Raw genomic sequence first — 57671 nt, forward strand, 5'->3', positions numbered from 1 at the left:
AATCCATCTCTGTGACTCATCGCGGTTTTGCTGTGAAGGCACGACATTGCTCACATTGCTTCCAGTATTACTTAGCCAGCTCGGGTGCTGGCTTTTTTTTATCCTGAATTTTTTGGAATCTAATTTCCAAATATTGTTCCTGTTAACGCTGTTGCTGCTATCCCTGGCCGCCATCCTATGGGCTATCGCATTGCGATATCAAAAATTTCTCCCGGAAATTTTTTGAATAGAGCGGTGAGTTTTTTAGGCTTTCTTATTCCCGGCTGGTCGCTAGACTGAAAAAAACATTCGAGGAGCGCAACATGATTTATTTACGCAAAGCACAAGATCGCGGCCATGCTAACCACGGCTGGCTGGATAGCTGGCACACGTTTTCGTTTGCCGATTACTACGATCCGGATTTTATGGGGTTTTCCGCACTGCGGGTGATCAATGAAGACTATATCGAAGGTGGGCAGGGTTTTGGAACCCACCCGCACCGGGATATGGAAATTCTCACCTATGTGCTGGAAGGCACCGTGGAACATCAGGACAGTATGGGCAATAAGGAACAGATCCCGGCAGGAGAGTTCCAAATAATGAGCGCTGGCACCGGGATCCGCCACTCCGAGTACAACGCCAGCCAGGACAAACTGCTGCATTTGTACCAGATTTGGGTGATCCCGGAAAAAACCGGCCTGACGCCGCGTTATGAGCAGCGCCGTTTCGATGCGCCGCAAGGCCGCCAACTGGTGTTGTCACCGGATGCCCGCGACGGATCGCTAAAAGTATTTCAGGACATGACGTTGTGGCGCTGGGCGCTGAAGGCGCAGGAAGCGTCGTCCTATCAGACTCAACAGGGCCGTGTGTTATGGATTCAGGTGGTGCGAGGCACGATTGAGATCAACGGTCAGCAGGCGGTCACCAGCGATGCGCTGGCTATCTGGGATGAAGACGCCATCACGGTGCGTGCCAGCGAAGACAGCGAAATCCTGTTGTTTGATTTGCCGCCGGTAAAGTGACCGGCGCATGTCGGTAAAGGCGAGCCCAGTGAGCTCGCCTTTATTTTTGATGACAAGACTTACGATGGCTGCGTTGTCGGAGTATCCGCTTCGCTGCTGGTTGTCACCGGCGTCGACTGGATGGTAATACCATCGCTGGAGGTGCCCGGCGTATAAACGACGCGACCCGCCGTGGTAGTGACGGGGTTATCGGTACTGGTTGCTTTTTTTAACAGGTCGCCGTAGGTCACCAACGTGATGGGCCCGTCTTCTGAAATGGTCACGTGGGAAGACTGAGGCGGCTCAATACCTGCTTTTTTTGCGTCGAAATAAGCCATAGCTTTACGCAGGGCTTCCTCGCTGGCTGGTTGGTTATTCGTGATGTCTGGTTTTGAATCTATATTGACATGGTACCCACCCGTTTCTTCAGATTTGGTGATCGTGATTTTCGGGCTTGATCTTACGATTGAGGGGGTGGCGGCGTACGCTCCAGTTTGAGAAATGCTAGTCATATTATTGTCTCCAGAGTGTTATTAATGCTGCCAGTGGCAGCCAGATTTATCAGCATCGATACCCGTCATACTTCACGTTATAGGTGTGTTGACGTTATAGCAGTGTTGGCCGTATTACTTGCCCTGCAAGGACGCAACACATTGCGCGGTGCAACACGTGAGTGTGTTGTCCTACTGAGGGTATCTATTCAGGTTTATTCGCTTTCACTGAGAGAAAGCCAGGTTTCTGTATCCCGACATTTTTTATGGCATGTGATGATGGGCGCCATTCCGGCAAGAATACAATAGTAGTACGTGAAACGACTTATAATAAAAAATCATTTATGACCGTGTTACTTCATTAAAAACTAATTAATTTATTTTCGCTTTTAGTTTGTTCATTAATAAAATTAATAGTCATAAAATAATGTGAGTGGGTAAATGTCAGTATTCTGTTTTGTTGTTTCTATAGTACTGTTTCAGAGAGGGATACACCATGCTGCTTATGGTGCTTCCCGATTTGATGTCAAAGAGGTGCCGGTCTGACTAGCCTGAAACCGATATCCGAGGTCGGGAAATTTGGTGTATGAACATCGCACTCCGACAGGTTGCTGATGCGCATCAGGTAACTACCGCCACAGAAGTAGTGCATGTTATTAATGCCTGTCATATGAAAATCGTCATCGATCCACTCCCACACATTACCGGTCATATCGTATAAACCAAGTGCATTGGGTCGCTGGTGTGCGACAGGTTGGGTACTAAAGGTTGTACTGTTGTCTTTAGGCATATTGGCGATGTTAGCCGGGTTATTGCTACCGGAATAAATTTGGCCATATGTACCTAGGCGTAAAGCGGCTTCGCCGCCGCGTGCGGCGACTTGCCACTCATTTAATGAAGGTAGACGATATCCTGTTGCGGCGGGGTTCCTGACTACCTTGAAGGCCGGGTCTTGAGGTACTGATGTGATAGGTCGTCCATCGGTGGTCAGATAATACGGCGTCAGCTGTTGTGAAGCACTTAACGCATTGGCGAAGATCACTGTGTCCCACCAGGAAATGGTCGTGACGGGGTGCTGGCCATTATCCCGCTCTGTGGGCAGGCAATCATCGAAGTGACCGCCGTTACAGCCATTTTCAAAAAGATAGCCGTGATTGTCTGCCCATTGAAACATATGCTGATATTGAGAATAGGTGATTTCCGTTCGCATGATATAAAAGGATTTGAGGATGACATTAGTGTGGCTGGTGTAGTCTTTGTCGCCAAAAATATTACCGACATAAAATGCGCCGCCTTTGATGGCGATTTCCTCAGGCATTAATTTTGGCTGTGCCGCGTGCGCGAGCTGACCAAGCAGTAATACTCCATAAAGAATAGCATTGTGTTTCATAACGTTTTTCAATAATCCAGATTTAAGGGTTCAGGGGGTGACTGTATTTTTGGCGCACCGCCGATGGCTGTGCGAATCGTAACTTGATATTGGGTATGCTGAATACCTCTCAGCCAGTTGTCCAGTTCGGAGAAGGCGTAACGAATATCTTTATTTTTTGCCCAGTCAGGCAGCCCTTCAATACGGTAGGTGTAATTTATCAGTACCAGTTCGGGTGATATGGATTCATAGTGTGTGACTTGGTGCAGTTTGATTCTGCCATAACAGAAATCGCCATAAGGCATAAAGTGACGTTTCCCTGACTGGGTTAATGACCAGGTAGTGTCATTATCCTGACTGTTTTTTTTTACTAATCCAGCTGATACCAGAGCATTTAACCGCCCGGATAACCATGATACCTCCGTACGGGATGTTCGTACCGGCCATTTTTTTTCTCCCAGACAAGGTGTATACCAGCTATCGATAAACGCCTGTGTCAGGCGTGTGTAATAACGCAGGCGTTCGGGTTGCTGTGCACCGGCATACTTGGGGAGTAGTAAACTACATAACAGAGCAGAGATAACGATAGTCGTCCAGGACTTCATAAGCAGAACCATATTTTCCTGTTGTGGTTAACGTCTTTTCAATAACCCAGCTATAAGGGGGAACACCTGGGTCATTGTGGCTTTCTACCAGTGTGTAAACTGTTAGTTTAATGGGTTGCGGGGCTGTCAGGTCATCGCCTTTTTTTTCAACACTGATCAGCTTTTTCTCATTGTTATGACGATAAAGCCGATAATCGAAAATATTGATACGAGAAGCCGACAGACTATAGTCAAACCAAACGAACACATCGCTATTAGGAACCGGGACTATGCTATAGTCGCTACCATTTTTGATATAAAAGCTCAGCCCCCGATTAGGGTGGGAGGTATTATTATCAAAAAAAGATAGAATGGCTAAATCTTTCTTATCGTGACTAATGAGGGAAAGGTAATTTACTCCCTGCTTTATTTTCTCCTCTTGCATACAGTTCGCGTAACTGTTTTTAATAACACAAATGGCTAATATGGTTACAGCTACTCTAATAGTGCAGGAAAACATTAGCGTCCTTTTATTAAGTCTGGTAAGTAAATCTACTGGACTTCTATCTCAATATTGCTTAAAGGTTGTGTACAGCAAGGCAGAATATAGCCACTTTTTATGTCATCCCGGGATATCCCTCCGGTGTGCTGCATATCCGCTTCTCCCTGAATCAGTTTGACTTTACAAATACCACAATGCCCAGCATTGCAATGATACTTGAGTGGTATTTCTGCCTGATATGAGGACACAAGTATAGTCTCTTCTTCTATGAGAGGGAATATTTGACCGGTGTTTTTTATTTTGCAGGTGAAGTCTTTTTTCATAACACAATCCTCTTTATTCGGCGATGAAGTTCTTTTCTGATAAGCTTTCTTTCTGTGGAAAATGTGGTTGAGGAGATAGCATTTTCCTCAATTCGTCTTAGCAGATAGGGTAATGACTTTTTTAATGGCCCGAATGGCACATACTTACATACGGAAAAACCCTCATGATTAAGCGCCCAGGTAATATGGTCCCCCATACCATATAGCTGACCAAACCAGATGTTTTCCTTTAATGTCGGACTTTGTCGGATCAACGCTAGGCTATGCTCATTGTGCGTGGCGAAAAAAGGAGAGATACGGTCAATGTGATCGGCAACAAACTGAATAGCACTGTTATAATTATTATCCGTTTCGGATTTTTCAGTAAAACAGTGATCGTGACTGATGCGATTCTCCTCTTCAAGGTAAGCGCCTCGCACCAGTTTTATACCTAGATAGAAATGATGTTCACATGCCTGTTGGTAATACTCTTTCAGTCGTCCGAGTTTATCTCTACAGTAAAATTGTAGTGTCAATGTCAACAGAGGATAGTTTTGATTATATTTCCTCATCATATTTACAATGAAGTTGTCTACAGCCGGTTGTATCCATGATTGCTCAGCATCGACCATGATCCTGACTTTTTTATCGCTAGCGGCGTCAAAGATTTGGATATACCGTTCGGTCACAATTTCCCATTCTTGCCGCTGTTCTGGCGTCAGGTTTTGGTTAAGGGTGATGGCGCGGTATAACTCGATGCTGCCAAGGGATGAGGGTTTAATGACCACGAAGGGGATGTTTTTATTTTCAGCCGCGATGTCGATGAGAGAAAAAGTCTTACTCATAACATCATTATAGATCGACTCTGTATTCTCACCTTCAATAGCATAATCAATAATGCTATTGATGTTTTCTCTCCCTAACTCTGATGTGGTATGGGTCACCTGGCTTAATGTCTCGCCGCCAAAATAAATACCATTAACCAGTTTTAATACTGTGCCTCGGCTAATATGTAACGCTTTCTTTAAGGCGTAAATTGATACGGTTCGTGTCTTATTATTACCCAGTAATGCTGAGGATAACAGTTTGAATGTCAGCGTTCGGGTACGATATCGCGCGAATACCGACTCGATATTAATATTTTCCATTAAAGCCTCTACTTTTAAAACTGGCCGTAGTTTTAAAAAATAAAACCCATCATGCCAGCATGATGATGCCAGGCCAGTTAATAATAATAATCTTAATTATCTGTGGGGTTATACTTCGACGGTTTGACCACGATACAAGCGACGAATGATATTGTCATCATTAAACTCTTCGCGTTCATGGATTACTCGCCTGTTATCCATAATTAAAAGGTCTGCATCTTCCCAGTAATGTTTGTAGAAGTAGCGGGGCTGTTTCATGAACGTCCCTAATTCGCCGAAGAACGCTTTTGTTTCATATTCGCTAAATCCGACGATGCGAGGTTCCCAGCTTGCTGGTTGGCCTTCATCAAATGGGAAGTAAATCAACATTTTCCTTACCCATCCCAAGTCTGTGAACACCGGGACTTTAAACCAACCGGCTGGAGAAACGTCGACGTAATACCCATGTTCTAAAACTCGGACTTCAAATGTTTCTTCTTCTAAAACCCTACGGAGATGAGTTGGCATTTCCTGACAGGCTAACACATGGTCACAGATTGTTGTCGCACCTCTGAATTTCAGATTTTTAATTTCAGCTGAATAAAGGAATACTTGGTCGACCTGTGAAAGCAATAATCCACCATCTGCATGGAATGGTAATTGTCCACGTCCGGTGACAATTTTCCCTTTTTCACCGTCCAGTTTTAAGGTGTCTTTATAGCCGAAACCAACACCAATTTTCTCATCGGCATACTCGACGATTTTGCCATATGCTGAGTATGTATCTCTGAATTGATTGGCGTCCATGGCAATGTTTTTTACCAGTAGGAAACCTTGACGCATGAGTAGGTTTTTTATCTCGTCTGGTTTGGCTTCCATGAAATCACTGCTACTCATTTTTGCGCCAAAACCTGAATCCATGAGTGAGGTATAGTTTAATAACATGTTACTTAGCTTTCCTTTTTTAGTACTTTTTTCCGAGGATATGATGAAAATGCTTTTGTGCATCTCGTGCACCAAAAGCGGCTTTATGAACCTCTTTAGATTCAACTCTTGTTTTCTCAAGGAGTTCGAGAAAATTCCGGTTAGTGGATTGTTTGGTTTTTGACAATGCTGCATACGGGTACGCTGCCAGTTCTTTTGCCAGCGAGAACGCACGTTCCAGTAGCAGATGCGATTCTACCTTTTCGTTCACAATGTGATGTGAAAGACAAAAGTCTTCATCCAACTCCTGACATTTAAAGATGATATCCTTCATCAGGTTATATCCATGGGTAAACGTCAGGATGGCTGCGCCAACAGAACATCCGATACCATGCTTGAGCTCAGGCATTACAAAACGCGCTCCGTTCGCCATAATTCGGTAGTCGAACATCAAGGCAAACTGAAATCCCATACCGATGGCATAGCCATCTACAGCAGCAATCGTTGGTTTATTAATGTGAAGTACGGCTTCGTAAAGGTCGATGACACGATCGATCCAGCGCTCAACATCAGCGCCGCCGGAAAGATTTTTTACTTCATTAAAGTCACCGCCTGCGGAAAATGAGCATCCTTTGCCCCCATAAACAACAATAGCGTTAACCGTCGGGTCGTCATTTGCATCTTTTAACGCAGCTTTAACCGCATTTTCCAGGTCCTGATTAAAAGGATTATGCTTATTAGGGTGGTTAAGTGTAATTACTCTCACATTATCACGAGTTTCTTTAAGTATCATTTTTTAATCCGTTATCAGTTTGCGTAGATGATCACTGGTAGCATTTTCTAGCGAGAGAGTATTTTCCAGGAAAGATTTATAAACTCGATAAGTAAAGCGGGTTTTATGACTATAGTTATCAACATGAAGGCCAAGTATATTAGCAAATGATTTGTTAACCGATGAACCCTCATGAATTCCGATTTTCTTTCGCCAGACAATTTCTTTGGGGAGTAAGTTTAATTTCTCGGTATACTCTCTGAGTATGTTTTTTACTTCATTATCTTTGATTTTATAATCAGGGTTAAGATTCCTACAAAGAGAAATTAAGTCATTGTTCCAGAATGGATGATTAAGCTGTAGTCCATAATGAGCGGCACCATGTGAAACAAACTCTCCCGTCCAGCGAGTCCGATAAACCTGCTCACAAAGTATTTTATTAGGCGATGAATATTTTTCACCAGGTTTTAATATGCCACCAAATAATAGGTCTGAACCATAGCCTGTCATCATGACGCTTACATGATTCTGTGCCATTCGGTAGACATTAAACAATCCTGACTGTATCTCTGCGGAGAGACCATCAAAAATTTCATTATGATAGATAGCCTCGATAACACCATTGATAACATCAGATTCTGTCAGTATCTTGACATGATGCTCAGTACCAATTGCATCTGCGACCATTTGGGAGTATTCAAACTCGTTGCTGAGCTCTGTACCTATGGACCAGGTTTTGATGTGCTGAAAAAACTGGCTGGCCAGTGCGGTTATCAGGCTTGAATCCAGACCACCAGATAATGGAATACCGACGGTCTGATGCGTATGTACCAGAGATCGAAAGGGGGCTTTTAGATAACTGTCAATCAGTTCAAACAGGGTGTCTTTAGCTATATTCAACTGTCTTTCGGTATTGGAAGGATAAATACTATCATTACTCAGATATTCATAACCCTGCATATCTTTCTTTATCTGATTGATAGAGCCAGGTTTGAGTCTGGTGGCATTTTTTATCGGTGTAAACGTATCTGAATGTAGCGCATTTTGTATGACTTCATCTTCATGCATGAAATCAAAAATGCTTTTTTGAACGATGCGGCCAACAAATTTTAGCCGATCTGTTATCCAGAGCGATGTTTGATCATGAATAACATGTACAGGCATAAATCCATTAGGGTCAGTAAGTAAGGTTAATTCGCCTTTCTTATTTTCTTTAAAAAAGAAAAAACTTCCTTCTGCCAGTGATAGAGCTTGTGTTCCAAGGTATAAAAAAAGCGTATGTAGTAATTCAATATCACTTAAGCTCCAGGCTGAAGCATCATAGCGTCCGGCAAGGCCTTCAAGTAATCGTCTATTACTTATTGTTCCAATCAGGTAGAGCGTTTCGTTATCCATCTCCATTTTGTTAAATGGAGATTTATCTCCAATAAATAGGTATCCATTTTGCAGGTTTTCTATTTTTAATGGTAGGCCTGTAATGTCTTTTTTAATATTAAAACATACATCGCCCTTGGCAATGCAAAAGCCACTTTTCATTTCATTTCCTTGTTTTTTACAACTGATCTAATTCGGAAACAAAAATACAACAAATTGTGTTTTTTTGAAATAAGAATTAAATATAAAAAGATAATAAAAAATTATCTATTATCTTTTTATTTCATTAATAAAAAAATTAAATTCATTGCTGATATATACTTATATTATTCTTATATTATTTATTAAATAATATTATTGATAATGGGGTGGTAATGAAATAAATAATAATATTATTAATTCTATATCCAATCATGTCCATTGTAATAACCTGTATTCAGGTTCATATCCTGCTAACCATTTCTTTAGTACAATCGGCGTTTTGAGTCGCGGGGATGTCAACGGATGATAAAGAAAAAAAGACCGGTATTGCAGGATGTCGCCGACCGGGTTGGGGTGACCAAAATGACGGTCAGCCGCTATTTGCGTAACCCGGAACAAGTCTCTGAAGCGTTGCGAGGCAAAATCGCCGCTGTGCTGGATGAATTGGGTTACATTCCCAACCGAACGCCGCATATTCTCGCTAATTCTACCAGCCGGGCCATCGGCGTGTTGCTACCATCGCTCACCAACCAGGTATTTGCCGAGGTGTTGCGTGGCATTGAAAAAGTGGCGGAATCGCAAGGCTATCAAACCATGCTGGCGCACTACGGCTACCAGCCGGAAGTGGAAGAACGGCGTCTGATGTCGCTGCTGGCTTATAACATCGACGGGTTGATTCTTGCTGAGCGCAACCATACGGCGCGTACCCGTCAGATGATTGCAGTGGCCGGGATCCCGGTTGTGGAGCTGATGGACTCGGTATCTCCCTGCCTCGATATGGCTGTGGGGTTTGATAATGTGGATGCCGCACGCCAGATGACGCGTTATATGATTGCGCGCGGTCGCCGCCGCGTGGTGTACCTCGGCGCACGTCAGGATGAACGCACGTTATTAAAGCAACGGGGTTATGAACAAGCGATGGCGGAGGCCGGGCTTGCCAGCTACAGCGTGATGAGTGAAAGCCCCTCGTCTTATACGTTGGGCGGCGAGCTGTTGCGTCGTGCACAGGCGGAATACCCACAGCTCGATAGCCTGTTTTGTACCAATGATGACCTGGCGATTGGTGCCATGTTCGAATGCCAGCGGCAGGGGTTACGCGTTCCCGAACAGATGGGGATTGCCGGTTTCCACGGCCATGATATCGGACAAACCACGGTGCCACGGCTCACCAGCATACTGACACCGCGTAAGCGCATTGGCGAGATCGGTGCGGCACAGTTGCTGGCGCGCCTGCACGGCGAAACCTTGCCGACGACCCGTGTGGACGTCGGCTTTACCGTACAAGTGGGAGAAAGCGTCTAGGGCCGGGGTCAGCGTGGCAGGCGAGCGCGCAATGCCTCGACACACCGCGCTACCACCTGGTCCATCGGGCCGTTGATATCCACGGTGATGACATCGGCTTCGGTTTCGTCCGGCTCTTCCAGTGCATCAAATTGGCTTTGCAGCAGACCCGTCGGCATAAAATGGCCGGCGCGTGCCTGATGGCGCTGCAAAATGACGTCAAAACTGCCTTTCAGGTAGAGAAAAACTATGCCGTCGTTGCCGTCCCGTAGCCGATCGCGGTAGCGCTTTTTCAAGGCGGAGCAGACGATAATGCCGGTTTCATTTTTATGCAGCAGACTGTAGGCGGCATCGTTCAGGCGCTCCAGCCAGGGGGCGCGGTCATCGTCATTGAGCGGCTGGCCGCTGGCCATTTTCTGGATATTGGCCTTGGGATGCAGATCGTCGCCATCAATAAACTTGGCGTGAATGGCTTGTGCCAACTGGGCTCCCACGCTGGATTTCCCGCTGCCGGAAACCCCCATCAGAATAATACTTTGTCCTGACATAATTTGATCTCTATCCCAAACTGTAAATTAAATGCGTCGCGCAGGTTTCGTATTTTAACATGTTACCGGTATCATGATACCGGTAACATCGTGCAGTGTGATAGTTGTCACGCGATAGTCACCGCATGACAGCCATCACATTGGGTGGATGCGCTCCCGACGGGATGCAACGACGCATGCCTGTCACGACGCAGGTACGCCACTACTGTAGCGAAGGTGCTGATGCCACACCGGGAGCCTTCGCAAAACATAAGAAAATCCCCTGTCGTTGCCCGGCTCGCGCAGGCAGGGGTTGCCGGAGAGAGTTATGCCACTCGTGATTGTCGCTGTGGGTGTCGCACTGCTGTTGGTGCTGATGATCCGCTTTAAACTGAATGGTTTTATCGCACTGATTCTGGTTGCACTGGCTGTGGGCGTCATGCAGGGAATGCCGGTGCAAAAAGTGATGACCTCCATCAAAAACGGGGTGGGCGGTACGCTGGGTAGCCTGGCGCTGATCATGGGATTTGGCGCTATGCTGGGGAAATTGCTGGCGGACTGCGGCGGTGCACAGAGGATTGCCACCACGCTGATTCAGCGCTTTGGTCGTAAACATATCCAGTGGGCGATTGTGCTAACCGGGTTTACCGTTGGTTTCGCGCTGTTCTATGAAGTGGGGTTTGTGCTGCTGTTGCCGCTGGTGTTCAGCATTGTGGCCTCCGCCCGTATCCCATTACTGTACGCCGGTGTGCCAATGGCGGCGGCATTGTCCGTCACCCACGGTTTTCTGCCGCCGCATCCAGGGCCAACAGCGATTGCCTCGCTATTCCATGCCGATATGGGCAAAACCCTGCTCTACGGTACGTTGCTGGGGATCCCGACAGTGATTCTGGCGGGGCCGGTTTACGCCCGCTTCCTCAAGAAAATTGATAAGCCGATTCCGGAAGGGCTGTATAACCCGAAGCAGTTCACCGAAGAGGAAATGCCGGGCTTTACCGTTAGTGTAATGACCGCTCTGGTGCCGGTTATCCTGATGGCGCTGCGCGCCGTGGCGGAAATGATATTACCGAAGGGACACGCATTGTTGCCGTATGCCGAGTTCTTCGGCGACCCGGTGATGGCGACCCTGATTGCGGTGCTGATCGCGATTTTTACCTTCGGCCTGAACCGTGGTCGCAGCATGGATGAGGTGATGGGCACCATTACCGACTCGATTAAAATCATCGCCATGATGTTGCTGATCCTCGGCGGTGGCGGCGCGTTTAAACAGGTGCTGGTAGACAGCGGTGTAGACAAGTACATCGCCGGGATGATGCACGGTAGTAGCGTGTCGCCGTTGCTGCTGGGTTGGCTTATCGCCGCCGTGCTACGTCTGGCATTAGGGTCTGCCACCGTGGCCGCGCTGACCGCGGGGGGGATTGTGGCGCCGATTATCGCCACCAGCGGCGTCAGCCCGGAATTGATGGTGATTGCCGTGGGCTCTGGCAGCGTGATTTTTTCTCACGTCAACGACCCCGGTTTCTGGCTGTTCAAGGAGTATTTCAACCTGAGCATTCCGGAAACGCTGAAGTCATGGTCAGCGCTGGAAACCATTATCGCGGTGTGTGGTCTAGTCGGCACCCTGCTGCTGAGCTACGTGGTGTGATTGAATGTGATTAAGATGAGTCGGGGATAACCCCTCTTTCTCAGTCTCCGCCTGGTGTGGGAGACTGAGAGAACGGCCTGAGGCAACCGCGCCCAGATGCTAGAGTTTCAGGTAGGCCCGAATACCGTCCAGGAACATCTGGGTGGAGAGCATGACCAGTACCAGCCCCATCAGCCGTTCCAGCGCATTGACGCCTTTGTCGCCCAACAATCGCAGGAACAGGTTCGATAACAGCAGCACGACCACCGTAATGGCCCAGGCAATAAGCAGCGCCAGTGTCAGATGCGGCAATTGATTCGGGTACTGGTGGGAGAGCAGCATCAGTGCAGCCAGAATCGATGGCCCGGCCACCATCGGAATAGCCAACGGCACCAGAAACGGCTCATCACCGGCGGGCAAGCCGCTGGTAAAGCCTTCCTGCGTTGGGAAAATCATGCGGATGGCAATCAAAAACAACACGATACCGCCGGAAATCGACACGGTTTCTGTACGCAGATTCAGTATGGCCAGAATCTTCTCGCCCGCGAACAGGAACACCAGCATCACCCCCAGAGCGATGATCATCTCCCGAATCAGCACCACACGTCGCCGTTTGGGATCCAGGTGTTTCAGAACAGACATAAACACCGGCAGGTTGCCGAGTGGATCCATAATTAACAGCAACAGGACGGTTGCCGAGATCATTTCAGTCATGGTGGCGGTAAGCTCCTTTCATCACCCGTCTTCTGGCAGGCACATTAGGCCTGCTGCTGAAAACGCCTGAGTCATCGAATAAATTCACTTGCGACTTCTGATACATTTTGTAAGGTTGACAGACATCATTTTAAACTATGCTCCCTGCCTGAAATGGCAGTCGGATTGCTTTTTGTCACCCCCAGGCAGGACGGTTACCATGAAAAATGTTGGTTTTGTTGGCTGGCGCGGAATGGTCGGTTCGGTACTCATGCAGCGCATGGTGGAAGAACGCGATTTTGATTTAATCCGCCCGGTATTCTTTTCTACGTCGCAGCACGGTCAGCCAGCACCGGCGTTGGGCGGCCAGCAGGGTGTCCTGCAGGATGCCTACAATCTCGACGCGCTGCGCGCGCTGGATATTATCATCACCTGTCAGGGCGGCGATTATACCAATGAAATCTACCCAAAGCTGCGTGAAAGTGGCTGGCAAGGGTACTGGATCGACGCCGCATCCTCTCTGCGAATGAAAGATGACGCGATTATTATTCTGGACCCGGTTAACCACGGCGTTATCCAGTCCGGTCTGGATAAAGGCATCAAAACGTTTGTCGGTGGTAACTGTACCGTCAGCCTGATGCTGATGTCGCTGGGCGGCCTGTTCGCCAACGATCTGGTGGAGTGGGCATCTGTTGCCACCTATCAGGCGGCGTCCGGCGCGGGCGCGCGCAATATGCGTGAACTGTTGATTCAGATGGGCCAGTTGAACGCCGAAGTCGCCGCTGAACTGAGCGACCCGGCTTCCGCCATTCTGGATATCGAGCGCAAAGTGACAGCATTGTCACGCGGCGGTCTGGATGTGGAAAACTTCGGTGTGCCGTTGGCGGGTAGCCTGATCCCGTGGATCGACAAACAGCTGGAAAACGGCCAGAGCCGTGAAGAGTGGAAAGGCCAGGCGGAAACCAACAAGATTCTGAATACCGCCAGCACCATTCCGGTGGATGGTTTGTGTGTGCGTATCGGCGCGCTGCGCTGCCACAGCCAGGCGTTCACGCTGAAGCTGAAAAAAGATGTGTCGATTGCGGAAATCGAGCACATGCTGGCGACCCACAATGATTGGGTGAAAGTGGTGCCGAACGACCGCGAAATCACCATGCGTGAACTGACCCCGGCTGCGGTGACCGGTACGTTGTCTACCCCGGTGGGCCGTCTGCGTAAACTGAACATGGGGCCACAGTACTTGTCCGCTTTCACCGTTGGCGACCAGCTGCTGTGGGGCGCGGCTGAACCGCTGCGCCGCATGCTGCGCATCCTGTTGTAATCCTGTTCCCGCTAAAACGCGCCTGTTGGGCGCGTTTTACTGTTCTCCCTATCCCCATACACTCTCCTCGGGAGGCGGTGATCTTTTTCTGGCAATGGTTCGCGGTATTGTCCATTCTTATTTGTCCGTCAGGGATTTGAGCGCCGTTTTGCGCTGAATCACGATCATCATGATGAACCCCGGCATAATGGGATGACTGACCTGCGTGGCACCACGCCGGAGGATTTTTTGCGCTTTTTTGTGAGGCTGAGATGCAACGATTGACGATTTCTCTGGATGACCCGCTGGCTGAGGCGTTGGATGCGCTGATGCTGCGAAAAGGCTATGCCAACCGGTCGGAAGCGTTTCGCGACATGTTGCGGCGTGAATTGGGCGAAATGACGGTAGCACAGGATAAAAATGCCGAGTGTGTGGCGGTGCTGAGCTATGTGTATGACCATCACGAGCGTCAGCTGTCGAGCCGACTGGCCGGTATGCAACATGAACACCATCACCTGACCGTGTCCACCATGCACACCCACCTCAGCCATGACGAATGTGTGGAAACCGTGATTTTGCGTGGCCCTACCGAGCGAGTAGAGCAGTTTGCCGCGTCGGTCATCGCTCAGACCGGCGTGCGTCATGGGCAGCTGAATCTGATCCCGATGGAGCAGGCCGCTAAGGCATAGAGGCAGCAATACCGGTATTACTGTCAGCCGGTTTGCGGGTCAGGCTGGCGCCAGCGACGGTTGTGGTCGTGGCGAGAACGTACCGGGGCCAACCCATTAACTGTATGAATTATAAAAAATATAAAATATTTTCCTGCCGCAACAATACATAATGCTTGCTTTCATGCCTGATGAATGCGTTAATAGCGGCACGGTTTGTTAGTCAGACCTATTTATGTCAGGCATTTTACTAAAGTAGTCCTCAGTCCAAGCGTTATCCCTAGATATCACTTCCCCTGAATCTCTTTTTTTCTTGCTCATAAGTATTTCCTGCATTGCAGACCCCTGTTGCCCTTAAACGGGCTGGAAAAAAATTACGAGGTAATATGATGTCTAATAAAATGACTGGTTCAGTAAAATGGTTTAACGAATCTAAAGGTTTTGGCTTTATCAGCCCGGCTGATGGCAGCAAAGACGTATTCGTGCATTTCTCTGCAATTCAGAGCGACAGCTTCAAAACGCTGTACGAAGGCCAGAAAGTAGAATTCGTTATCGGCAACGGTCCGAAAGGTCCTTCTGCTGAGAACGTAGTAGGGCTGTAATTTCCCGGGTCATCCTCACCGACAATAGCGAAGATGGCGTTAGCCGGAGCAGTGACGTGATGTGATGCCGAGATCAGCCTAAGAACGGCTTCCCCCAGGGGAAGCCGTTTTTTATTTCAGGTATGCGTTTTATTTCAGGTATGCGTTTTATTTCGGGTATGAGTATGACTGCACCCGCCTGACACGCTCTTATCCCACCCTCAGCGGCACCCGTACCTGAACGCGGGTAAAGTGTTCCGGTTCACTGGTAACCGTGATGCCGTAATGATGGCCGTAGCGCGCCTTGATGCGCCGGTCTACCAGATTCATCCCCAGCCCGTCGCTACCGTTGCGGGGGTAATAAGTTCCGGCGTTATCCTCTATCGTGAGCTCCAGCATATTGGCGTGAGTACGGGCATCAATGCGCAGATAGCCGTTATCCAGCATGTGGGCGATGCCGTGCTTGATGGCGTTTTCCACCAGCGGTTGCAGGGAAAATGCGGGTAATCTGGCGGCCCTGAGCGATGTTGGCACGGCGATTTCCACTGTCAGCAGATTGGCGAAACGGGCCTTTTCAATATCAAGATAGGCGTTGATGTGCTCCAGCTCATCACTGAGCGCGACTTCATCACCGCTGCGTTTGAGGTTTTTACGAAAAAAGGTTGAGAGCGATAACACCAACTGACGGGCCTGATCCGGATTGCGGCGGATAATCGACGATAATGTATTGAGGGTGTTAAACAGGAAATGGGGGTTCACCTGCGCATGCAGGAGCTTGATTTCGGATTGTGCCAGTAACTGCTTTTGCTGCTCGAAACGACCCGCGAAGATTTGAGCCGACAGCAAATGGCCGATACCTTCCCCCAGCGTGCGGTTTATGCTGGAGAATAACTTGTTTTTCGGTTCATACAGCTTGATGGTGCCGATAACCCGCTGCTCTTCGCCACGCAGTGGGATAACCAGCGTAGACCCCAACTTACAGTGTGAAGACAGCGGGCAGCAAAACGGTACTTCGTTACCGTCAGCATACACCACCTGATTGCTGTCGATAGCCTGATGGGTATAGGACGACGTAATCAGCGAACCGGCGGTGTGGTGGTCGTCGCCTGCGCCGACAAAAGCCAGCAGCTTTTCCCGATCGGTGATGGCGACAGCGCCAACACCCAGTTCTTCATACAAGATACGCGCTACCCGCAGGCTGGTATCCGGATTAAATCCTTCCCGTAATACCCCTTCCGCCCTTGCCGCAATCTGCAAAGCACGCGCAGAAAACGCCGACGTGTATTTCTCAAACATAGCCCGGCGGTCCAGCAGGATCCGCATGAACATGGCTGCCCCGATACTGTTGGTGATGATCATCGGTAAGGCGATGTTTTTAACCAGTGTCAGTGCCTCGCCAAACGGGCGCGACAACAGCAAGATGATGCTCATCTGCAGTATTTCCACCAGCAGAGTGACAGCCGCGATAACCAACGGCTGAAACAACAGGTCGATACGGTGGCGGCGTAGCATATAACGATGTAGCAGGCCACCGGCCAATCCTTCCATGATGGTGGACACCATGCACGCCAGTGCGGTCATGCCGCCCAATGAATAGCGGTGCAGGCCGCCGGTCAGCCCCACCAGTACGCCGACCGTCGGCCCTCCCAACACACCGCCCAACAGCGCGCCGATGGCGCGGGTATTCGCGATGGAATCGTCAATATGCAGGCCGAAATAGGTGCCGAGGATGCAAAACATGGAAAACGTCAGGTAGCAGATCAGTTTATGCGGCAGATGAAGGGTGACCTGCGTCAGCGGAATGAATAGCGGTGTTTTGCTCAGCAAATACGCGATAACCAGATAGACGCACGTTTGTTGTAGCAATGACAGAATCAAATCGACCTGGCTGACCATCTCCACACACCTCCTTGTTGGATCAAGCAATTCTACGTGTTGTACACCAAGGTAACCCGAACAAGATCAATATTCGCTAACGCTATGATTAATTATTTTTTCTTATGGTTGTTGGAAGTAAAAATTTATCCAATATCTCAAATATTTTCTCTTTTCTTGACTAAGCTGAATCTTAGGCTTACCTGAAGAATACTTCGCAGCATCAACTATTACGGTGTTGTTGCACCTTTTCAGGTCGGCTCTCTTTTTATGGGGGTCAGGCTGGTTCCTTTTCTGTTATTGACTCAGGGCATTCGCATACCAATAAGAGTGCTGAAGAAGTGACCTGTCTCTTTAACATCTTTACTTTATTCAGATGGTTAATTCAGAGGACGGATGCCATGTCAGGATTTTCCGATCGGAACATCATTAATCTCCTTTTTTCCGGCCATTACGCCGATCCTTTTGCAGTATTGGGTATGCACGTCACATCGTCAGGGCTGGAAGTTCGCGCACTGCTTCCAGACGCCAGTGAGGTTCACGTGGTGGATGCACACAACGGACGCAAAGTGGCGCACTTAGCGTGTCAGGACGCACGCGGTTTTTTCGCTTCAGTGATCCCTCGTCGCAAAAAGCCATTCAGCTATCGGCTGGCGGTCACCTGGCAGCAGGATACCTATGTCATTGATGACCCTTATCGGTTTGGCCCGTTATTGCAGGAGTTGGATATCTGGTTGCTGGCGGAGGGACGCCATTTACGACCGTTTGAAACACTGGGTGCACATCCGTCCACGTTGGATGGCGTTGAGGGCACCTGTTTTGCCGTCTGGGCACCGAACGCTCAGCGGGTCTCGGTGGTGGGAGATTTCAATTTTTGGGATGGGCGTCGCCATCCGATGCGGTTGCGGCGTGAGAACGGCGTGTGGGAGCTGTTTGTCCCGGGCGTTGGGATCGGGCAGTTGTACAAATTCGAAATTATCGATTGCTACGGCAATGTGCTGGTGAAATCCGACCCGTATGCTTTTGCCTCACAGATGCGCCCGGATACCGCCTCGGTGGTGAGTGGGCTGCCGCCTGCGCTGCCGGTGGATGAGGCGCGGCAATCCGCCAACGATTTGCAGTCGCCGATTTCCATCTACGAGGTGCATCTGGGGTCATGGCGGCGGCATACCGACAACAATTTCTGGCTCAGCTACCGCGAACTGGCGGACCAACTGGTGCCTTACGTGAAAGAAATGGGTTTTACCCATGTTGAGCTGATGCCGGTGCATGAACATCCGTTTGATGCCAGTTGGGGCTATCAGCCATTGGGGCTGTATGCGCCGACCCGCCGTTTCGGCTCACCGGAGGATTTCCGTTATCTGGTCAATGCGTTTCATGAGGCGGGCATCAATGTGCTGCTGGATTGGGTATCTGGCCATTTCCCGACCGACAGCTACGGTCTGGCGCGGTTTGACGGTACCGCCTTGTACGAATATGCCGACCCGAAGGAGGGTTTCCACCAGGACTGGAACACGCTGATTTATAACTTTGACCGCCACGAAGTGCGTAACTATCTGGCGGGTAATGCGTTGTACTGGACTGAACGGTTTGGCGTCGACGGGCTGCGGGTGGACGCGGTGGCGTCGATGATTTACCGGGACTACAGCCGCCGCGACGGCGAATGGGTGCCGAATCACTACGGTGGTAAAGAGAACCTGGAGGCGATCGGTTTTCTGCGTTACACCAACCAGATGCTGGGCCAGCACCGTGCCGGTGCGGTCACCATCGCCGAAGAATCCACCGATTACGCTGGGGTGACATTGCCGCCGGAACATAGCGGCTTGGGGTTTCACTATAAGTGGAACATGGGCTGGATGCATGACTCGCTGGCCTACATGCAACAAGATCCGGTACATCGCAAATACCACCATGACCTGCTGACCTTCGGCATGTTGTATGCCTACAGCGAGAACTTCGTCCTGCCGCTGTCGCACGATGAAGTGGTGCACGGCAAGCGCTCTTTACTGGATAGGATGCCGGGTGATGCCTGGCAGAAATTTGCCAACCTGCGCGCCTATTACGGTTTTATGTGGGCCTACCCTGGCAAGAAATTGCTGTTTATGGGCTGCGAGTTTGCGCAAGGACGAGAATGGAACCACGACACCAGTCTGGACTGGCATCTACTGGATGAGCCTGAAGGCTGGCATCTCGGCGTGCAAAAACTGGTGCGCGACCTCAACCATTGCTATCGCCAGCACCCGCCGCTTTATCAATGCGACTACCTGCATCAGGGATTCGAATGGGTGGTGGTAGACGATCGTGAGAACTCGGTATTCGCCTTTATCCGACGCGATGCCGACGGCAATGAAATGCTGGTTATCAGCAACTTTACGCCAGTGCCCAGGGAAGGATATCGCGTCGGTATCAATCAGCCGGGGTACTGGCGCGAAGTGCTGAATACCGACTCCATGCATTATCACGGCAGCAATAGTGGCAATCAGGGACTGGTACGCAGCGAAGCGGTCGGCAGCCATTCCCGGCCACAATCGCTGGTATTAACACTGCCACCGCTCTCCACCCTGTATTTGGTGAGGGAGGCGTAATGGTTGAACTGCTGGCGGGTCGTCCCCGACCGTTAGGCTCTTACTTCGATGGCGAAGGGGTGAACTTTGCGTTGTTCTCTTGCGGAGCCTCGAAGGTGGAATTGTGTATTTTTGACGGCCTGCGGGAACAACGCCTGCCGCTGAAGGCCCGTACCGGTGATATCTGGCATGGCTATTTGCCGGATGCCCAGCCGGGCTTGTGTTACGGCTACCGCGTCGATGGTGTGTTCGACCCGAAACGTGGCCTGCGTTTCAATGCCAGGAAACTGTTGCTTGACCCCTGCGCTCGCCAGATGGATGGCTGGGTGGTGGATGACGAGCGGTTGCACGGCGGTTACGACTACCCCGATGCCGAGGACAGCGCGGAAGTGATGCCACGCAGCGTGGTGGTGGATGAACGCTACGACTGGCAGGGTGATGCCTTTCCGCGCACGCCCTGGCATCACACCGTGTTGTACGAAGCGCATGTACGCGGCTTGACCCGACGCCACCCGCGCATTCCGGCATCGATACGCGGTACCTACGCTGCGCTGGCGCATCCTGTGATGCTGGAGTACCTGACGCAATTGGGTGTGACCACACTGGAGTTGATGCCTGTCCAGCAGCATGCCGACGAGCCCCGTTTGCAGTCGATGGGATTGCGCAATTACTGGGGGTACAACACGCTGCTGCCGTTCGCGGTGGACAGCAGCCTGGCGGCGGGGGATGACCCGCTCAATGAGTTCCGTGACGCGGTGCGGGCGCTGCATAAAGCGGGCATCGAGGTGATTTTGGATGTGGTGTTCAATCACAGCGCAGAGCTGGATGTAGACGGCCCTACGCTGTCGCTGCGCGGCATCGATAACACCAGTTACTACTGGCTGACCGGGGAGGGCGATTATTACAACTGGGCGGGATGCGGCAACGTGTTGCGGCTGGATAACCCGGCGGTGTTGCAGTGGGTGATTGAGTGCCTGAAGTTCTGGCATGAAACCTGCCATGTGGATGGCTTCCGTTTTGATCTGGCGACAATTTTGGGGCGCACGCCAGACTTTTCCTCTTCAGCTCCGTTCTTTACCGCGCTGCGTAACCACCGCACGTTGCGCGACTGCAAGTTGATCGCTGAGCCGTGGGATATTGGCCCTGGCGGCTACCAACTGGGCCAGTTTCCGGCACCGTTTGTCGAGTGGAACGACCGTTTCCGCGACGACATACGCCGTTTCTGGTTACTCCGCGATCTGCCCGTTGGGGTATTTGCCCGCCGTTTCGCCGCCTCCAGCGAGGTGTTTGAGCGTAACGGTCGTTTGCCCTGGGCGTCGGTCAACATGTTGACCTCCCATGACGGTTTTACCCTGCGGGATTTGGTGTGTTTTAACCACAAGCATAACCAGGCCAACGGGGAACAAAACCGTGATGGCACCAACAGCAATTTCAGCTTCAACCACGGGACGGAAGGGCTGGAGGCGGATGAGGCCACACAGGCGCGGCGACGCGCCAGCCAACAGGCGTTGCTGACGACACTGCTGTTGTCGCAGGGCACGCCGATGCTGCTGGCTGGCGATGAATTTGGTAACAGCCAGCAGGGTAACAATAACGCGTATTGCCAGGATAACGCGCTGGCCTGGTTGCACTGGGATGAGATGGATACCGATTTGCTCGCGTTTACCGCAGGCCTGATCCGTCTGCGCCGTGCTATTCCCGCGTTACGCAAAGCCGCGTGGTGGCGTGACGACGGAAACGATGTTCGGTGGCTGAATGCGCAAGGAGAGCCGCTGACGCCATATGAATGGGAGCAGGGGGCACATCAGTTACAAATCCAGCTTTCCGAACGCTGGTTGCTATTGCTCAACGCCACGACGCAGACGAGTGAGTTTTCGCTTCCCGCAGGGGAGTGGCGGGTTTCGCCCCCCTTTAGCGCGGCTGACCATCCGCTCAACGGACGGGTTTGGCATGGGCAGGCGAATGCGGTGTGCGTACTGGTAAAACAATAAAAAAGGAGTCTGACATGGTGAGTACTGACAAACATGATCCCCTGATGCTGGCCAGACAATTGCCCTTGAAATCTGTCGCACTGATTTTGGCGGGCGGGCGTGGAACCCGGCTGAAAGACTTAACGGCGTACCGTGCCAAACCCGCGGTGCACTTTGGCGGTAAATACCGAATTATCGATTTTGCTCTGTCTAATTGCCTGAATTCCGGCATCCGTCGTATTGGCGTGATTACCCAGTATCAGTCGCACACACTGGTGCAGCATATCCAGCGCGGCTGGTCATTCCTGAATATTGAGATGAATGAATTTGTCGATTTGCTGCCAGCCCAGCAACGGCATGATGAAAACGATCACTGGTATCGCGGTACTGCCGATGCCGTATGCCACAACCTGGATATCATCCGGCGCTACGGGGCGGAATACGTCGTGATTCTGGCCGGTGACCATATCTATAAAATGGACTATTCCCGCATGCTGCTGGACCACGTGGAGAATGGCGCGGAGTGTTCGGTCGCGTGTATTCCGGTGCCTATCAAAGAAGCACACGCCTTTGGCGTGATGAGCGTGGATAAAGACAACCGCATTATCAGTTTCGACGAGAAGCCCGCTAACCCGGCACCGATGCCGGATAACCCCGATATGGCGCTGGCCAGTATGGGGATCTACGTCTTCAACGCCAAATACCTGTACCGGCGGTTGGAGGAGGATGTGTGCACCTCGGATTCCAGCCATGATTTCGGCAAGGACTTGATCCCAAAAATCGTGGCGGAAGGGAATGCCTGGGCGCATCCCTTCACTCTCTCCTGCGTGACGTCTTCGGACAACGCGCCGCCGTACTGGCGCGATGTGGGCACGCTGGAAGCCTACTGGCGCGCCAACCTCGACCTGGCCTCGGTGATGCCGGAACTGGACATGTACGACCATAACTGGCCGATTCGCTCGGCGATGGCGGCGTTACCACCTGCCAAGTTCGTCCAGGACCGCTCCGGCAGTCATGGCCTAACCATGAATTCGCTGGTATCCGGCGGATGTATTGTGTCCGGCTCAGTGGTCACGCATTCGGTGCTGTTCCCTCGGGTACGTATCAACTCCTTTTGCAGCATCGATTCATCGGTGTTGTTGCCGGATGTCAACGTCGGACGCTCATGCCGCTTGCATCGTTGCATCGTCGATCGCGCCTGCGACATTCCAGAAGGCATGGTGATTGGCGAGAACGCTGAGGATGACAGCCGTCGTTTTTATCGTTCCGAAGAGGGCATTGTGCTGGTGACGCGGGCCATGTTGGCGAAGCTCACGTCCTGACCTGATTGTGTACCCGGCCGTAATGGGTCGGCGGATTGATGCTGCCCACGTGTGGGGCGTGGGTGGTGGAATGGGAGACAAGATGCGGGTATTACACGTGTGTTCAGAGCTATTCCCTTTGCTGAAAACCGGGGGACTGGCGGATGTGGTGGGCGCGTTGCCCGGTGCGCAGATAGCGGCGGGGATGGATGTACGAGTGCTGTTGCCGGCATTTCCCGACCTGAAAAAAGGTATCCCGGACGCGCAGGTCGTGAGGGAGCTGGATACGTTTGGCGGTCATGTCACGCTGCGTTATGGCCATTACAACGGGGTGGGCATCTATCTGATCGATGTCCCGCACCTGTATGAGCGGGCGGGCAGCCCGTATCACGATACGTCGTTATTCGCCTATACGGATAACGTATTGCGCTTTGGTTTGCTGGGCTGGATGGGGGCGGAAATGGCCAACGGCGTGGATCCGTTCTGGCGGCCAGACATCGTTCATGCCCATGACTGGCATGCCGGTCTTGCCTGTGCGTATCTGGCGGCGAAAGGTCGACCGGCAAAATCGGTATTTACCGTCCATAATCTGGCTTATCAGGGATTATTTGATGCCCGTCACATGTCGGAGTTGCGCTTGCCGCCGGAGTACTTCCACATGTACGGGCTGGAGTTTTACGGCCAAATCTCGTACCTCAAGGCCGGGCTGTATTATGCGGATCATGTCACCACCGTCAGCCCGACCTATGCCCATGAGATTACTCAGGCTGAGTATGGGTATGGGCTGGAGGGGCTGCTCAAGTCGCGTGAAGAGCAGGGGCGTTTGTCTGGCATCCTCAACGGGGTGGATGATGAGATCTGGAACCCGTCACACGATGCCTTGCTGACCGCTACCTATAGCCGTGATGAGCTGGCGCGCAAAGCGGAAAACAAGCGGCATTTGCAAACGGCGATGGGACTTAAGGTGGATGACCGTGTGCCGGTGTTCGCCATCGTCAGTCGCCTGACCAGCCAAAAAGGGCTGGATATCGCCTTGCAGGCCGTGCCGGATTTGCTGGAACAAGGTGGACAACTGGTGGTGTTGGGAGCAGGCGATGCCACCTTGCAGGAAGGTTTTCTGGCGGCGGCGGCGGAGTATCACGGCCGCGTCGGCGTACAGATTGGTTATCACGAAGCGTTTTCGCACCGCATCATTGGCGGGGCGGATGTGATTATGGTTCCTAGTCGGTTCGAACCCTGCGGGTTGACCCAGTTGTACGGCCTGAAATACGGCACGTTACCGCTGGTCAGACGCACCGGTGGACTGGCGGATACCGTGGCAGATTGCTCGCTGGAAAATCTGGCTGATGGCCTGGCGAGCGGTTTTGTGTTCAGCGATTGTAATACCGCGTCGCTGTCGCGGGCGATTCGTCGGGTCTTTGTGTTGTGGTCGCGCCCTTCGCTTTGGCGTTATGTACAACGTCAGGCAATGGCAATGGATTTTAGTTGGCAGGTCGCTGCCCAGGCCTATCGTGCGCTTTATCAACGTCTTTGGTAGTACGCATCAGTGGGAATGACATTATGAACTCTCCATTTATCTACAACTCACCTACGCTCAGCGTAGACGCGTTGAAACACTCCATCGCTTATAAGCTGATGTTTACCGTCGGCAAGGATCCCAGCATCGCCAGCAAACATGACTGGCTGAATGCCGCGGTACTGGCGGTGCGGGACCGTATGGTCGAGCGCTGGCTGCGTTCTAATCGTGCACAGTTATCACAGGATGTCCGACAGGTTTATTACCTGTCGATGGAATTCCTGCTGGGGCGCACACTGTCCAACGCGTTGCTGGCGATGGGTATGTTTGATGACCTGCGTGATGCGCTGGAAGCGATGGGGCTTGACCTGAACGAACTGCTGGAAGAAGAAGACGACCCGGCATTGGGCAACGGCGGGCTTGGTCGTCTGGCCGCCTGTTTCCTCGACTCGCTCGCCACCATGGCGCTGCCGGGACGGGGTTATGGTATTCGTTATGAATACGGTATGTTCCGGCAAAATATCGTCGATGGAAAGCAGGCGGAGTCGCCGGATTACTGGCTGGAATACGGTAACCCGTGGGAATTTGTGCGTCACAGCACCCGCTATAAGGTGCGGTTTGGCGGCCGTATCCAGCAGGAAGGGAGCAAAACCCGCTGGCTGGAAACGGAAGAAATCATCGCCTGCGCCTATGACCAGATAATCCCCGGCTTTGATACCGACGCCACCAACACCTTGCGGCTGTGGGCGGCGCAGGCCAGTAACGAAATCAATCTCGGTAAATTTAATCAGGGCGACTATTTCGCGGCGGTAGAAGATAAAAACCACTCCGAAAACGTGTCACGTGTGCTCTACCCTGATGACTCCACCTATTCCGGCCGCGAACTGCGTTTACGGCAGGAATACTTTTTGGTGTCTGCCACGGTACAGGACATCCTCAGCCGTCACTGGACGATGCATAAAACCTACGCCAATCTGGCGGAGAAATTTGCCATCCACCTTAACGATACCCATCCGGTATTGGCGATCCCTGAGTTAATGCGGCTGTTGATCGATGAGCACAAGTTCAAGTGGGATGTCGCCTGGGATGTGGTCACCAAGGTGTTCTCCTACACCAACCACACTCTGATGGGGGAAGCGCTGGAAACCTGGCCGGTCGACATGATGGGCAAAATCCTGCCGCGCCATCTGCAACTGATTTTCGAAATCAATGACCGTTTCCTGGACGAGGTGCAAGAGCGTTTCCCCAATGATGTCGACCTGCTCAAGCGGGTATCGATCATTGATGAAGAGCACGGGCGTAAGGTGCGCATGGCATGGCTGGCGGTGATCTGTAGCCACAAGGTGAACGGGGTGTCCCAGTTGCACACCGACCTGATGGTGCAATCGCTGTTCGCTGATTTCGCCCGGGTTTATCCGGAGCGCTTTTGCAACAAAACCAACGGCGTGACGCCACGGCGCTGGCTGGCGCTGGCAAACCGCCCACTGTCGAAAGTGCTGGATGAAACCATCGGTAAGACCTGGCGTACCGATTTGAGCCAACTGGCCGACCTGAAACCGCACATCGATTACCCGGCTTTCCTGCAGAAAGTGCGTAAAGCCAAGCAGGAAAATAAATTACGGCTGGCGGTCTACATTGCCCAGCATCTGGATATTGTGGTTGACCCTAACGCGCTGTTTGATGTGCAGATCAAGCGCATTCATGAGTATAAACGCCAGCTACTCAACGTGTTGCACCTGATAACGCTCTATAACCGCATCAAGGATGACCCGGATTTGGACCGCGTACCGCGCGTCGCCATTTTCGCCGGTAAGGCCGCCTCCGCGTACTACATGGCTAAACACATTATTCATTTGATCAATGATGTGGCCAGCGTGGTCAACAACGATCCGGCGGTAAAAGACAAACTGAAGATTGTGTTCATCCCTAATTACGGCGTTAGCCTGGCGCAAATCATTATTCCGGCGGCAGACCTGTCGGAGCAGATTTCGCTGGCCGGTACCGAGGCCTCTGGCACCAGTAACATGAAGTTTGCGCTCAACGGTGCACTGACCATCGGTACGCTGGATGGTGCCAACGTCGAAATGCGTGAGCGGGTTGGGGAAGAGAATATCTTTATCTTCGGTAATACGACGGAGCAGGTAGAGGAATTACGTCGCAACGGTTACAACCCACGCGAGTTCTACAATCAGGATGAGGAGTTGCACCGGGTCCTGACGCAGATAGCGACGGGGGTATTCAGTCCAGACGAGCCGCGCCGTTATGCTGACCTGTTCGACTCGCTGGTCAATTTCGGCGATCACTATCAGTTGCTGGCGGATTACCGCAGTTATGTGGACAGCCAGGATAAAGTGGACGAGATATATTGCGATGAAGATGAATGGACGCGTCGCACATTGCACAACATCGCCAATATGGGCTATTTCTCTTCCGATCGTACGATTCAGGAGTACGCCGACGAGATTTGGCACATCAAGCCAATACGGTTGTAGACAAACAGCGCTGTCGTTTTGTTATTGGCGATTTATGTTGGAGTAGCATGAGGTTTCGTGCTTGATGACATCCGTTATCCCTTTGCGGCATCATCGCATGCACGACAAGGAGAGGCTCAAACGCCGCCTCTCCTTGACCTCTGGCTGAGTGCTAAACCGTGCCGCTAACGCGGTTCCTTCGGCATTCGCCTTCGCTGTTCGGGCCGCCTGTGACGCGCTCCCGGCGCGGCACAGGCTTTCGCAGCATCCATGCCGCTCACCCGGCGAAGTCGCCTGCCTCAGCACGGTTTTTGACGCCGAATCCCCTTCGTTTGGATTGAGTGGGACCACAGCTACGACTTCCATGAGGAAGCCGTTTTTCTTTAGTATTAACCCGCTTTGGCTAACTGGCTGCGGTAGCTGACCAGCCAGTCGGCGACGCGCTGGCGTTGTGCGTCGTCCAGCCACATGCCGAGCTTGGTACGACGCCAGATAGCGTCTTCCAGCGTGACAACCCACTCATGTTCCACCAGATAACGTAACTCGGCTTCGTACAGGTTATGGCCAAAATGTTCGCCCAGGTCGCTTAAGGATTGGGCGTTGCCGAGGATTTTCTCGCTCTGGCTACCGTAAGTGCGGCTGTAACGACGTGCCAACGCTTCCGGCAGATTGTAACGGCGGCGCAATGTCGCGGCGTAATCTTCGCGGCTGCCGCTGATATCACCACCGGGCAGAATGGCGTTACGAGTCCACGCTTGTCCGGCTTGCGGGTAGTATTTCACCAGTTTTTCCAGTGCGTGTTCCGCTAACTTACGGTAGGTGGTCAGCTTGCCGCCAAATACGGACAGCAGCGGTGCCTTACCGTTTTCATCGGCAACCGACAAGGTGTAGTCGCGGGTGATAGCCTGCGGCGAATCGGATTCGTCGTCGCACAACGGGCGTACACCCGAATACGTCCAGACGATATCGTCACGTGTCAGCTGCTTTTTGAAATGGTCGTTATACACATCCAGCAGGTAACGAATTTCGTTGTCGTCGATCTTCACCTGATGCGGATCGCCGTGGTATTCCACATCGGTAGTACCGATGATGGAGAATTCATCCTGCCACGGAATCACAAACACAATGCGGTTGTCTTTATTTTGCAGAATGTAGGCCTGCTCTTCCTGATGGACGCGCGGCACAACGATATGACTGCCTTTAATCAGACGAATGCCATATGGTGATGGCAGCGCCAGACCGTCATCGAAGAACTGGCGTACCCACGGACCGGTTGCGTTAACCAGGCCTTTCGCCTGCCAGCGGTGGGTTTCACCACTGAGAGTATCTTCGGCTTCGACGATCCACAGGCCGTTTTCGCGATGCGCGCGGGTGACCTTCATGCGGGTTTTCACCTCACCGCCACGGCGCACCACTTCCTGCGCGTTCAGCACCACCAGACGGGCATCGTCCACCCAGCAATCGGAATATTCGAAACCGCGCGTTAGCTCGGGTTTTAACACCGATTCACGGCCGAATCGCAGCCCGTGGCTGGACGGCAGGCTGACACGTTTGCCCAGATGGTCATACATGAACAGACCGGCGCGGATCATCCAGGCTGGGCGCAAATGCGGCTGGTGCGGCAGGCGAAAACGCATCGGGAAAATGATGTGTGGTGCCATTTTCAGCAACACTTCGCGTTCAGACAGCGCTTCCCCCACCAGCCGGAACTCATAGTGCTCCAGATAGCGCAGGCCGCCGTGAATCAGCTTGGAACTGGCGGAAGAAGTCGCACAGGCCAGATCCTGCGCTTCCAGCAGCAGGACGGACAGCCCGCGCCCGGCGGCATCAGCTGCGATGCCCGTGCCGTTAATGCCTCCGCCGATCACGATCAGATCTTGGGTTTCCACGTTTTCTCCTCCGCTACGTCAAACGCCGCCATGGTCGGCCGTTGAAAGTTAAAATGTTCGTTTTCGCTCACGATATTAATCGAAAACAAACATGTTAGCCAAGCGTTAACCAATTAAAAACATTTGCGCGTGATACAGCTAACAGTTTCGCGCCTGATTTCATTGAGAATAGTCCTTCTGCGTCGGCTTATGCCGTCACGATACCTGCGTGAGCGCGCGATATCCCTGTGTTTTGTCCGGTCTATCCGTGCGGTGGGTGGGTTACAATGCCGACAATGTCAGGCAAAGCCGTTGATAACCCTTTTTTAACCACGAGTTTTCACCACGAACGATGAGGCAGGCAATGGAGCAGTTTGAGGCAATCGATATTGAGCAGGCGTATCAGCGCTGGCAGCAAGGCCAGTCGTTGGTTGATATTCGTGACCCGCAGAGTTTCGGTGCAGCGCATGTACCGGGGTCAACCCACCTGACCAATGAAACCTTGTCAGATTTTGTGCGCGGTGCGGATTTTGAACAGCCGGTGATGGTGATGTGTTATCACGGCATCAGTAGCCGTAATGCGGCGAATTACCTGATAAGCCTGGGTTTTGAGGCGGTATACAGCGTGGATGGTGGTTTCGATGCCTGGCAAAAACGCTTCCCGCAGGATGTCGCGGCAGGGTAATGCTGTGAACCGGTATGGTGCCTGATGCGCCATACCGGTTGTTGTCATCTGTTTATAAAACCGTGTGTTTATAAACCTATCTGTCTATAAAACCTTAAAATTTCACACTGTTATTGGTTTCTTCACGAACAAGCCGTAGCTCAACGCACCCAGCATCAGCAAGCCTGCACCCAGGAAGAAAACATTGGTGAACACCCCTGTGGCATCCAAAATCACGCCGGTGATGATGGGAGCACTGGCCGCACCGAGAAAACCGCCGAAGTTCTGAATTGCCCCGAGTGATGCCACCTGCTCTTTAGGCGCGATGTCGGTCGCCAGTGTCCAGATAACGCCGGAAGGCAACTGCGAGCAGAAATACCCCAATGACAGCAGCAGGATAGACAGCGAGGTGTTGCTGACAAACGGGATCGGTGCAACAAAGCAGGCCGCCAGTGCCGCCCCCATGACGATCGGAATTTTACGGGCGGTAATGGTGTTGACGCCGCGACGAATCAGACGATCAGAGATAGCCCCACCGCACAGCACACCGAGAATACCGGCGAGGAACGGAATCGAGGCGATCCAACCGGTTTGTTTCAGTGTAAAGCCAAGGGATTTTTCCAGATAACCCGGTAGCCAGGTCAGGTAAACCCAAATGGTGAACATGATGGAGAAATTACCCAGAATCATGAACCAGGTGGTTTTATGGCGGAACAGGGCACCCCAGCCTTGCTGGTTTTTTGCTGCTTCATGGCTGGATGCGGCTGTCGCTGCGGTGTCGGCGTGGATGTCGCGCTCTTCGGCCGCGGTCGGTTCGCGATAAAACTTAAGCCAGACCAACAGTAACGGAATGCCAGCCAGACCAATGGCGATAAACATGCCGCGCCAGCCCAGTGTCAGCAGCAGTACAGTCAAGATCGGTGGTGCAACGGCGTTGGCAATTTGCGAGCCGGTATTGATGATGGCGGTCGGCAGGCCGCGTTCGCGGGCGGAAAACCAGCGATGGGTGATTTTAATGCCTGAGGTAAAAAAGGGCGACTCGGCTATCCCCAGCAACATGCGCAGTCCATAAAACATGGAATAGCCGTTGATGAACCCGGCCAGCACGGTAAAGGTTGACCATAACCCTACCGCGCCGGAGAACATCTTTTTCGGCCCCAGTTTATCCACCAGCCAGCCGGCCGGCAGGTTAGCCAGTGCGTAAGGCCACAGGAAGGCAGACAGCAGCATCCCCATCTGGGTGGCGCTAAAACCGAATTCTTTGGCGATGGTGGTATTGGCAATACTTAAGTTGGCGCGGTCGAGGTAATTGATAACCGCTGCCATCAACAGAATGAAAATGATCCCCCAGCGTAAGCGGGTAATCGGCGAGGTAGGGATAACCCTATTGTCTTGTAAGGCAGAAGTGGTATTTTTCATAATAATCAGCAATCCGTAAATAAACTGATGTGAATTTTAATAACTGCTTTTCGAATAAAAGAGGGGCCATTGCTTTGGCAACATGGCCGATGTAGATCTTCTGGAAAGAAAATGGCAAACATGCCGGGTGTTAGTGAAATAAAACTTTCGTTTTGAGTATCACGATAAAAAACAATATCGTGCTGCTCGCGTTTATTTTCAATCACGCTATTACGACGGCTACCTCGCGCAACGCCGATAGTTTCTTCTCCCTGTAATAAATATTGAATATCGACATACTGGAAATGCGATTCTGCCAGCCTGTCCGCGGCTGGTTCGGTGGTGAACTCCTGTAATAGACAGAACATCTTTCCGGGGATAATGTCATATTTACCGGTCGCCATAACGGCGAAATCGGTGGTAGAGATATAATCGATGGCCTGGTGAATAATCGGATGTAACGCGTATTTTTCCAGAGCCCAGTCTTGTTGATCGCAAATAATCATAGTGGGTTATTCCTGGTGAGCGACAAGGTTGTGTCATTAAACCGGCAGGGGGATATTTCCACCTGCCGGACAATACGCCGGTAAAAAAAAGTGACGTTATCGTTATTGGATTTTTTGTTGGTAATGCTCTGTTCCCTGACGGATCTGATCGAGGATCACCGACAAGGCCCAGAATTTTTCCAGCACATTATCGCTGGTGACCCGGCAGTTATCGTGCTCGAAAGTCCCCAGGCGCTGGTGGTAAATCTTGGCGTTTTTGGGGTAGCCCAACGTTTCGGTCACTGCCGCCAGTGACAGGAAGGTCGCCAGTTCCTGCGCCAGTTCTGGTTGCTGCTGGCTTTGGGAATAAAGCCACTGATAGAGCTCTGGGTGGAAATTGGTGAACACACCGCTAAAGCCCTTGGAACCGGCGCGCATTGCCGGAAACGCGATGGCGGCGTTGGCGTTGATGATGTTCAGCGGTGTGCCAGCCGTGAGTTTCACTCGGCGTTCTACCGTTGGCAGGTCGCAGCTCACGTCTTTGAGTACCACAAAACGGCCGCTGTTGGCGCAGTGCATCAACTCGTCATCGGTTAACAGGCGGCGATACGGTGCCGGGCACTCGTACAGGCCGAGCGGCAACGTCGCAGGCAGGGATGCCAGCAAGGTCTCCAGCGTCTCAAAGAACGTCTCTGAGCCCTGGTTTTTCGGGTCCAGATGGTTGGTGACCAACACCAGTGCGTCGATGCCGGTGTCCGCCATCGCCTGCAATTCGGCTATCTGATCATTGATGTCGTCGCTGATGTGACCGGATGCGATAACCGGTATGCGCCCTGCAACCTGTTCTACCACAAAACGCGCCAGATTCACGCGCTCCTCCAGGCTGAGAAACAGCATTTCGCTGGACTGACAGACGGCGAACAGTGCGTCCACGCCTTTATCCAGATACCAGTCGATAAGCGTTGCCAGACCGGGGTAGTCTATTTCGTTTCTGGTGTTAAACGGGGTCAGCATGACGGGAACGATGCCTTCGATGCTTTTCATTCTCTTTCTCCTTGCCCGAAAACCGCTTCGGGGTGTTTAAAATAGGGTGTGGGGATTAGCGTTGTGCCAGCCGGTTCGTCACTTGCTGATGCGTTGGCATATTGGCCGCCCCTTCCCGTTCGACCGCCAGAGAGGCAAACGCATTTGCGTACGTGGCGGCCTGCGCCACGCTTTGCCCGGCGGCGACGGCAGCCGCGAAGGCGCCGTTGAACGCATCGCCAGCGCCGGTGGTATCCACGCTGACAGCAGGAAAGGCCGGGATATGCTGAAATTGCTGGCCGTCAAATAGCAGGGCGCCATTGGCACCCATGGTGATTATCACCCTCGCCGCACCAAGCGCATGGATTTTTTGCACGGCTTGTCTGGCGCTCTCAAGGTTACTGATTTCAATACCGGATAAGAGCGACGCTTCCGTTTCATTTGGGGTGATGATATCCACATAATCGAGACAGGAGACGACGTCATCGGAATAGGGGGCCGGATTCAGGATAATTCGGGTGTCGAGCGCTTTAGCTAATTTCATGGCGCTCAAGGTCGCCGGGAAGTTATTTTCCATTTGCAGCAATAATACATCTGCGTCTTCCAGGTCGGGCATAATCTCAGCGATTTCTTCATCGGTCAGTGTTTTATTCGCCCCGGAGTAAATGGCAATCATATTTTCGCCGTTTTGTTGCGAGACATAAATAATCGCATTACCGGTGGGCTCTGTTTCTGACTGGTATAATTTAAAGGAATGAATAGGGGATTTTGACAAATGCTCATAGGCGAAATGACTGAATTGGTCTTTTCCCACTTTAGATACGAAATGTACTTTTGCTCCGGCCATGCTGGCCGCCATCGCCTGATTTGCGCCTTTTCCTCCCGGCCCCAATGCACTGCCTTGCGCCAGCAATGATTCTCCACCTTTAGGAAAACGGGCGACCCTGGCAACAATATCCACATTAAACGAACCAAGAATACAGACTTTACCTTTCATGGTTTTATCCTTTTTTCGGGTACTTCTATTTCTGACCTGATTCTTTATTTTTTTTAACAGGACTTCGAAGTCTTTCCCGGTTTCGGTAATCAGCTGAGATTGCAGACTACGCCGAATCATAATGGCGCCACCGTGACAGCGTTGAACTAATCGCTGTCGGGCCAGCGCATTCAGATCACTGCGGATGGTTTCTCTGGTGACAGAAAAAACCTCGGCCAGATACTCCACGCTGACGCGATCATGTTGATCCAGATAGTCCAGAATCTTGTTTCTGCGTTCTTCAAGAAACATACCGTTAACACCTCTTGAATGAGAGTAATGGAGCCGCCCTGGTTGAAAAGTGACCGTGATCATAGGATGTCGGATAAAACGGAAGTAAACAAAAATCCCCACTACATCTACCGGGCCGCACTGGAGGCTGTCAGTACGCAGGGGGGCAAGATGTGAAAGCCGTCACACTGATATTGAAATAGGCAAGATAATCAGCGGTTATTACGCTGCGTTCCGGGTTGCAAATGTTTTAGAATCGAAAACATAAATTCATTGGCGGGAAGCGTTGGGCTATTGTCATGATTCGAATTGTTGCGCTATCCAATCCGCGTCTGGCGCAGGCGTTTGTCGACTATATGCACACGCAGCAGATCCGGCTGGTGGCCCGTATTAACGGGAACGAAGTGGATATCTGGCTGCCGGACGAAAGCCAGCAGGTGCGGGTAAAGCAGGAGCTGGAACGCTTTCTGCAAGAGCCGTGGCATGAGCGTTATCAGGCCGCCAGCTGGCAGAGCGGCACCACCAACAGTGGGCTGCGTTACCCGTCGTATTCCTATCTGCAAACCTTACGTCAGCGTGCCGGGCCACTGACACTGGGCATGCTGGTGGTCGCCATTGCGGTTTACCTGTTGATGCAGGTGTATGGTGTTAATCGCATGATGACGCTGCTGGCCTTCCCGGACAGCAGCCAGACCCTGCAACTCTGGCGCTGGTTCAGTCATGCGTTGTTGCATTTTTCGCTGTTGCACCTGCTGTTTAATCTGATGTGGTGGTGGTATCTCGGCGGTCCGGTGGAACGTGTCTTGGGTACCCGGCGATTGTGTGTGATTTTACTGCTGTCATCCGCGATTAGCGGGTGGGTGCAGTCCTGGTTTAGCGGCGTCTATTTCGGCGGTTTGTCCGGCGTGGTATACGCCCTGATGGGGTATGTCTGGTTACGTGGCGAGCGTGAGCCGGGCGGGCCGCTTCACCTTCAACGCGGCCTGATGGCGTTCGCGCTGGTGTGGCTGGTGGCCGGGTATTTCGATATTTTGGGCATGTCTATCGCGAATGCAGCGCATGTCTCGGGGTTAGTCATTGGTGTGTTGATGGCATGGTGGGATACGCGCCAGCACCGCCGTTAACGCTATCATACCGTTATCGCAGCCTGATACGTGGTGTAGAGCCGCGTGGCTACTGCCGTGTGCATTTTACAATGAGCGCGGTTTCTTAGTTGGCCGACATGAGGTCATGTCGGCGTTTGAGGGGATTAATGTGAAGCAAACACAGCGGCACGACGCCATTATCGATCTGGTGCGTCGGCAGGGATACGTCAGTACCGAAGAGCTGGTGGAACATTTTGCAGTCAGCCCGCAGACCATTCGCCGTGATCTGAACGATCTGGCGGAACAAAACAAGATCCATCGTCACCACGGTGGCGCAGCATTGCCCTCCAGTTCAGTGAATACGGCTTACCATGATCGAAAAATGATGTGGTCTGATGAAAAAGCCAGGATTGCGAGGCAGGTCGCCAGTCAAATTCCGGATGGTGCTACGCTTTTTATAGATATCGGTACGACACCGGAAGCGGTGGCTCATGCGCTGATGAATCATAAGGATTTACGCGTGGTCACCAATAACCTGAATGTGGCAACGTTACTGACCGCCAAAGAAGACTTCCGCCTGATACTGGCGGGAGGCGAGGTGCGCAGCCGCGATGGCGGCATCATTGGCGAGGCCACGCTGGATTTTATTTCTCAGTTCAGGCTCGATTTCGGCATTTTGGGCATCAGTGGCATTGATATGGATGGCTCGTTGCTGGAGTTTGACTACCACGAGGTTCGCACCAAGCGTGCAATCATCGAAAACTCCCGTTGCGTGATGTTGGTGACGGACCATTCTAAGTTTGGCCGTAATGCGATGGTCAATTTGGGCAACATGGATTTGATCGACTATCTTTTTACCGATCAGTTACCGCCACCCAGTGTGCTGAAAATCATCGAACAACATAAGGTACAGTTGGAGTTGTGCTGATCCCGACGTGCCTTTTTCCATCACCCGCAAAGGAGAGAGGCACGATGTCACCCTTATTCAATCCTTCCCAGTTTACTGTGGCGTTGCAACGCCAGTTGCAGGCTCTCGCTCAGCCGTCGTTACAGGCACTGTCGTTACGCCAGTGCTGGCAAGTGGTGAGTGCGGCGCTGACAGAGCAACTGGATGTGTTGATAGCTGCCGAGTCGTCTCCACCTGATGACGCCACGTCGGTATCGCGGCATGTGAACTACCTGTCGATGGAGTTCCTGCCGGGTCGCCTGACTGGCAACAATCTGCTCAATCTGGGGTGGTATGACGCGGTGGCGGAGGCGCTGGCTGAGCACGGACTGGTGCTGAGTGATGTGCTGGAGCAGGAAACGGACCCGGCGCTGGGTAATGGTGGGTTGGGGCGATTGGCCTCTTGTTATCTGGACGCGATGGCGACAGTGGGACAACCAGCGATAGGCTACGGCCTGCATTACCAATATGGCTTGTTCCGCCAGCATTTTGACGCCGGTTTCCAGCGCGAAACCCCGGATGACTGGTTGCGCGACGTTTACCCTTGGGCGCGTCCCCGCCCGGAGCTGGCGGTAGAAGTCGGTTTCGGTGGTGAGTTGGTCACCCAGCCGGATGGCCGCGAGCGTTGGATTCCGGATCAGGTTGTCATCGGCGAAGCCACCGATATCCCGGTTATCGGTTATCTCAATGGTCGTGTACAGCCGTTGCGGCTATGGCAGGCTACCCACAGCGAGCCATTTGATCTTGAACAGTTTAATGCGGGCCATTATCTGAAAGCCGAGCAGCAGGGTATCGCTGCCGCCAGCCTGACCAAAGTGCTTTACCCGAACGACAATCATGCGGCAGGTAAAAGACTGCGCCTGATGCAGCAATATTTCCAATGTGCCTGCGCGGTCGCGGATATCTTCCGGCGGCATGAACGTGCTGGACGGCCGCTGGCGACATTACCTGATTATGAGGTGGTGCAGCTAAACGATACCCACCCGACGCTGGCGATTCCCGAAACCCTGCGCCTGTTACTGGATGAATACGACTTATCGTGGGAGCAGGCCTGGCAACTGACCGGGCGCTTATTTGCCTACACCAACCATACTCTGATGCCGGAAGCGCTGGAGTGCTGGGATGAACGGCTGTTCGGTCGGTTATTACCGCGCCATCTGTCGATAATCAAAACCATTAATGCGCATCTGCGCCAGCAGGTGGATGCTCGCTGGCCGGGTGATAAGGGTGTCTGGGCGCGGCTGGCGGTGGTGTATCGCCGTCAGGTGAGAATGGCGAACCTGTGCGTGGTGGCGTGTTTTGCGGTGAACGGCGTCGCCCAGATGCACTCGGACCTGGTGGTACGCGACTTGTTCCCGGAATATCACCAGTTGTGGCCGACGAAATTTCATAACGTCACCAACGGCATTACGCCGCGCCGTTGGCTCAGGCAGTGCAATCCGGCGCTGTCTTCATTGATAGATGACACCCTGCGTACCGAATGGGGTAACCGGCTCACGTTATTGGAAGGGCTGGCTCCCTACGCGCAGGATAGTGGGTTTCAGGCGCGCTATCGCCGCATCAAGCAGGACAATAAAACGCAACTGGCACAATTTTTACGGCGCGATTACGGCATCCATATCGATCCGAGCGCATTGTTTGATGTGCAAATCAAACGGTTGCATGAATATAAGCGGCAACATCTGAATTTACTGCATATTTTATCGTTATATAAGCGATTGCTTACCGAACCTGGATTGGATATCGTGCCGCGCCTTTTCCTGTTTGGTGCCAAGGCGGCACCGGGCTATGTTCTGGCCAAAAATATTATTTACGCCATCAACTGTGTGGCGGAACACATCAACCGGGACAAACGGGTCAACGATCGCCTGAAAGTAGTTTTTTTACCGGATTACCGCGTCTCGCTGGCGGAGCGGATTATTCCGGCAGCCGACGTATCAGAGCAGATTTCCACCGCAGGCAAGGAAGCGTCTGGGACGGGGAATATGAAACTGGCGTTGAATGGCGCCTTGACGGTGGGGACGCTGGATGGCGCCAATGTGGAGATGGCGCAGGAAGTCGGTGCGGAGAATCTGTTCATCTTCGGTCATACCGTCGAGCAGGTAAAAGCGTTGATTGCCGACGGCTATAAACCCACCCGTTACATTGCCGAGAATCCACTATTAAAGGAAATCCTGACTGAACTGGGAAAAGGAAAGTTCAGCCATGGAGATAAAACGGCGTTCGCCCCTTTGCTCGATAGCCTGCTAAAACTGGGGGATCCTTATCTGGTGTTGGCTGATTTCGCCCCTTACTGCCAGGCTCAACAGCGTGTGGATGAACTGTATCGTGAACCTGATGAATGGACGCGTCGCTGCATTCTGAACACGGCTCATATGGGCATGTTCAGTGCTGATCGGGCAATTCATGATTATCAGAAACGCATCTGGACGATGCGTGATTAAGGAATCAATACCATGGCGTTGAAAGCAAAAAAATCTGTACCCCACCATCAGGGGATCGCTGATACCTATAAAGATGCTTACGGTAATGAACAGGCAATCGATAGCGACACCCGTAAAGCGTTGCTGCAATTGCTGGATGTGGCGGAACCGGCTGCAGCTCCCTTGCCTTCAGTCTATGTGTTTCGTCAGGGGCAGCAGCACAGGCTGCCGTTACATGGCGAGGGCGACTATATCTGGACGCTCATGTTTGAAAAAGGCGGCGTTATCGAAGGCCGTTCAGGTGGTCAGGCAACGTTGGTGTTGCCTGACAATCTGCCGCTCGGCTACCACCAGTTAATGCTCACGCAGGGTGAGCAACAGTGGTCTTGCCGGGTGATTGTCGCGCCGACACGTTGCTACGAACCGGACCCGCTGACACAGGGGAAGCGTTGGTGGGGCGTCATGGTACAACTGTATACCCTGCGCTCGTCGGATAACTGGGGGGTTGGCGACTTTGGCGATCTGAAGACGCTGGTGGAACAGGTGGCGCGTCGTGGGGGCGCTTTTGTCGGCCTTAACCCGCTGCATGCGTTGTATCCGGCAGAGCCGGAAGCGGCCAGCCCGTATAGCCCTTCTTCACGTAACTGGCTGAATATTATCTATATCGATGTGAATCAGGTGGATGATTTTCATCAGAGTCAGGCGGCTCAGGCCTGGTGGATGCAAGACGACATCCAACGGCAACTGACGGCGGCCCGCGCCAGCCGATGGGTGGATTACACCGCAGTGACCCACCTGAAACTGACGGCATTGCGCCTGGCATTTGGTCACTTCACTGGTCGTAGCGCGCTGGACCCGCGCAAAACTGCTTTTCTACAGTTCCTGAAAACCCACGATGAAAGTCTGCTACAGCAGGCCACCTATGATGCGTTGCAGGCGTGGATGAAGCTACAAGGCAAACCGGCTGCTGACTGGTTGCAGTGGCCGCAGGAATATCACGATGCCCACAGCGATGCGACGCTGCGCTTTCGGCAGGAACACGCCGATGATGTGCAGTTCTATTGCTGGTTGCAGTGGCTGGCACATGAACAACTGGCCGCTTGTTTTTCCCATAGTAAACAACTGGGGATGCCGATAGGCCTCTATCGTGATTTGGCGGTGGGCGTCGCGCAGGGTGGCGTTGATACCTGGGGCGACCAGCAGTTGCATTGCCTGTCGGTAACCATTGGTGCACCGCCTGATCCGCTGGGGCCCGGCGGGCAAAACTGGAACCTGACGCCGATGCACCCGGCACGGCTGCGCCAGCGTGGGTATCAGCCGTTTATCGATTTGCTGCGCAGCAATATGGCGCACAGTGGCGCATTGCGTATCGACCACGTCATGGGGTTGCTGCGTTTGTGGTGGATCCTCAATGGCGGCACGGCGAGCCGTGGTGCCTACGTGCTTTATCCGGTGGATGACTTGCTGGGGATCCTGGCGTTGGAAAGCCATCGCCACCGCTGTCTGGTGATCGGTGAGGATCTGGGCACGGTACCGGAGGAGATCGTCAACAAGTTGCCTGACAACAGTATCTACTCTTATAAGGTCCTGTTTTTTGAAAAGGATCAGCACGATCGTTTTCGCACCCCAGATGAGTACCCGGCCCGTTCGATGGCAACCATCACCACACACGACCTGGCGACGCTACGCGGCTACTGGCAGGGGGTCGATCTGACGCTGGGCAAAGATCTTGGATTGTACCCGTCAGAGGCGCTGTTGAAGCAGCAGTACGATGTACGTGAACGCGCCAAGCAAGGGCTGCTGGATGCGCTGCATGAACAGGGGCTGCTGCCCCAACGCGTCGGGCGTAATGCGTCGCTGACCACCATGAGCGCTCAGCTTAACCGGGGGGTGCAGCGTTATCTGGCAGACAGCGCCAGCGCGTTGTTGGGCTTGCAGCTTGAAGACTGGCTGGACATGGCAACGCCGGTGAATGTGCCGGGTACTGACCAGGAATACCCCAACTGGCGACGTAAGCTGAGTCGTCCGCTGGATTCTATTTTTACTGACCGCTATCTGGAACGGCTGATTCGGGATATTGATTTGCGCCGTGGTGGCCCAGTGCCCTCTCGAACCAAAAAGGCGACCAAAGCAGCGGATCAACCGGCGGATAATGCAAAGCAGGGAAAGCCGAAAGAGGCAAAAAAGCCTGAGTGACGCGAGTTCGTGTCGACGGGATAACCAGAAACAGCGAGCGGCCAGCTGACTGACCGCTCGTGACATTCAAAACGGCATTCGCGTAAACGGTATTCGTGTCAATGACACCCGCTTAATAATAGGAGTGCTCGCCGCGCTGATGCTCGGTCAGGTCGCGAACCCCTTTCAGTTCCGGGAATTTTTCCAGCAACTCTTTCTCGATGCCTTCTTTCAGCGTGTAATCCACCATCGAACAGCCGTTGCAACCGCCACCGAACTGCAAAATGGCGTAGCCTTCTTCGGTGATTTCCATCAGTGATACGCGGCCGCCGTGTCCTGCCAACTGTGGGTTAATCTGAGACTGCAACACATATTCCACCCGTTCCATCAGCGAAGCATCATCACCGACTTTGCGCATCTTGGCGTTCGGCGCTTTTAAGGTCAGCTGCGAACCCAACTGATCGGTCACAAAGTCGATCTCGGCGTCTTCCAGATACGGCGCACTGAGTTCATCCACATACGCGGACAATTTCTCAAACTTCAGCACGGTATCGTTCGGCTCGACGGCATCGGGCGGGCAGTAAGACACCCCACACTCGGCATTAGGTGTACCGGGATTGATAACGAAGACACGAATCTGGGTGCCTTCCTCCTGTTTTGCCAGCAGTTTGGCAAAATGCTCCTGAGCAGCGTCGGTAATACGAATCATAATGTTAACTCAATAGTTGACTACGCTAGTTGGTTATAATACGCCCATCCCGGCGGTTACGACAAGGTGCGACATACACACCATACCTGAACGTGTTGCGCCCCGGCACGCAATAGCGTGCGGCTGACCTCTGCTACCGTGCTGCCGGTGGTCACCACATCGTCCAGTAACACTAACCGTTTGCCTGCGACGCGCTGGCTGATGACATCCTGTCGGCATCGAAACGCGCCGCGTAGGTTGCGACGCCGTGAACGGGCTCCCAGCGATTGCTGGGGAACGGTATAGCGCACGCGAATCAAGGTATCAGGGTCATAGGCGCACCCCAGCCAGTGTGCCAGCCAGCGCGCGATCAGGTCGGTTTGGTTGAACCCTCGACGCCAGTGACGCCGTCGGTGTAGCGGAACGGTGACGATAGCGTCAGGGCGGGGGTAAGCGTCGGGAAGGCGCAAAGCCGTGGCCCGGCGACATCCCTGCCAGTGCAGCAGTAGCAGCCGCGCCAGCGTTGGAGCCAGCTCAATACGTCCCTGAAATTTGAACCGTGTAATCAGGCGGCTGAGCGGTGGCTGGTAGTCGCTGACAAACAGGAGCGACTGCCATGGTGGCGGCTGTTGCAGACAACGTCCACACGGCAGGATATCTGAGGCCGAAGGCAATCCGCAGCGTGGACAACAGACAAGTGGTTGGGGCAGATGACAGCGGCAGTGACTGCAAATTCCGTGATGACTATGATAGAGCGGCTGCTGGCAAAGCCAGCACTGTGCCATGATCGTCAACATTGTCTCGTTCCCTGAGTTATCAGGCCGCGGGCAGCATGGCCTGAACTATTCAACTTCTACTCTACTTCTGACGGAGGACACAATAACTCATGGAATCATTGCACTGGTACACGCAAGGAGAAGGCGCATGCGAACTTGTGATGCTGCATGGCTGGGGAATGAATTCGAAAGTGTGGAACAACATCGTTGTGCGGCTGGCTCCGCATTTTCGCCTGCATTGTGTGGATTTACCGGGTTATGGTCAGAGTCAGGGGTTCCCCGCTATGTCGCTGGAGGAGATGACCGAGACGGTACTGGCAGGCGCACCCGCGAGAGCTGTCTGGCTGGGGTGGTCGCTGGGCGGACTGGTCGCAAGTCTGGCGGCGATCCGCGTGCCAGAACGGGTAAGCGCGTTGATTACCGTGGCCTCTTCACCCCGTTTTGAGGCCGCAGATGAATGGCCCGGAATCAAACCGCTGGTGTTGTCCGGTTTCCAGCAACTACTGAACGAGGATTTTTCCGGCACTATCGAGCGGTTTCTGGCGTTGCAAACGCTGGGTACCGAAAGCGCCAGAAAAGACGCGCGTCTATTGAAGGCGGTCGTCACGACGCAACCGTCACCCACCGTGGAAGTGCTGGATGGCGGGTTGGAGATTCTACGTCGGGTGGATTTACGCCAGGAACTGGCCGGGCTGACGACGCCATTCCTGCGCGTGTATGGTGCACTCGATGGGCTGGTGCCGCGTAAAGTTGCCGCGCTGATGGACGAACAGTACCCGCACTCTACTTCGGTCGTGATACCGAAAGCCTCCCACGCCCCGTTTATTTCCCATCCGGAGGCGTTTGTGGAGCATGTGGTGGGGTTTGTGCAGGATAGCGTGTTGAAGTAAAGGTGAAGTAAGGACGCTAATGTGAAGCACTGACTACGTCAATCGCTGCTTCTACGTGCACAGGGTGGGTGCACAGGGTTCAGGCCCGATAGCCTGAACCCTGACAAGCGCTATCACCGTTTCTTAAACGCCGCCGCCAGTGCGTCGCTCATGGCGCTGTTACCGGCTGGGGTGCTGCTGGTCTGGCGTGGGCGTGCCTTGTTGCCCGCCTGCGGCGATGGGCGGGCGGCATTCGCGTTGTCACGTTCGCGTCCGCTGCCACGACGGCTATTGCCTTCGCCCGGTTGTTCGTCCAGCCGCATGGTCAGCGCGATGCGCTTGCGTTGCAGGTCGACCTCCAGCACTTTCACCTTAACGATGTCACCGGCTTTCACCACCTGATGCGGGTCTTCCACGAAGCGATCCGACAGTGAAGAGATGTGCACCAACCCATCCTGATGTACGCCGATATCCACAAACGCACCAAAGTTGGTGACGTTGGTGACAGCACCTTCCAGAATCATGCCCGGCGTCAGGTCGTTGAGGGTTTCCACCCCGTCGGCGAAGCTGGCGGTTTTGAATTCCGGGCGCGGGTCGCGACCCGGTTTTTCCAGCTCTTTGATGATGTCGCTCACCGTCGGCACACCGAAGCGATCGTCGGTGAAGCTGGCCGGTTTCAGGTTACGCAGCGCGCTGGCGTTGCCCATCAAATCCTGCAATTTCTGCTCGGTTGCCGCCAGAATACGCTCCACCACCGGGTAGGCTTCCGGATGGACGGTGGAGGCATCGAGCGGGTTATCACCGTGGTTAATACGCAGGAAGCCAGCGCACTGCTCGAAGGCTTTCGGGCCGAGGCGGCTGACTTTCAGCAACTGCGCACGGTTGTTGAAACGGCCGTTTTCATCACGCCAATTGACGATGTTTTGCGCCATCATCCGGGTGAGGCCCGCCACACGGGTCAACAGCGGCACCGAGGCGGTGTTCAGATCGACGCCGACGGCGTTCACGCAGTCTTCCACCACCGCATCGAGTTTTTTCGCCAGTTGAGTCTGGCTGACGTCATGCTGGTACTGGCCGACACCGATGGATTTGGGGTCGATCTTGACCAGTTCGGACAGCGGGTCTTGCAGGCGGCGAGCGATAGATACCGCGCCGCGCAGCGATACGTCCAGACCCGGGAACTCCAGCGCCGCCAGTTCCGAGGCCGAATAGACTGAAGCCCCCGCTTCGCTGACGATTACCTTCTGTGCTTTCACTTCTGGGAACTGCTTCTGGGTATCAAGGAAGAAGCGTTCGGTTTCACGCGATGCGGTGCCATTGCCGATAGCGACCAGCTCGACCTGATGCTTAATGCATAACGCGGCGACGATGGCGGCGGCTTTGGCTGCCTGACCGGTGTGCGGATAGATAGTGTCGGTGGCTACCAGTTTACCGGTCGCATCTACCACAGCCACTTTCACACCGGTGCGAAGACCGGGGTCCAGCCCCATAGTGGCGCGCATACCGGCAGGTGCGGCCATCAGCAGGTCGTGCAGGTTGCGGGCGAAGACGTTAATGGCTTCGTCTTCGGCTTTCTCACGCACGCTGCCCATCAATTCGGTTTCCAGATGCAGCAGTACCTTGATGCGCCAGGTCCAGTTCACCACGGCACGTCGCCAACTGTCTGCCGGTGCATTACCAAGGCGTAGACCCAGGTGGTCGATGATGATCTGCTCGCAGTAGCTCTCTTTGGGCGGTTCATCAAACTGCGGATCGGCATTCAATGCGAGTTGCAACACACCCTCGTTGCGGCCACGGAACATCGCCAGCGCACGGTGCGACGGCACTTGCGACAGCGGCTCATGGTGGTCGAAATAGTCGCGGAATTTGGCACCGTCTTCCTCTTTGCCTTCCACCACACGAGACACCAGATGGGCGTTTTTCCACAAATAATCACGCACCTTGGCCAGCAGCGCAGCGTCCTCGGCAAAGCGTTCCATCAGAATGTAACGTGCGCCGTCGAGTGCCGCTTTGACGTCGGCTACCCCGTTTTCGGCGTTGATGTAAGCCTCTGCCGCCTGTTCCGGTGTTTGCGTTGGGTCGTTCCACAGGCTGTCTGCCAGCGGCTCCAGCCCGGCCTCAATGGCGATTTGTCCACGGGTACGGCGTTTCGGTTTGTAAGGCAGGTAGAGGTCTTCCAGCTCGGTTTTGCTCAGCGTACCGTTGATGGAGGCGGCCAGCGCATCGGTCAGCTTGCCCTGTTCTTCAATCGATTTGAGGATAGTCTGGCGGCGTTCTTCCAGCTCGCGCAAGTAGGACAGGCGACTTTCCAACTGACGCAGTTGGGTGTCATCCAGTCCGCCGGTCACTTCTTTACGGTAGCGGGCGATAAACGGGACTGTGTTGCCCTCGTCCAGCAGTTGAATGGCCGCGCTCACCTGCTCGGTACGCGCCTGCAATTCGCTGGCAATAATCTGGCTTAATGCATTCGTCATAGTGTTATCAACAAAATAGTGTTATCAACAAGATAGTGTAATTAGCGAGATAATGAATGTTGTAAGGATAGACAACTGGGGGACAGTTATACGGATTGACGGCATAAAATGCCAGTCAGACAAATGGAGGGTTTGCGGCGGGTCGACGCAAGCCGACCCGCAAACGGGTTACGCGTTGTCGCGAAACGGTGCGATATAGCGCTGATAGCGTGAAGGTTTCAGTTGCTGTAAGTCTACCAATACCAGGCCATCGACACAGTTGTTGAAATCGGGATCGACGCCAAAGTCGATAAACTGTACGCCGCCTGGCTCGCACACTTCCGAATACTGTTTGTACAGGGTAGGAATGGAGCATCCCATGTTGCTGAGCATACTTTTGAGCCGGGTCAGATCCTGCTGGTAGTCGTCCCCTTCGAACTGTCGCAATACGTCCGGCAACGATGCCGGGTAAGGCCGACGCGAACGGGCCAGCATCTGACTGGGCGCGAAATGCAGGCGGTAGAAGGCAATCAGCAGGTCGCGCGCGGTAGACGGCAAGGTGTTGGACAAGGAAACCGGGCCAAACAGATAACGGTATTCCGGGTAGCGGGCCAGATAGGCGCCAATGCCCAGCCACAGGTAGTCCAGACCGCGTTTTCCCCAGTACTTGGGTTGGATAAAGCTGCGACCCAGTTCGATACCACTGGCTAACACCGGGGCCATCTCTTCGCCATAGTGGAACAGGCTGTGACTGTACAGGCTGCCGATGTCTTTTTCCGCCAGCAGACGTGCGGTTGGCGTGAACCGGTAAGCGCCAACGATTTCCAGCTCACGCTCATCCCATAGCACCAGATGCAGGTAGTCGTCATCGAAGCTATCGAGATCACGGCGTTTGCCGGTGCCTTCACCCACGGCGCGAAAGGCGATTTCCCGCAGGCGTCCCAGCTCACGCAAGATAGGCACATAATCTTCACTGCCGCGACGGTAGAGATAAATTTTCTTGCCGTCCGGCGTGGTGCCGAGTGTTTCGCAGCTTTCTAACGCGCGTTTAAGCAGCGAGCGCTCTTCGGGAAGCGCAATCGGTTTTTCACCAGAGAAACAGCCGGGCTTACCGTGGCCCAGGCGGTAGACATGACGACGGAAACGGGCGGCCAGGTCATTGGGCTGCCACTCGCCCTGACTCCAGGTCGAGTAGGGGATCTGCGCACCAATACGAAAACGCAGTCGGTTGCCGTGCTGGCGGAACATTTCCCGCACCAGCAACAGGGTGGATAACGGGCGGTAAATCAGCGAGGAGAGATAGAACAGGTTGCTGTTACGGCCGCTGATGTGAATCGGGACTATCGGCGCACGCGCTTTGGCTGCCATGCGAATAAAGCCACTATGCCAGTGACCATCGCGGATGCCTTTCAGGCTCATGCGGGAGACTTCACCGGCCGGGAACATAATGATCGCACCCTCGGCGGCCAGATGTTCCTGAATGGCGGCGAGCTGGTGGCGTCGGGTTCGGTTGCTGAAGTTATCTACCGAGAAAAACAGGTTTTTCAGTGGCCCGATATAGGACAGTAATTGACTGGCGACGACACGGACATCAGGGCGTACGCTGGCAACGGTACGCAGTAAGGCGAGTCCATCCAGCGAACCGATTGGGTGGTTAGCCACCAGTACCACCGGCCCCTGGCTGGGGATGTTTTCCAGGTCGCCCTCTACCATTTCGCAGTTAAGGCTGAAGTGATCCAGGATCTGCTCTACCAGATCCAACCCTTTCAGGTGTGGGTAGCGCTGGGCAAAATCCTGTATTTCGGTTTCGAATAACATCGTGCGCAGAATGGAACGCTGCCACTGCGGCGTGGGACGATGCGGTGCAAGATCTTGCAGAATGGTATCCAGGCTGAACATAGATTGGCCTCCGTAATCACCGTTGTCACGGTAAGGGAGGGAAATGACATCTTTATTTCAGCCTTAGAATAAATTTTTCTTAATGTAATTGAGGTAAAGCAAAAGCAAGTGAGCGTAACGATGCCTGTGGGGGCAGGCATCGTAAGTGGTTACTTCTCGGTGAAGCCCTGCTCACGGGCGTTAATCTGCCAATGCAGCAAGGCGGGGAAGGCCGCAATTCGCTGTTGTTGCTCGGTGCTGATGGGGTGAGCGGTTGTCTGGGTGAGCATCGGGTTGGTGGCATCCCAGGAATAACGTCCGGTACTGCCGACAGGAGTCACGCCTTGTTCATCAATCCACAACACCTGGTTGTAACCAAACGCACGCGAGGTATCGTCCTGTTCCGCCAGCATATTGCGCCCGCCGAGTGCGTAATAGGGGGTATCGGCGAGGCTGTAAGCGTAGAGCGTTGGGAAGATATCCTTGTGCGAGCCGGGGCGTGATGGGTCAAAACGCCAGGCGGTGTTCGCCAGAATGGTTTTTGGCACATACAGATAAAAAGGGACAGCCCGATCCAGGAACTGCTCATGCGGATACTGTGCCTTCAGACGGCGCATCTGGTGGTCGCCGGTTGCCGCAATCAGGGTGGATTCTCCCACCGGGGAGGATTTCACCGCAGCGATAAATTCTCCCAGCGCGTTGGTGGCGTACTGGTAGGTGGCCGCGATGGATTCTTGTTCCTGTTGACTTACTTCGGCGTGCGCCATCATTTCCGGCCCGGCATGCACCGGTTGTGGGTGATAGCTGGCAGGAACCTTATAAGGAGGATGGTTGGTGACGGTCAGAATACTGATGAAGAGCGGCTGCTGCGCTTCTGTCAGCAAACGTTGCGCCAGGCGGAACGCAAACTCATCCGGTACGCCCCAGTCGGTCAGCATAGCGCGTGATTCGGGGTAGCGTTCCATCAGGGAGCTTTGGTCGTAAATCTCATCCACACCAAGTCGGGGCAAATAGTTGCCGAAGTTACGCCACATCCGGCTTCCTGAAGTGATGAATATCACTTTGTAGCCTGCTTTTTTGTACGTGGCATAAGGTGTGTCATCCAGCGATTTATATTGTGCGGATGAATGGCTGAGGTTCTGGATAGGGCTTTGGAAAAACAGGGCAGCGAACGACGGTGCAGTACCATTGCCTTCTGATACGAAGCGACGGAAAACGAAATCCGAGGCGAAATGAGGCCGCAGCGCGCCCAGCATGTCGTTATCGGGCAGGTGGTCATACACCAGCATGTTACTCCCCATGCTTTCCATCAGCGCCATCACTACGTTGGGGCGATGCTGGGCCAGCCAGGAGTTAGCGGGGGTGCGGCTTTCCAGTGTGGCCAGCCCACTTTGGGTTCGCAACTGCTCTCCCGCTGCACGAGTTACCGGCTCGAAGTGGATATCGTCATCCCTGTCACCCATCGCCCAGGCCGATGCCATTAAACCATTGGGGGTCAGCTTATTGAGGATGGTGACGGAGGAAATTTGCGAGTCGTTACGCCGTAGCGGGAAGGTACTCAGGCTGCCGCGGATCATAGCGAAAAACACCAGCAGGCTAATCAGCAGGTACACCACAAAGACCGGGTTGGGCAGCAAACGTGACCGCCTTATTTGTGCAAACCCAGTCTGCTGAGGCTGCGAAAAGAGAACTTTCCTGCCCAGTCGGTTGCTCAGCCAAACAAACAACGCTACCAGCAGCAGTGATCTGACAATCGGGTAGTCCTGCCAGATGGTGGTCATGACGGCGCGCGGGCCATCGTCAATGAGCCCGAACGCGAAGATATCGATGTAGGTGTGGTAGGTCTGGTAATAAAAATAGTTGATGATGGCGATGATGCTGACCAGAAACGCGCATCCCCCCAGATACCAGGGCGCGATACGTTGCACCCAGCGCCAACCGGTGCGATGCAGACTCATCACCAGGCCGATGACCAGCAGCGGCGCCAGCAGGATGGACACTGCACGTAAATCGTAACGTAGCCCGGTGAGCCACATCAGCCTCACGGCAGCGTCGTAATGTTGTAATTGCTGGGTGTCGGCAAACACGGCAAACATGGTCAGACGGGCGCCGGACAACAACAGACTTAATAATAAAATTTGGCACCACAGGGTTTTTAACAGGGTGCGGGCATGCTGCTGGTAGTTATCCATTTTTATTCTTGGGGGTGTTATCAGTAGGGGGAAATGCTACGGGGTTATTGCAAAAAAATCTCAGTTACATGTCAGGAAGATGAAAGAAAATATGAATGGCAGATCGGGGTCTGCCGTTGTGTTCAGTGTTGCCTGTTTCACCGTCAGTCAATCGGGTACTGATAGTCGATTTTATTGACGTACCAGACCCTGGGACCGGTAGGTGTCGTGACCACCGCTTCTTCGTCCACCGCTTTTTTTAGCAGGGCGCGGGCCATTGGCGCGTCAATCGAGATGTAATCCTTACGACCATAGATTTCATCCGGCCCGACGATACGAAAGCGTTTCACCTCGCCTTCTTCGTTTTCCACCTCGACCCAGGCACCAAAAAAGACCTTACCGTCCTGCTGAGGGGAGTAATCCACCACCCGCACCACCTGCAGGCGTTTGCGCAAATAACGTACCCGGCGGTCGATTTCACGCAGCAGGCGTTTGTTGTAGAGGTAATCGGCGTTTTCGCTGCGATCGCCCAAACTGGCCGCCCAGGCCACCTTCTCAGTGATTTCCGGACGACGCTCTTTCCACAGATAGTTCAGTTCCTGATGCAGGGCTTCATAGCCTTCGCGAGTGATCAGATCGGTTTTCATACGCTTTTCTGAAATGTGAAGATCATAAAATCGTTATAATCGACGACTGTGAGATAACATAGCGGATAAATCGTCATTTGTAGCGTGGCTTACGGCAAATTATGGCGGGAACGGCTTGATTACAACGTATTTTTATATCCTTTGTAACAATTTTGCCTAGAATGTATACCAGAAACGGCTGTCAGTTCGTTGCGGGTTTCTGAACAATACTAGATTGTGTTTCGTGATGGAACCAAGCGCTGGCGGCTATCATGTCTTTGGAGAAGAGAGATGCAAGAGAATTATAAAATTCTGGTTGTGGATGACGATATGCGCCTGCGAGCGTTATTGGAACGCTATCTGACCGAACAGGGTTTTCAGGTACGCAGTGTTGCCAATGCCGAACAGATGGATCGCCTGCTGACGCGCGAATCTTTCCATCTGATGGTGTTGGATTTGATGTTGCCGGGCGAGGATGGGTTGTCCATCTGCCGTCGTCTGCGTAGTCAAAGCAACCCGATGCCGATCATCATGGTGACGGCGAAAGGCGAAGAAGTGGACAGGATCGTAGGGCTGGAAATCGGTGCCGACGATTATATTCCCAAACCGTTTAACCCACGCGAACTGCTGGCACGTATTCGTGCGGTACTGCGCCGTCAGGCGAATGAATTACCCGGTGCGCCGTCACAGGAAGAAGCTGTCATCGCGTTCGGCAAATTTAAACTGAATCTGGGTACACGCGAGATGTTCCGTGACGATGAGCCCATGCCGCTGACCAGTGGCGAGTTCGCGGTACTCAAGGCGCTGGTGAGCCACCCGCGTGAGCCGCTGTCCCGTGACAAACTGATGAATCTGGCTCGCGGCCGTGAGTACAGTGCCATGGAACGTTCCATTGACGTGCAGATTTCCCGCTTGCGCCGCATGGTTGAGGAAGACCCGGCTCATCCGCGTTATATCCAGACCGTGTGGGGACTGGGTTACGTTTTTGTGCCGGACGGCAGTAAAGCATGATTCGATGGCGCTTCTCACCACGCAGCGCCTTCGCCCGCACGCTGTTGCTGATTGTTACTCTGCTATTCGTTAGCCTTGTCACCACCTATCTGGTGGTGCTTAACTTCGCGATTCTGCCCAGTCTGCAACAGTTCAACAAAGTTCTGGCCTATGAGGTCAGAATGTTGATGACGGACAAGCTGCAACTGGAAGATGGTTCCACGCTGGACGTCCCCCCGGCGTTCCGGCGTGAGATTTATCGCGAACTGGGTATTTCGCTCTATACCAACGCCGCAGCCGAAGAGAGCGGTCTGCGCTGGGCGCAGCACTACAAGTTTCTGAGCCAACAGATGGCGCAGCAACTGGGTGGGCCGACCGAAGTGCGGGTTGAGGTAAGCAAGAATACGCCGGTGGTATGGCTGAAAACCTGGTTATCGCCAGATATCTGGGTACGGGTGCCGCTAACGGAAATCCATCAGGGCGACTTCTCGCCACTGTTTCGCTATACCCTGGCTATCATGTTGCTGGTGATAGGCGGCGCCTGGTTATTTATTCGGGTACAGAATCGACCCTTGGTGGAACTGGAGCATGCCGCCATTCAGGTGGGGAAAGGCATTATTCCGCCACCGTTACGTGAATATGGTGCCTCGGAGGTGCGTTCGGTGACGCGAGCCTTCAACCAGATGGCATCCGGGGTCAAGCTACTGGCGGACGACCGAACGTTGCTGATGGCTGGCGTCAGCCATGATTTGCGCACGCCGTTGACCCGCATTCGCCTGGCAACCGAGATGATGGGCCAGGAAGACGAATATCTGGCGGAATCTATCAATAAAGACATTGAAGAGTGTAACGCCATCATCGAGCAGTTCATCGACTACCTGCGTACTGGTCAGGAAATGCAGATGGAGGTCGCTGACCTCAATGCGATTCTGGGTGAAGTGGTTGCCTCTGAAAGCGGTTATGAGCGGGAAATCGACAGTGAACTGACTCTGGGCGAACTGCCCATGAAGGTTAGCCCCTTGTCGATTAAACGGGCGGTAGCGAATCTGGTCGTGAACGCCGCGCGTTATGGTAATGGCTGGATTCGTGTCAGTAGCGGCCGGGAATTACAGCGTGCCTGGTTCCAGGTGGAAGATGATGGCCCGGGTATCGATCCATCGCAGTTGGCGCACCTGTTTCAGCCGTTTGTTCGCGGTGATAGCGCTCGCAGCACCAGCGGTACCGGGTTAGGCCTGGCGATCGTGCAGCGTATCATTGACGCACACAACGGATCGTTGGATGTGGGGCGCAGTGAACGCGGTGGACTGCGCGTGCGGGCTTATTTGCCACTGGCGTTCCCGAACCCATCCGGCACAGCTTCAGTCCGTGCGCGTGAGGGCCATCGACGAGGTTCGACACAGACAGGTCGCACCCGGCAAGACAAAGAATAATGTCGACCCACCGAGGTGAAACCGGTGAAAGCGGTAAAAATAGCAAAGAAAAGGCGCGGTTATCGCGCCTTTTTGCTGTAGGGAAAACAGCTATTGAGAAAACTGCTGTCAGGACAACGCCGCCGGGTGAGCGGCGGCGGTTGTTTGGTTAGCGTTTCGGCCCGGCGGATACCAGTGCCGCACCGGCTGGGGTGTCGGTGTATTTATCGAAGTTGGTGATAAAACGCTGTGCCAGATCGTGCGCTTTCTCTTCCCACTGCTCGACAGAGGCGTAGGTATCGCGAGGATCCAGAATTGCCGCATCGACACCCGGCAGAGCCGTCGGGATCGCCAGATCGAAAATCGGCAACGTCTGGGTTTCAGCGTCATCGATGCTGCCATTGAGGATCGCGTCGATAATGCCGCGTGTGTCCTTAATGGAGATACGTTTGCCGGTGCCGTTCCAGCCAGTGTTGACCAGATAGGCTTTTGCACCTGCTGCCTGCATGCGTTTCACCAGAACTTCAGCGTACTGCGTCGGGTGCAGCGTCAGGAACGCTGCGCCAAAGCAGGCGGAGAAGGTTGGCGTGGGTTCGGTGACACCGCGCTCGGTTCCTGCCAGCTTGGCGGTAAAACCGGACAGGAAGTGGTACTGGGTCTGGTCCGCTGTCAGGCGGGAGACCGGCGGCAGCACGCCGAAAGCATCCGCGGTCAGGAATATCACCTTGGTGGCGTGCCCGGCTTTGGAGACCGGCTTCACGATATTATCGATGTGATAGATAGGGTAAGACACACGGGTGTTTTCGGTTTTAGAACCGTCGCTGAAATCAACGCTGCCATCTGCCCGCACCGTCACGTTTTCCAGCAGCGCATCGCGCCGGATAGCGTGGTAAATGTCCGGTTCGGCTTCGGCGGAGAGGTTGATGGTTTTCGCATAGCAACCACCCTCGAAGTTGAACACGCCGTCATCATCCCAGCCGTGCTCGTCATCGCCGATCAACTGGCGTTTCGGGTCGGTGGACAGCGTGGTTTTGCCGGTACCGGACAGGCCGAAGAACACCGCGACATCGCCTTTCTCGCCAACGTTGGCCGAGCAATGCATGGACGCGATACCTTTGAGTGGCAGCAGGTAGTTCATGATGGAGAACAACCCTTTCTTCATCTCGCCACCGTACCAGGTACCGCCGATGAGCTGGATGCGCTCCGTCAGGTTGAATGCCACGAAGTTCTCTGAGTTCAGCCCCTGTTCCTGCCACTGTGGGTTCGTGCATTTTGCACCGTTCATCACGATGAAATCAGGCTCGAAACCCTGCAACTCTTCCTCGCTGGGGCGAATAAACATGTTTTTCACGAAGTGAGCCTGCCAGGCCACCTCGGTGATAAAACGGACCTTCAGGCGAGTATCGGCATTAGCACCACAGAAAGCATCAACGACAAACACGCGTTTGCCTGACAACTGGTTAGTGACCAGCTGTTTCAGGTGTTGCCAGGTTTCCTGGCTAAGCGGATGGTTGTCGTTTTTGCCTTTGCCTTGATCTGACCACCAGACGGTATTACGGGTCACATCATCGCGAACGATATACTTATCCTTCGGCGAACGGCCAGTGAAAATGCCAGTATCCACAGCAACGGCACCCAGTTGGGTTTCGATACCGCGCTCATAGCCTTGCAGGGTAGGGGATGTCTCTTCAGTAAACAGTAAATCGTAGCTTGGGTTGTAGACAATTTCGCGGACATCATGAATACCATAAGCCGTCAGTGCCTCTGGCGTAATGCCTTTCATCTGCATGTTGCTACTCCTAGATCGTTATAGTTGTACTACATAGTAAGTCTAGAAGGTGAGCTTATTTTAACCGCGATACCAATCAAAAAATTAAATAAATTCATTAATAACTTTGCTTATTCATGTGAACGAAAAGTAAGCAAACGGTTGGTATGTAAGCAGAATCGTGCGATAAAAACACCAGCGGCCTATTTATGTACTGACCTATTTATGTACTAAATTAGTCTGAAAAGCGCAGATAGCCCGCAAGCGGGCTACCTGTAATGGATTGACACGCCGTGAGATGGCGCGCAAATAATTAGCGTGATTAATGTAAGGTTGGGTTGGCGCTGGACTGGCGAATGTTATCGATGTCCTGAGCATTAAACAGATAATGGCTGCCACAATAGTCGCAGTGCATATCGATTTGCCCGTCTTGCGCCAGAATATCGCTAACCTCATCCGCTGGCAGCGTCATCAGCGCGTCAGCACAACGTTCCCGTGAACAGTGGCATTTGAACACGACCGGCTGTGGCTCATACAGCGTGACGTTTTCCTGATGGTACAACCGGTACAACACATCGTTGGCCGGCAGACCAAACAGTTCCTCCGCTTTCACCGTGGCGGTTAACTGTGTGAGATGGTCAAAGTCTTCGCGGTTGCCATGCTGTGCGGGTAGCACCTGTAGCAGCATACCGGCAGCGCACTGGCGACCATCATGCTCACCGGTGCGAATGAACAGACGCGTCGGTAACTGCTCGGATTGCTGGAAGTAATTTTCCAGACAGGCAGCCACGTCGTCGCCATCCAGCCCCACTACGCCCTGATAGCGTTCCCCTTCAGTCGGGGTTATGGTTATCACCAGATAACCGTTGCCGACCATGTCGCGCAGTGAACTGTCGGCGGCAATGTCGCCCTGCAAACGTGCTACGCCGCGCATTTGCTGCTGATGGTTGCCGTTAATTACCGCCAGTTTCAGTGGGCCGTCGCCCTGTAACTGAACCGTGATATCGCCGCTGAATTTCAGCGTCGCGGTCAACAGGCTGGTCGCTACCAGCATCTCGCCCAGCAGGTTTTTTACCGGCACCGGGTAGTCGTGATTTGCCAGCATGTGCTGGAAAGTGTCGCTTACCGTGACCAGTTCGCCGCGAACAGCGTGATTCTCGAACAGGTAACGATGCAATTGGTCATGATTGGCCATAATGTTCTCTCGTGGTGACGACGGCTTATTCCGCGTCACTATATTTGAATTTGATTAAATCCCGACGCTCTTTTTTATCCGGTCGCCGGTCCGGATGCGGCATCGACAGGGCATTCAGCTTTCTGGCTTGGGCCAGTTTTTCGCGTTTTTCAATGCTCTGCGGCGTTTCTTCATATAATGCCTGCGCTTGTGCAGCCGGGCGGCGCTGATCGCTGATGGTGCGAACCATCACTGTGCGCGTATCGTTGCCCTGGCGCAGCGTAATTTCGGCATCTACTTCCACCAGTTTGCCCGGTTTGCTGCGCTGGCCGTTATAGTGCACTTTGCCGCCGTCGATCATCTCACGTGCCATGGCTCGGGTTTTGTAAAAACGCGCAGCCCATAGCCACTTATCTAACCGGACGGCGTTGTCGTCATCGTGTTGACGGTCTTTACTCATGAACACTCCTGATTGCCGACGCGAATCGACTGATGAATGTCCGGCAGAAAGGCCAGATAGTCGTTCATCGATGGGTGTTGCCGGAAGCAGTTTTCCTGCTGGCTGGTCGAGTCAGGATTGCGGACACCCAGACAGTAGCGGATACCGAAGGTTCTGGCGGCATCCAGTATTGGCTCGCTGTCATCCACAAACAGGGTTCGTTCCGGGTTAAACCCGATGTCTTCCTGCACCGCCTGCCATAATCGCTGATCTTCCTTGGGATACCCATAAGTATGGGTGGAAAGCAATAAATCAAGGTGTCTATCCAGCCCGGTATGGGCCACCTTAACTGACAGACTATGCGGGTGGGCGTTGGTCAGCAAAACCGACCGGCGACCGCTTTTACGCAGTGCGTGCAGAAATGGCGTGGTGTCATCCCGCAAGCGGGCGCGGTAACCGATGTCACTGGTCATCTGGTAAATATCCAGCCCCAGTCGTTCACTCCAGTAATCGAAGCAGTACCAGTTCAGGGTATGACGCACCGCCTGGTATTCCACCGCGATCAACTGCTGTGCCTGATCCAGGCTGATATCACGCTGACGACTCAAGGATTCCGGTACCAATTGCAGCCAGAAATAACTATCGAACGCAAGGTCGAGCAGCGTACCGTCCATATCCAGCAGGACGGTATCGATCTCATTCCAGTTCAGTTCGGGATTCATACATACTCCAGGGACAATGCCCTGTTTCCGGTTCAACCGGAAACAGGGTAGTCGATATTATCCGCGTAGCATAACCGCTAAACGCGGCTGATAGCACGTATCGATTGAGGAGGGTTAGGAGTGAACCGCATTGCCGTACAGGGGACTGGCGGTCGGCGCTTCCGGCACCAGATGGCGCGCATAGTACTGCTGAATATTAGCGATACGCTGCTGGCTCCGGCGGCGTTTGACCAGCAGCAGCACCAGATTCAGCACCAGAATGACGCTAAAGGTCAGCAACAGCAGGCAGGCACCCAGTGAGCGCCACATGGTAACGGCATCTGGCTCGCTATGCAGCGAAATATGGCGGGTACCATTGGCGTCGATACTGATCTGGGTTATCACGCCGCTGGCTTCAAACGGCGTATGCAGCAACAGCGAGGACAGGCGTTCAAGTTCCTGCCATTGCTCCTGCGGCGGGAGATCGCGTAGCGGTGCGACCGGTGCCTGATGATTAACGAATTGCCGACCTTCGTCACTGCGAATCAGAAAACCGCCCGGTGGCGGGCTATTCAGTGAATTGGAGGCGGTAATGATTTCGCGGCTGTAGAACTCGTCGGTGGCGTTTTTCACCAATCCATCCAGTGATTCAGCACTGACCGGACGTAATACCACGCTCATGCCTTTTAGCGCCCCGGAGCGTGCCCGTTTAACCAACAGATCCCAGTTTTTGGCATTGCCCAAATTGATCAGCGCATTTTTGAGCCGGATACAATCTTCTTCTTTCTCACATAAGGCATCGGTTTTCAGCACGATATCGGAGAAGTTATTTAACAGAATCATGCCGGATTTCTGAATAGCATCTGCCAACTGGGAACTGACCTGATTGTCGCTGGCGGCGGGGTGCAACTGTTCGTTCACCGTTTTTTGCAAGGCTGCGGTTTTCTCGATGGTGTCTGATTCAGGTAATGGCAGCGGTGCCGCTTTATTCCAGTAAATGGCGGTGCAATCAAACGGGGCGAAAGGCGAGGCTTTGGATGCCGTTGGGTTGAGACTAATCGGCGGCACGTAACACATCCCGCTGCTGCGAACCTGTAGTTTATCGCCAATGTGCAGTGGCATGCGCTCCAGATCTTCGACCTGGGTCACCTTGATGCTGCTGGCACCCTGAACCCAGGCCAGACTGAGTTTTAAGGGGAGATCAAGCGGCACTGACGTCAACAGTAGGATCAGGCTGAGCAGAGCACCGACAGCCAGTACGGCGTTTTTGCCCCATTGCTGTAGCGGGAAGAATTTGACTTCGTTATGTAAGGACAGATAGTTGCCCTGGCGCACGACCTGGCGGGTCAGATAAATATCCACATCGGTTTTTTTGCCGAGGTCGTAGCCAATATAAGG

48 protein-coding genes (1 of these 48 running past the window's edge) are annotated in these 57671 nt (G+C 53.2%); 19 read left to right on the plus strand and 29 right to left on the minus strand.

What is annotated here, in order from left to right; all coding sequences use genetic code 11:
- Positions 1-302: 302 nt before the first annotated feature.
- Positions 303-1001 carry a pirin family protein gene (locus LF929_RS01325; RefSeq protein WP_038909227.1) on the plus strand — a complete coding sequence of 233 codons (699 nt, stop codon included), beginning with the start codon at positions 303-305 and terminating at the stop codon, positions 999-1001.
- Between the two features lie 59 nt (positions 1002-1060).
- Here the strand turns inward: LF929_RS01325 and LF929_RS01330 are convergent, their stop codons facing one another.
- The 9 genes from LF929_RS01330 to LF929_RS01370 all read right to left on the minus strand — a co-directional run bounded on the left by LF929_RS01330 (position 1061) and on the right by LF929_RS01370 (position 8587).
- The gene (locus LF929_RS01330; protein WP_226092815.1) at positions 1061-1492 is read right to left on the minus strand and encodes a mucin protein; all 432 of its coding nucleotides are present in this window, start codon (positions 1490-1492) and stop codon (positions 1061-1063) included.
- Positions 1493-1997: 505 nt separating this feature from the next.
- Complete coding sequence (locus tag LF929_RS01335; protein WP_226092814.1) at positions 1998-2861, minus strand: SUMF1/EgtB/PvdO family nonheme iron enzyme; 864 nt, start codon at positions 2859-2861, stop codon at positions 1998-2000.
- Between the two features lie 8 nt (positions 2862-2869).
- Positions 2870-3445 (minus strand): carbapenem biosynthesis protein CpmH, encoded by a 576-nt coding sequence (locus LF929_RS01340; RefSeq protein ID WP_210177422.1) that lies wholly within the window; start codon positions 3443-3445, stop codon positions 2870-2872.
- Positions 3402-3869, minus strand: a complete 468-nt coding sequence (locus LF929_RS01345) for a CpmJ protein (protein ID WP_226092813.1) — start codon at positions 3867-3869, stop codon at positions 3402-3404. The genes LF929_RS01340 and LF929_RS01345 overlap by 44 nt, the downstream gene beginning before the upstream one ends.
- A gap of 107 nt (positions 3870-3976) precedes the next feature.
- Positions 3977-4249, minus strand: a complete 273-nt coding sequence (locus LF929_RS01350; RefSeq protein ID WP_038909225.1) for a 2Fe-2S iron-sulfur cluster binding domain-containing protein — start codon at positions 4247-4249, stop codon at positions 3977-3979.
- A complete protein-coding gene (locus LF929_RS01355; protein WP_210177421.1) occupies positions 4246-5376 on the minus strand; it encodes a proline dehydrogenase family protein in 1131 nt (376 codons plus the stop codon). Before LF929_RS01355 ends, LF929_RS01350 begins: the two co-directional genes overlap by 4 nt.
- A gap of 108 nt (positions 5377-5484) precedes the next feature.
- The gene (locus LF929_RS01360) at positions 5485-6300 is read right to left on the minus strand and encodes a TauD/TfdA family dioxygenase (RefSeq protein WP_226092812.1); all 816 of its coding nucleotides are present in this window, start codon (positions 6298-6300) and stop codon (positions 5485-5487) included.
- 19 nt (positions 6301-6319) lie between these two features.
- Entirely contained in the window at positions 6320-7072 is a 753-nt protein-coding gene (locus tag LF929_RS01365; protein WP_038909222.1) for an enoyl-CoA hydratase/isomerase family protein, read from the minus strand.
- Positions 7073-7075: 3 nt separating this feature from the next.
- Positions 7076-8587 carry an asparagine synthase C-terminal domain-containing protein gene (locus tag LF929_RS01370; RefSeq protein WP_210175184.1) on the minus strand — a complete coding sequence of 504 codons (1512 nt, stop codon included), beginning with the start codon at positions 8585-8587 and terminating at the stop codon, positions 7076-7078.
- A gap of 342 nt (positions 8588-8929) precedes the next feature.
- Here LF929_RS01370 and gntR point away from each other — a divergent pair, with 342 nt between their 5' ends.
- Positions 8930-9928: a gluconate operon transcriptional repressor GntR gene (gene gntR / locus LF929_RS01375; RefSeq protein WP_016942909.1), complete on the plus strand. Its 999-nt coding sequence runs from the start codon at positions 8930-8932 to the stop codon at positions 9926-9928.
- 8 nt (positions 9929-9936) lie between these two features.
- Here the strand turns inward: gntR and LF929_RS01380 are convergent, their stop codons facing one another.
- Both LF929_RS01380 and LF929_RS01385 read right to left on the minus strand, forming a co-directional pair.
- A complete protein-coding gene (locus tag LF929_RS01380; protein WP_038909220.1) occupies positions 9937-10455 on the minus strand; it encodes a gluconokinase in 519 nt (172 codons plus the stop codon).
- 107 nt (positions 10456-10562) lie between these two features.
- Positions 10563-10706, minus strand: coding sequence for a hypothetical protein (locus LF929_RS01385; protein WP_193744485.1), 144 nt, complete (start codon positions 10704-10706; stop codon positions 10563-10565).
- Between the two features lie 56 nt (positions 10707-10762).
- Between LF929_RS01385 and gntT the strand changes: the two genes are divergently transcribed.
- The gene (gntT, locus tag LF929_RS01390; RefSeq protein WP_210175183.1) at positions 10763-12079 is read left to right on the plus strand and encodes a gluconate transporter; all 1317 of its coding nucleotides are present in this window, start codon (positions 10763-10765) and stop codon (positions 12077-12079) included.
- A gap of 99 nt (positions 12080-12178) precedes the next feature.
- Here the strand turns inward: gntT and LF929_RS01395 are convergent, their stop codons facing one another.
- Positions 12179-12772, minus strand: coding sequence for a YhgN family NAAT transporter (locus LF929_RS01395; RefSeq protein WP_019845825.1), 594 nt, complete (start codon positions 12770-12772; stop codon positions 12179-12181).
- A gap of 199 nt (positions 12773-12971) precedes the next feature.
- Between LF929_RS01395 and asd the strand changes: the two genes are divergently transcribed.
- The 3 genes from asd (at position 12972) to LF929_RS01410 (ending at position 15321) form a co-directional block, all read left to right on the plus strand.
- Positions 12972-14072 (plus strand): aspartate-semialdehyde dehydrogenase, encoded by a 1101-nt coding sequence (asd, locus tag LF929_RS01400; RefSeq protein WP_038905895.1) that lies wholly within the window; start codon positions 12972-12974, stop codon positions 14070-14072.
- A 251-nt stretch (positions 14073-14323) separates the two neighbouring features.
- Entirely contained in the window at positions 14324-14740 is a 417-nt protein-coding gene (gene nikR / locus LF929_RS01405) for a nickel-responsive transcriptional regulator NikR (protein ID WP_038905894.1), read from the plus strand.
- Between the two features lie 368 nt (positions 14741-15108).
- A complete protein-coding gene (locus LF929_RS01410; protein ID WP_012768004.1) occupies positions 15109-15321 on the plus strand; it encodes a cold shock domain-containing protein in 213 nt (70 codons plus the stop codon).
- 189 nt (positions 15322-15510) lie between these two features.
- Here the strand turns inward: LF929_RS01410 and LF929_RS01415 are convergent, their stop codons facing one another.
- Positions 15511-17196, minus strand: coding sequence for a sensor histidine kinase (locus LF929_RS01415; RefSeq protein ID WP_226092833.1), 1686 nt, complete (start codon positions 17194-17196; stop codon positions 15511-15513).
- A gap of 380 nt (positions 17197-17576) precedes the next feature.
- On the opposite strand from LF929_RS01415, the gene glgB reads away from it, so the two are divergent.
- From glgB to glgP, 5 genes are all read left to right on the plus strand, one after another.
- Positions 17577-19760 carry a 1,4-alpha-glucan branching protein GlgB gene (glgB, locus tag LF929_RS01420; protein WP_226092811.1) on the plus strand — a complete coding sequence of 728 codons (2184 nt, stop codon included), beginning with the start codon at positions 17577-17579 and terminating at the stop codon, positions 19758-19760.
- Positions 19760-21730 (plus strand): glycogen debranching protein GlgX, encoded by a 1971-nt coding sequence (gene glgX / locus LF929_RS01425; protein WP_038909213.1) that lies wholly within the window; start codon positions 19760-19762, stop codon positions 21728-21730. Before glgB ends, glgX begins: the two co-directional genes overlap by 1 nt.
- Before the next feature lie 14 nt (positions 21731-21744).
- A complete protein-coding gene (gene glgC, locus LF929_RS01430) occupies positions 21745-23031 on the plus strand; it encodes a glucose-1-phosphate adenylyltransferase (protein ID WP_210177246.1) in 1287 nt (428 codons plus the stop codon).
- An 82-nt stretch (positions 23032-23113) separates the two neighbouring features.
- On the plus strand, positions 23114-24547 hold the full coding sequence (gene glgA, locus LF929_RS01435) for a glycogen synthase GlgA (protein ID WP_016942920.1): 1434 nt from the start codon (positions 23114-23116) through the stop codon (positions 24545-24547).
- Between the two features lie 23 nt (positions 24548-24570).
- Positions 24571-27018 carry a glycogen phosphorylase gene (glgP, locus tag LF929_RS01440; protein ID WP_210175179.1) on the plus strand — a complete coding sequence of 816 codons (2448 nt, stop codon included), beginning with the start codon at positions 24571-24573 and terminating at the stop codon, positions 27016-27018.
- A gap of 368 nt (positions 27019-27386) precedes the next feature.
- Here the strand turns inward: glgP and glpD are convergent, their stop codons facing one another.
- On the minus strand, positions 27387-28886 hold the full coding sequence (gene glpD / locus LF929_RS01445) for a glycerol-3-phosphate dehydrogenase (protein ID WP_019845127.1): 1500 nt from the start codon (positions 28884-28886) through the stop codon (positions 27387-27389).
- Positions 28887-29229: 343 nt separating this feature from the next.
- On the opposite strand from glpD, the gene glpE reads away from it, so the two are divergent.
- Entirely contained in the window at positions 29230-29550 is a 321-nt protein-coding gene (gene glpE / locus LF929_RS01450) for a thiosulfate sulfurtransferase GlpE (protein WP_019845128.1), read from the plus strand.
- Between the two features lie 102 nt (positions 29551-29652).
- Here glpE and LF929_RS01455 read toward each other — a convergent pair whose 3' ends face one another.
- The 4 genes from LF929_RS01455 to rbsK all read right to left on the minus strand — a co-directional run bounded on the left by LF929_RS01455 (position 29653) and on the right by rbsK (position 33723).
- Entirely contained in the window at positions 29653-30948 is a 1296-nt protein-coding gene (locus tag LF929_RS01455) for an MFS transporter (protein ID WP_226092810.1), read from the minus strand.
- A gap of 5 nt (positions 30949-30953) precedes the next feature.
- Complete coding sequence (locus LF929_RS01460) at positions 30954-31433, minus strand: YhcH/YjgK/YiaL family protein (protein ID WP_038909208.1); 480 nt, start codon at positions 31431-31433, stop codon at positions 30954-30956.
- Positions 31434-31535: 102 nt separating this feature from the next.
- Positions 31536-32456 carry a dihydrodipicolinate synthase family protein gene (locus LF929_RS01465; RefSeq protein WP_016942926.1) on the minus strand — a complete coding sequence of 307 codons (921 nt, stop codon included), beginning with the start codon at positions 32454-32456 and terminating at the stop codon, positions 31536-31538.
- A gap of 55 nt (positions 32457-32511) precedes the next feature.
- Entirely contained in the window at positions 32512-33723 is a 1212-nt protein-coding gene (rbsK, locus tag LF929_RS01470; protein WP_226092809.1) for a ribokinase, read from the minus strand.
- 278 nt (positions 33724-34001) lie between these two features.
- On the opposite strand from rbsK, the gene glpG reads away from it, so the two are divergent.
- The 4 genes from glpG (at position 34002) to malQ (ending at position 40352) form a co-directional block, all read left to right on the plus strand.
- Positions 34002-34826, plus strand: a complete 825-nt coding sequence (gene glpG / locus LF929_RS01475) for a rhomboid family intramembrane serine protease GlpG (protein WP_210175176.1) — start codon at positions 34002-34004, stop codon at positions 34824-34826.
- A gap of 130 nt (positions 34827-34956) precedes the next feature.
- A complete protein-coding gene (locus LF929_RS01480) occupies positions 34957-35715 on the plus strand; it encodes a DeoR/GlpR family transcriptional regulator (RefSeq protein WP_012768014.1) in 759 nt (252 codons plus the stop codon).
- A gap of 44 nt (positions 35716-35759) precedes the next feature.
- Positions 35760-38177: a maltodextrin phosphorylase gene (malP, locus tag LF929_RS01485; RefSeq protein ID WP_210175175.1), complete on the plus strand. Its 2418-nt coding sequence runs from the start codon at positions 35760-35762 to the stop codon at positions 38175-38177.
- A 12-nt stretch (positions 38178-38189) separates the two neighbouring features.
- Positions 38190-40352, plus strand: coding sequence for a 4-alpha-glucanotransferase (gene malQ, locus LF929_RS01490; protein ID WP_226092808.1), 2163 nt, complete (start codon positions 38190-38192; stop codon positions 40350-40352).
- Between the two features lie 112 nt (positions 40353-40464).
- Here malQ and nfuA read toward each other — a convergent pair whose 3' ends face one another.
- Both nfuA and gntX read right to left on the minus strand, forming a co-directional pair.
- Positions 40465-41040, minus strand: a complete 576-nt coding sequence (nfuA, locus tag LF929_RS01495; RefSeq protein WP_038909204.1) for a Fe-S biogenesis protein NfuA — start codon at positions 41038-41040, stop codon at positions 40465-40467.
- A gap of 56 nt (positions 41041-41096) precedes the next feature.
- On the minus strand, positions 41097-41816 hold the full coding sequence (gene gntX / locus LF929_RS01500) for a DNA utilization protein GntX (protein WP_038905881.1): 720 nt from the start codon (positions 41814-41816) through the stop codon (positions 41097-41099).
- 89 nt (positions 41817-41905) lie between these two features.
- On the opposite strand from gntX, the gene bioH reads away from it, so the two are divergent.
- Positions 41906-42685 (plus strand): pimeloyl-ACP methyl ester esterase BioH, encoded by a 780-nt coding sequence (gene bioH / locus LF929_RS01505; RefSeq protein WP_226092807.1) that lies wholly within the window; start codon positions 41906-41908, stop codon positions 42683-42685.
- A gap of 113 nt (positions 42686-42798) precedes the next feature.
- Here bioH and LF929_RS01510 read toward each other — a convergent pair whose 3' ends face one another.
- From LF929_RS01510 to greB, 4 genes are all read right to left on the minus strand, one after another.
- Positions 42799-45138, minus strand: a complete 2340-nt coding sequence (locus LF929_RS01510) for a Tex family protein (RefSeq protein WP_210175172.1) — start codon at positions 45136-45138, stop codon at positions 42799-42801.
- 168 nt (positions 45139-45306) lie between these two features.
- A complete protein-coding gene (locus LF929_RS01515; protein ID WP_226092806.1) occupies positions 45307-47016 on the minus strand; it encodes a lysophospholipid acyltransferase family protein in 1710 nt (569 codons plus the stop codon).
- Positions 47017-47165: 149 nt separating this feature from the next.
- Entirely contained in the window at positions 47166-49187 is a 2022-nt protein-coding gene (locus LF929_RS01520; protein ID WP_226092805.1) for an LTA synthase family protein, read from the minus strand.
- A gap of 143 nt (positions 49188-49330) precedes the next feature.
- Positions 49331-49813: a transcription elongation factor GreB gene (greB, locus tag LF929_RS01525; RefSeq protein ID WP_038905875.1), complete on the minus strand. Its 483-nt coding sequence runs from the start codon at positions 49811-49813 to the stop codon at positions 49331-49333.
- A gap of 270 nt (positions 49814-50083) precedes the next feature.
- Here greB and ompR point away from each other — a divergent pair, with 270 nt between their 5' ends.
- Together ompR and envZ are read left to right on the plus strand one after the other, a co-directional pair.
- Complete coding sequence (gene ompR, locus LF929_RS01530) at positions 50084-50803, plus strand: two-component system response regulator OmpR (RefSeq protein WP_001157747.1); 720 nt, start codon at positions 50084-50086, stop codon at positions 50801-50803.
- On the plus strand, positions 50800-52212 hold the full coding sequence (gene envZ, locus LF929_RS01535) for a two-component system sensor histidine kinase EnvZ (protein WP_038909198.1): 1413 nt from the start codon (positions 50800-50802) through the stop codon (positions 52210-52212). Before ompR ends, envZ begins: the two co-directional genes overlap by 4 nt.
- 148 nt (positions 52213-52360) lie before the next feature.
- Here the strand turns inward: envZ and pckA are convergent, their stop codons facing one another.
- From pckA to LF929_RS01560, 5 genes are all read right to left on the minus strand, one after another.
- Entirely contained in the window at positions 52361-53980 is a 1620-nt protein-coding gene (gene pckA, locus LF929_RS01540; RefSeq protein ID WP_038909197.1) for a phosphoenolpyruvate carboxykinase (ATP), read from the minus strand.
- Positions 53981-54281: 301 nt separating this feature from the next.
- The gene (gene hslO / locus LF929_RS01545) at positions 54282-55154 is read right to left on the minus strand and encodes an Hsp33 family molecular chaperone HslO (protein ID WP_210175168.1); all 873 of its coding nucleotides are present in this window, start codon (positions 55152-55154) and stop codon (positions 54282-54284) included.
- A gap of 25 nt (positions 55155-55179) precedes the next feature.
- Positions 55180-55593: a ribosome-associated heat shock protein Hsp15 gene (gene hslR / locus LF929_RS01550; RefSeq protein WP_038909195.1), complete on the minus strand. Its 414-nt coding sequence runs from the start codon at positions 55591-55593 to the stop codon at positions 55180-55182.
- Positions 55590-56294 carry a GMP/IMP nucleotidase gene (yrfG, locus tag LF929_RS01555; protein ID WP_019845146.1) on the minus strand — a complete coding sequence of 235 codons (705 nt, stop codon included), beginning with the start codon at positions 56292-56294 and terminating at the stop codon, positions 55590-55592. The genes hslR and yrfG overlap by 4 nt, the downstream gene beginning before the upstream one ends.
- A gap of 114 nt (positions 56295-56408) precedes the next feature.
- Positions 56409-57671: the 3' portion of an intracellular growth attenuator family protein gene (locus LF929_RS01560; protein ID WP_038909194.1), read on the minus strand. The gene runs 873 nt beyond the window's last position; 1263 of the gene's 2136 nt are visible here — the last part of the coding sequence; its start codon lies beyond the right edge, outside the window — the gene reads right to left on this strand; the stop codon is at positions 56409-56411.

Origin of the sequence: Dickeya oryzae, from assembly GCF_020406815.2 — a bacterium.
Lineage (GTDB): Bacteria > Pseudomonadota > Gammaproteobacteria > Enterobacterales > Enterobacteriaceae > Dickeya > Dickeya oryzae.

Excerpts from the sequence above, each read along its gene's own strand:
- LF929_RS01325 (WP_038909227.1), top strand. The coding sequence starts at position 303 with ATGATTTATTTACGCAAAGCACAAGATCGCGGCCATGCTAACCACGGC.
- LF929_RS01330 (WP_226092815.1), bottom strand. The coding sequence starts at position 1,492 with ATGACTAGCATTTCTCAAACTGGAGCGTACGCCGCCACCCCCTCAATC.
- LF929_RS01335 (WP_226092814.1), bottom strand. The coding sequence starts at position 2,861 with ATGAAACACAATGCTATTCTTTATGGAGTATTACTGCTTGGTCAGCTC.
- LF929_RS01340 (WP_210177422.1), bottom strand. The coding sequence starts at position 3,445 with ATGAAGTCCTGGACGACTATCGTTATCTCTGCTCTGTTATGTAGTTTA.
- LF929_RS01345 (WP_226092813.1), bottom strand. The coding sequence starts at position 3,869 with ATGCAAGAGGAGAAAATAAAGCAGGGAGTAAATTACCTTTCCCTCATT.
- LF929_RS01350 (WP_038909225.1), bottom strand. The coding sequence starts at position 4,249 with ATGAAAAAAGACTTCACCTGCAAAATAAAAAACACCGGTCAAATATTC.
- LF929_RS01355 (WP_210177421.1), bottom strand. The coding sequence starts at position 5,376 with ATGGAAAATATTAATATCGAGTCGGTATTCGCGCGATATCGTACCCGA.
- LF929_RS01360 (WP_226092812.1), bottom strand. The coding sequence starts at position 6,300 with ATGTTATTAAACTATACCTCACTCATGGATTCAGGTTTTGGCGCAAAA.
- LF929_RS01365 (WP_038909222.1), bottom strand. The coding sequence starts at position 7,072 with ATGATACTTAAAGAAACTCGTGATAATGTGAGAGTAATTACACTTAAC.
- LF929_RS01370 (WP_210175184.1), bottom strand. The coding sequence starts at position 8,587 with ATGAAAAGTGGCTTTTGCATTGCCAAGGGCGATGTATGTTTTAATATT.
- gntR (WP_016942909.1), top strand. The coding sequence starts at position 8,930 with ATGATAAAGAAAAAAAGACCGGTATTGCAGGATGTCGCCGACCGGGTT.
- LF929_RS01380 (WP_038909220.1), bottom strand. The coding sequence starts at position 10,455 with ATGTCAGGACAAAGTATTATTCTGATGGGGGTTTCCGGCAGCGGGAAA.
- LF929_RS01385 (WP_193744485.1), bottom strand. The coding sequence starts at position 10,706 with ATGTTTTGCGAAGGCTCCCGGTGTGGCATCAGCACCTTCGCTACAGTA.
- gntT (WP_210175183.1), top strand. The coding sequence starts at position 10,763 with ATGCCACTCGTGATTGTCGCTGTGGGTGTCGCACTGCTGTTGGTGCTG.
- LF929_RS01395 (WP_019845825.1), bottom strand. The coding sequence starts at position 12,772 with ATGACTGAAATGATCTCGGCAACCGTCCTGTTGCTGTTAATTATGGAT.
- asd (WP_038905895.1), top strand. The coding sequence starts at position 12,972 with ATGAAAAATGTTGGTTTTGTTGGCTGGCGCGGAATGGTCGGTTCGGTA.
- nikR (WP_038905894.1), top strand. The coding sequence starts at position 14,324 with ATGCAACGATTGACGATTTCTCTGGATGACCCGCTGGCTGAGGCGTTG.
- LF929_RS01410 (WP_012768004.1), top strand. The coding sequence starts at position 15,109 with ATGTCTAATAAAATGACTGGTTCAGTAAAATGGTTTAACGAATCTAAA.
- LF929_RS01415 (WP_226092833.1), bottom strand. The coding sequence starts at position 17,196 with ATGGTCAGCCAGGTCGATTTGATTCTGTCATTGCTACAACAAACGTGC.
- glgB (WP_226092811.1), top strand. The coding sequence starts at position 17,577 with ATGTCAGGATTTTCCGATCGGAACATCATTAATCTCCTTTTTTCCGGC.
- glgX (WP_038909213.1), top strand. The coding sequence starts at position 19,760 with ATGGTTGAACTGCTGGCGGGTCGTCCCCGACCGTTAGGCTCTTACTTC.
- glgC (WP_210177246.1), top strand. The coding sequence starts at position 21,745 with ATGGTGAGTACTGACAAACATGATCCCCTGATGCTGGCCAGACAATTG.
- glgA (WP_016942920.1), top strand. The coding sequence starts at position 23,114 with ATGCGGGTATTACACGTGTGTTCAGAGCTATTCCCTTTGCTGAAAACC.
- glgP (WP_210175179.1), top strand. The coding sequence starts at position 24,571 with ATGAACTCTCCATTTATCTACAACTCACCTACGCTCAGCGTAGACGCG.
- glpE (WP_019845128.1), top strand. The coding sequence starts at position 29,230 with ATGGAGCAGTTTGAGGCAATCGATATTGAGCAGGCGTATCAGCGCTGG.
- LF929_RS01455 (WP_226092810.1), bottom strand. The coding sequence starts at position 30,948 with ATGAAAAATACCACTTCTGCCTTACAAGACAATAGGGTTATCCCTACC.
- LF929_RS01460 (WP_038909208.1), bottom strand. The coding sequence starts at position 31,433 with ATGATTATTTGCGATCAACAAGACTGGGCTCTGGAAAAATACGCGTTA.
- LF929_RS01465 (WP_016942926.1), bottom strand. The coding sequence starts at position 32,456 with ATGAAAAGCATCGAAGGCATCGTTCCCGTCATGCTGACCCCGTTTAAC.
- rbsK (WP_226092809.1), bottom strand. The coding sequence starts at position 33,723 with ATGTTTCTTGAAGAACGCAGAAACAAGATTCTGGACTATCTGGATCAA.
- glpG (WP_210175176.1), top strand. The coding sequence starts at position 34,002 with ATGATTCGAATTGTTGCGCTATCCAATCCGCGTCTGGCGCAGGCGTTT.
- malP (WP_210175175.1), top strand. The coding sequence starts at position 35,760 with ATGTCACCCTTATTCAATCCTTCCCAGTTTACTGTGGCGTTGCAACGC.
- malQ (WP_226092808.1), top strand. The coding sequence starts at position 38,190 with ATGGCGTTGAAAGCAAAAAAATCTGTACCCCACCATCAGGGGATCGCT.
- nfuA (WP_038909204.1), bottom strand. The coding sequence starts at position 41,040 with ATGATTCGTATTACCGACGCTGCTCAGGAGCATTTTGCCAAACTGCTG.
- gntX (WP_038905881.1), bottom strand. The coding sequence starts at position 41,816 with ATGTTGACGATCATGGCACAGTGCTGGCTTTGCCAGCAGCCGCTCTAT.
- bioH (WP_226092807.1), top strand. The coding sequence starts at position 41,906 with ATGGAATCATTGCACTGGTACACGCAAGGAGAAGGCGCATGCGAACTT.
- LF929_RS01510 (WP_210175172.1), bottom strand. The coding sequence starts at position 45,138 with ATGACGAATGCATTAAGCCAGATTATTGCCAGCGAATTGCAGGCGCGT.
- LF929_RS01515 (WP_226092806.1), bottom strand. The coding sequence starts at position 47,016 with ATGTTCAGCCTGGATACCATTCTGCAAGATCTTGCACCGCATCGTCCC.
- LF929_RS01520 (WP_226092805.1), bottom strand. The coding sequence starts at position 49,187 with ATGGATAACTACCAGCAGCATGCCCGCACCCTGTTAAAAACCCTGTGG.
- greB (WP_038905875.1), bottom strand. The coding sequence starts at position 49,813 with ATGAAAACCGATCTGATCACTCGCGAAGGCTATGAAGCCCTGCATCAG.
- ompR (WP_001157747.1), top strand. The coding sequence starts at position 50,084 with ATGCAAGAGAATTATAAAATTCTGGTTGTGGATGACGATATGCGCCTG.
- envZ (WP_038909198.1), top strand. The coding sequence starts at position 50,800 with ATGATTCGATGGCGCTTCTCACCACGCAGCGCCTTCGCCCGCACGCTG.
- pckA (WP_038909197.1), bottom strand. The coding sequence starts at position 53,980 with ATGCAGATGAAAGGCATTACGCCAGAGGCACTGACGGCTTATGGTATT.
- hslO (WP_210175168.1), bottom strand. The coding sequence starts at position 55,154 with ATGGCCAATCATGACCAATTGCATCGTTACCTGTTCGAGAATCACGCT.
- hslR (WP_038909195.1), bottom strand. The coding sequence starts at position 55,593 with ATGAGTAAAGACCGTCAACACGATGACGACAACGCCGTCCGGTTAGAT.
- yrfG (WP_019845146.1), bottom strand. The coding sequence starts at position 56,294 with ATGAATCCCGAACTGAACTGGAATGAGATCGATACCGTCCTGCTGGAT.